Here is a 57,671-nt window from a genome sequence, read left to right as displayed (position 1 = left end):
CAAGCGCAAAGTGGTGGTCAAGCGCCTTAATGCGATCCAGAACTTCGGTTCGATGGACGTGCTGTGCACCGACAAGACCGGCACCCTGACCCAAGACAGGATCATTCTTGAGCACCATGTCGACATCAATGGCCAGCGCGACGATTCGCTGCTGGAACTGGCCTGGCTCAACAGCCATCACCAGAGCGGCCTGAAAAACCTGATGGATCAGGCGGTGGTGCAGTTCGCCAATCGCAACGCGACATTCCGCGTGCCGTTCGCCTTCAGCAAGGTCGATGAACTGCCGTTCGACTTCGTGCGTCGGCGCCTGTCGATCATCGTCAAGGACAGCTGCGACGATCACCTGATGGTGTGCAAAGGGGCGGTCGAGGAAATGCTGACCATCGCCAGCCACGTCAATGAAAACGGCACGGTCGTGACGTTGGATGATCAACGTCGCCAGGCGCTGCTGGCCCTGGCCAACGAGTACAACCAGGACGGCTTCCGGGTGCTGTTGGTCGCCACCCGTGAGATCCCGAAGGCGCAGGCGAAAAACCAGTACGCCACCACTGACGAACGCGAACTGGTGATTCGCGGTTTCCTGACCTTCCTCGATCCACCGAAGGAAACCGCCGGCCCGGCAATCGCCGCGCTGCGTGATATGGGCGTGACTGTCAAAGTGCTGACCGGCGACAACGCCGTGGTGACCTGCAAGATCTGCCGCGAAGTCGGCCTGGAACCCGGCACGCCGCTGCTCGGCCAAGACATCGAGAAGATGGACGACGCCACCCTCCAGGCGCGGGTCGAGGAACGCACGGTGTTCGCCAAGCTGACGCCACTGCAGAAATCCCGGGTGCTCAAGGCTTTGCAGGCCAACGGTCACACCGTGGGTTTCCTCGGTGACGGCATCAACGACGCCCCTGCCCTGCGCGATGCCGACGTCGGCATCTCGGTGGACAGCGGCACCGACATCGCCAAGGAATCGGCCGACATCATCCTTCTGGAAAAGAGCCTGATGGTGCTCGAAGAAGGTGTGCTCAAGGGCCGCGAAACCTTCGGCAATATCATGAAGTACCTGAACATGACCGCCAGCTCCAACTTCGGCAACGTGTTCTCAGTACTGGTGGCCAGTGCGTTCATTCCGTTCCTGCCGATGCTGTCGATCCACCTGCTGCTGCAAAACCTCATGTACGACATCTCTCAGCTGGCGCTGCCGTGGGACAAGATGGACAAGGAATTCCTGCGCAAGCCCCGCAAGTGGGACGCGAAGAACATCGGCCGTTTCATGCTGTGGATCGGGCCGACCTCGTCGGTCTTCGACATCACCACCTTCGCGGTCATGTGGTACGTGTTCGCCGCCAACAGCGTGGAAATGCAGGGCTTGTTCCAGTCTGGCTGGTTCATTGAAGGGCTGCTGTCCCAGACCCTGGTGGTGCACATGCTACGCACCCAGAAAATCCCGTTCTTCCAGAGCACCGCCGCCTTGCCGGTGATCCTGATGACCGGGCTGGTGATGGTGCTGGGCATCTACATTCCGTTCTCGCCACTGGGCACGCTGGTCGGTCTGCAACCGCTGCCGTGGGCGTACTTCCCTTGGCTGGTGGGCACCTTGCTCAGCTACTGCGTGTTCGCGCAGGTCATGAAAACCCTCTACGTCCGGCGCTTCAAGCAATGGTTCTGATGACCTGAACACCGCAATCCCTGTAGGAGCTGGCGAAGCCTGCGATCTTTTGATCTTGATTTTTAAAGGCAAAGTCAAAAGATCGCAGGCTTCGCCAGCTCCTACAGGGTCCGGTGTTCGTCAGATGCCACCTTCCGGCTCCGGGGCCGTCAATAAATGCAACACGCAAAAAGGGAGAGTCCTCATGTCGGGAACTACTCTACTGATCAACCTCGCAGGCTCCATCGCCCTGTTGCTGTGGGGCACTCACATGATTTCTTCGGCGTTGTTGCGCGGCTTCGGCACGCCATTGCGTCAGTGGCTGGGCCACAACCTGAATAACCGCTGGATGGCTTTGCTGTCCGGCATCGGCATCACCGGCGTCCTGCAAAGCAGCACCGCCGTCAGCCTGATGGCGACTTCATTCACTGCTGCCGGGACACTGGGATTGGCGCCGGCACTGGCAGTGATGCTCGGCGCCAACATCGGTTCGACCCTGGTGGTGCAACTGCTCAGCGCCGATGTGTCGATGCTCACACCCATTGTTTTGCTGGCGGGGCTGATCGTCTTTCGGCTGCGTGATGACTCGCGCTACGAAAGCGTCGGTTGCGCGTTGATCGGCCTGGGGCTGATGCTGCTGGCCCTGCACATGCTCGGCTCAACACTCGCCGAAGTGGAAGGCACGCCGATCTTCCAGCTCATCATGCAAAGCCTTGATGGCGACCTGCTGATTGCCCTGCTGGTGGCGCTGATCCTCACCTGGCTCTGCCACTCCAGCGTGGCCGTGGTGCTGCTGATCGTTTCGTTGGCCGCCACCGGCATGCTCTCGGCCAGCACGATTGTCGCGCTGGTACTGGGGGTGAACATCGGCGGTGCGCTGCCTTCGGTCATCAATGCCGGTTCGAGCGTCGGCCGACGCCTGCCGCTGGGCAATCTGCTGGTGCGGGCGCTCGGTGCCCTGGTGGTCTTGCCATTTGCCGGATTACTCGCTCAGACGCCGCTCGCGCCCTCGACACTGGTGGTATGCCTGCACACCGGTTTCAATCTGTTGCTGGGGTTGGTGTTCATCGGCCTGACCGACATGCTCGCCAATGCCCTCACCCGACTGTTGCCGGCGCCTGAGCGGGATGTCGACCCTGGCATGCCGCACTACCTGGATGAGGCCGGTCTGGAAGTGGCCAACATCGGTTTGTCGAATGCCGCCCGCGAAGCGTTGCGCATGGCCGACATGCTCTCGGCCATGCTCGGCCGGATGCTCCAGCTGCTCCATACCTCGGCATCGGCCTGCGCCGATGAAGTGCGGCGGATCGATCAATCCCTGGACCTGCTCAGCGCGGCGATTCGGGCTTATCTGGCCGACATCGGCAAGGAAGGCATCAGTGACAGCGATGCCGATCGCTCCCAGGAAATCCTCACATTCGTGATCAACCTCGAACATGCCGCGGACATTCTTTCCAGCAGCCTCGCACAGCTGGCCATGCGCCGTTTGCGCCGGGGTGAACAGTTCTCGGCCTTCGAACTGGGCAACATCGCCCCGCTGCACGACGCAGTGCTGGAGAGTTTGAGCCTGGCGATCACCGTGTTCCTGCGCGAAGACATCGCCACCGCGCACCAACTGATTCATCGCAAGGAGATCGTCAGAAGGCTCGAAGCAGGAGCCAGCCGCGAGCACTTTCGCCAGTTGCAGGAAGACAAAAGTACCTGGGCGGAATCCGGCGATATTTTCCAGCGGGTGCTGCGTGATTACCGGCGTGTGCATCACCACATCGCCGCGCTGGCATATCCGCTGCTCGAACGTGCCGGTGAGCGCTCGATCGAGAACATCGACCCGGTAAAGGAAAACCCGTCATGCGCCTGCTGATCTGTGCCGGGCGTGCATCAGGCAGACCGCGTCAGCCGGATTCACGACTGCTTCGCAGCCGAACGCAGCCTTCGGCAGCTGCTACACGATCGCATTACGCGGCCGTACAGCACCGCCGCGACGATGGGGATTCGGAAACTCAACTGAGCCCGCAACGGGGTCACCTGTGCCTATATCGAATCGGCAGGGAACTCCTGAGCACAGTCAGGCATCCTAAATTATGTGTTACTTCCTTTCCGCTTTCGGAGGACGCCGTCATGCGCCGTCTGTTGCTCATATCTTCACTAGTGCTTTGTTTGCCCGTTGGTTCGGCCATGGCCGATGTAGATGCAAAAGATGTCGCCACTTCGGCCGGGGTCTCCGCATCGCTGTACTCGACGTTCAAGGATGACAAAATCGTGATTCCCGCACGGGATGATGCCTCTAGCTTCGTGGCAAGTGGCGGTACGATTCGCGGCGTTTATCTGGAGTCGGTGCTGAAGGAAATTCGACAGAATCATCCCGACCTCAAGGCAAGCGATGAGGACCTGGCCAAAGCGATCCTCGCTCAATAAAGTCCAGTCAGTCGCTGAAACCTGTAAAAGTCAGCCGTGGGGCTCGCAACACGGGATAGTGTTCGGGCCCTAGGTTGCTTGCGCCCCAGCGGACAGGCGCGCCCAGCCGGCGACCAATTGCGCGCTGATGCTGACGCCGCCGCACACCACAATCACCACATCATGGGCCTCGGCGATCGCCGGATGGTCGAGGTACGCCACCGCCAATGAAACGCCACACGCCGGCTCGACCAACTGACGCAAGTCGTTGGCGTAACGGACCACGCCCATGATCGCCTCATCATCGCTGAGCACCACGCATTCATGCGCAAAATCGAGGATGTGTTGCACCGGCCAGGCCGCCACCTGCGCCGCGCCAAGTGACGTGGCGACGGTGTCGATGCGCGGCAATCTGACCGGGTGGCCGGCACTGATGGCGGCCGCGAAAGACGCTGCGCCCTGGGTTTCGCACGCAACGATTCGACAATCCATGCGCTGATGACGAATCAGTCCAGTGAGCAGGCCCGCCAGCAACCCTCCGCCGCCCACCGACGTCACTAACACATCGACCTGAGGACAGTCCTCGAGAATTTCATCGATCATCGTGCTGTGCCCTTCCCACAGCACCGGATGATCGAAAGCGGGCACGTATTCGGTGTCCGCGCCCTTTGCGAGTTCTTTCGCCCGTTGATTGGCTTCGTCCCAGACCTTGCCATGAACGATCACCTCGGCACCGACTTTCCTGATCCTGGCGCGGGTGGTTTCCGGGGTGGTGTTCGGCACCACGATGCAGGCTTTCAGCCCCAGGCTGGCAGCGGCCACGGCGGTGGCCAACCCGGCATTCCCCCCGGAAGGACAGACCACTTTGCGCTTGCCCTGCTCCGCGGCCTGACTGCACAGCAGGCCCATGCCGCGCAGCTTGAACGAGCCGCTGGGTTGCAGGTTTTCCAGCTTGAGCCAGATCCGCCGGGCCGGGGTCGACAGGCCCGGGTGCAGAATCAGGGGCGTTCTGATGTGAAGCATCATGTGCTCCTTGTGACGCTCCCGGCCCAGCGAAATGTTCAACGCGCCGGGAGTGAATAGATAGAATCATCCTTATCCAAGCTTAGTTCACCCAGCCCGGCGGCTACCGTCCTGGCGATAACGCGGTACCGCGTCGAATGACCGAACAACCACTGCCGCAGGCTGCGATCTTTTGATTTTTGAGCGATATTGTCAGGGGCAAAATCAAAAGATCGCAGCCTGCGGCAGCTCCTACATGTCCGTTGTGAAGTCAGTCATGAAAATCTCGGCCAAACTCGCGTTTTTCGCCCTCGTCAGCACCCTTGCCTACCTCGCTCTGGCGGTAGTCGGGCTGGGTGGGTTGGCAGCTTTTTTCTCGCACCCACCGTTGGTGGTCATTGCGTTTGCAACCCTGGTGATGGCGATCGTGTCTTTGTTCAGCGAGGGCAACCTGAGCTCCGGCGAACGTGAAGACCGGGCCAATCGCTGGGTATTGCCGGTTTTCGGGGTACTTGGGCTGTTGAGTGGGTACCTGCCAGCCTATACCGACCGGATCGACTTCTGGACCTTCGGTGGCGAGGGCGTGCGTTGGCTGGGCGCGCTGTTGTTCATCGGCGGCGGCGCGCTGCGGATGTGGCCGGTGTTTGTGCTGGGCAAACGCTTCAGCGGCCTGGTGGCGATTCAGCCGGGGCACCGCTTGGTCACCGACGGGATTTATCGGACCTTGCGCAACCCCAGCTATTTGGGGCTGCTGATCAATGGCGTGGGCTGGGCGCTGGCCTTTCGTTCCGGGGTCGGGTTGCTGCTGGTGGCGCTGATGTTGATCCCGCTGATCGCCCGCATTCGCTCCGAAGAAGCGCTGTTACTCACGCAATTCGGCAGTGAATACGAGGCTTACTGCGCCCGTAGCTGGCGATTGATTCCCGGAATCTACTGAACCCACCATAATCTACTGTGGGAGCGAGCCTGCTCGCGATAGCGATCTTTGCAGTCACATCAATGCTGAATGTGCTGACGCTATCGCGAGCAGGATCGCTCCCACATTGGCTCGCTTGAACATCAGATTGTGTACAGGCTGATCTGGCTGTGGAGATCCACTCGCGCCTCGACCAAGTCGTAGCTGGCCAGGGTGGCGTGCGGGGTCTGGAGCGGATGAACATGGGTCGCGGTGATGACCATGACGTGGCCGCCCGCCGCTTCACCAGCACGAATCCCCACGGCGGCGTCTTCGAAGATCAGGCACTCGGTGGGCTCGACCCCTAACCGACTGGCGGCCAGCCGATACCCCGCAGGGTCGGGTTTGCCGGCGCTGACGTCTTCGGCGGTGACCATCACCAAAGGCTCGGGAATGCCTGCCGCCGCCATTCGGCGCAGGGCCAGCGCCCGTGGTGCGGAGGTGACGATGGCCCATTGATTGGCGGGCAGCGACTTGAGGAAACTCGCCGCGCCGGCCACTTCGACAATCCCTTCCACATCCTCGATTTCCGCCTCGGTGATCCACGCGGCTTCAGCTTCGGCGTCCACCCCGGGCAAGGCCAGACGAGTGATAGTGTCGATGGCGCGTACGCCATGGATGGTCGGCAGGAAGGTATCGACATCAACACCGTGGCGCAGGGCCCAGGTGGTCCAGATCCGCTCGGCGGCGGCGATGGAGTTGAGGACAGTTCCGTCCATATCGAACAGAAAGGCGCGGTACGACGTGTTGAACACGGAGGCTTGAACGGACAAAGGGCGATTTCCAGAACCAGGCGAATGTTGTCAGGCAATGTACATCACCCACGTAGGAGCTGCCGCAGGCTGCGATCTTTTGATTTTGCTTTTAGAACGAAGATCAAAAGATCGCAGCCTTCGGCAGCTCCTACGCGGTCCGGTTCGAATGCAAGGCGTTTTGCACACAATCGAGCAACTGTCCCACCGCCCAAGGTTTCTTGATGAACGCAACCCGATGCTTGACCCCCGAACTTTTCGGGGTTTCGAAGCCGGACATGATCATGATTGGCTTGTCTGGCCAACGGTCGCCGAACTGATTGGCCAGGTCCGCGCCATTGAGTTTGCCCGGCATGGTGATGTCCGTCAGCAACAGTCCTACCTCCGGCGCGTGCTGCTCCAGAAACTGCGACGCGGCGTCTGCGCTGACCTGTGGTTCAACCGCAAAGCCCTCCTCCTGAAGAATTTCGCAAAGAAACTCCAGAATCAACGGGTCGTCCTCCACCACAAGAATCAAACCGTCAGACAAGTGTGCGCCCGCCGTTGATACTGGACCCATGACTGTGTCACTCCCTGATTACGTAAATGATTTGCGCGGGCTCAAATCCGCCACCTACAGGTAGGAGCAGCGGACTTCGTGGAAAATTCATTTTTGATACAACCGGACGACGAAATCGGGCGAACTGCAAGCCTTGAGCCCAGTATCGATGCGATGTTCAGCGAGTCCTTGCTCTTGCGTTCGCATCAGACTTGAACGTCGCGCAGCAACATGACAGCATTCGCAATTGCAACAACTTCCCATTTGCGAATTATCTTCGTTCGAGGTTTCGTCGTGTCGGGTCAGTCCGCTTCGTCTCTTTCCGAGCTTTACCGTGGGCATCATGGCTGGCTGTTCGGCTGGCTGCGCAAAAAGCTCGGCTGCCCCGACAATGCCGCTGACATGGCCCATGACACCTTCGTCAAACTGCTGGGCCTGGATGCTTTGCCGACATTGCAGGAACCACGGGCCTATCTGCTGGTGGCAGCCAATCGTCTGTTGATCAATCAGTATCATCGCCGCCGGGTCGAAGAAGAAACCCTTCGCAGCATGGCCGTTCTACTCGATCAGCAGACCCAACAAGGCCCGGAACAGATCATTGCCGTGCGCCAATTGCTCGGCAAAGTTCTGCTGCTGTTGCTCGAAGAACTGGAAGAGAAACCGCGCAAGGCTTTTCTGATGGCGCGTGTCGATGGCTGTTCCTATGCTGAAATTGCCAGACACCTTCAGGTCTCCGAAAGCAGCGTCAAGCAGTACCTGGCGAAGTCGCTCGCACACTGCCATGCCCGTTTGTTCGACGCCTTGCCCGAGGGGTTGAGCAATGACTGAAAGCCTCACCCAGGATCAGATCCGCGAGCAGGCGGCCCATTGGCTGGTGCGTCTGGACGAGGCGCCCTCAGCTGAAGTTCTGGCCGAATTCAACGCCTGGCATGCTGCCGATGCGCGCCACGCGCAGCTGTTCGAACAACTTCAGCAGCTTTGGCAATCCTTCTCTCCACCACCAAAAGCCCGGCCCCGTCGTGCCCACCTGATGGGCGCAGCTCTGTTGTTACCGGCGGCGATCGCCGTCGGCCAGTGGCTGCCCGTGCAGAGCTGGATGGCGCCCGCCACGCAGGCAACCGCTTCGCTCCCCGCCCGGCTGATTTTCCACGACAGGCCGCTGCCCGAAGTACTGGCCGAAATTGATCGGCATCGTCGGGGAGTTATCTGGGCGTCGGATGCGCAATTGCAAACCCTGCGCTTCACCGGCGTGCTGCCCGCGCAAGACAGCGATGCCGCACTGGCCTTGTTGCAGGCGGCCTTGCCGATTCGTATCGAGACCTACAGCAAATACCTGGTGCAGGTGCGGCAACGCTGAGCTCTGAGCCCGATAGGCTTTTGTAGGAGCTGCCGCAGGCTGCGATCTTTTGATCTTGATTTGTGGCGATAAGGAAACCGTCAAAGATCAAAAGATCAAAAGATCAAAAGATCAAAAGATCAAAAGATCAAAAGATCGCAGCCTGCGGCAGCTCCTACGGGGGGACACCCGAGCAAACGGCGGCGCTCCCAAAAAAATAACTTCAAGACAACTGCCCGATTTCATTTCAGCCCGGTCATTGGAGTTAATACAGTCGATTCCATGAGCAACAACAATGACCCACCAGACCTTCTCCCTCTTTCGCCTGAGCGCTCTGGCACTTGCCTTGGGCTGCGCCGTTCCGGCCTTCGCCGACTCCGCGACAGACACCTATCACTTCGAACTGGGGAGCCAGCCGCTGGACACGGCACTGACGGCACTGGCCACGCAGACCGGGCTATCCATCGGCGTCGACGCGGCGCTGCTGCGTGGCAAAACGGCGCCGTCGCTCAAGGGCGATTTCAGCACCGAACAGGCACTCAATAGCCTGTTGCGCGACAGTGGCCTGCAATGGCGCTTCAGCGGTAAAAACAGCGTCACACTACAAACGGCTCCGGCGCCGCTGGAACTGGGCAGCGGTTCGCTGGCCCTGTCCGACACCGTAGTGTCCGCCACACGCAGCGAGGCCAGCATCGCCTCGATTCCCGGCACCGTGCAGTTGATTCAAGCAAAGGAGATCGCGCAACAATCGGCTGCCGGGCGCAAGGTGGCCGATATTCTCGGCACGCTGGTGCCCGGTCTGGCGCCCTCCTCCGGCACCATGAGCAACTACGGCCAGACCATTCGCGGACGTAACGTGCTGGTGCTGATCGACGGTGTTTCGCAGAACGCCAGTCGCGACGTTTCACGCCAGCTCAACAGCATCGCGCCGTCGAGTATCGAACGCATTGAGGTGGTCTCCGGTGCCAGCAGCCTCTATGGCGCGGGCGCCTCGGGAGGCATCATCAACGTCATCACCAAGCGTAACGAGGGGCAATCCCTGGCGATGAGCAGCCGCGTAGGGCTCAGCACCGCCGACAACCTCAATCGCAAAGGTTTTGCCTACGAAGTGTTCCAGAGCGTGACGGGGCGCCAGAACGCCTTCGACTGGTACGTGTCCGCCGACTTGTTGCAACGCAACGACCAGTTCGACGGCAACGGCAACCGCATCGCCCAGGAAGCGTTTCAGGGCAGCAACATGGACACCGAGAGCCATGACCTGCACGCCAGATTCGGCTTCGATCTGGATGACGATCGACGCCTGAGCCTGTCCGTGCAGGAGTACGAGGACAAACAAGACACCGGCTATGTGGCCGGCTCTCGCAATGGCGAGTCGGTGGCGATCAAAGGCTTGCAATTGAGCGACCAGCCGTTCACCCATAACCAGGCGGTGAACTTCAATTACAGCGATCGCGATCTGTTCGGCCAGCACTTGATGATGGAAAGCTACTGGCGCAAACAGCAGGCGCGGTTCTTCCCATACAACTGGGGTGTCAACGCCGGGGTCGTAGCGTCCGAGAGCGAAGCCGAGGTCTATGGACTGCGCACCGCCGTGGAAAGCCCCCTGCCCTCGATTGGCAGCGCCACCGGCAACCTGGTCTGGGGCGCCGATTTCCAGAACGAACAAATCAGCCAGCAGGGCGACCGTTATCGCGTCGACGGCTTGACCTACACACCGACAGGCGACCGCTACGCCTTCGGCCCGGACATTGAGACCAACACCACGGCACTCTTTGCTCAATCGAGTTGGGATATCGGCGACTGGACCCTGCGCGGCGGTGCGCGGCACGAGTGGATTCACAGCGACGTCGCCGACAGCATCGCCTTTGGCGGCATTTGGCAAGCGGGCGTGTCCGAAGTGTTGCCCGGCGGCACGCTGAAGTACGAAGACACCCTCTACAACCTCGGAGCGGTCTACCACATCAGCAGTGCGCAGGATGTGTTCGTCAACTTCAGCCAGGGTTTCTCGCTGCCCGATGTGCAGCGCTTCCTGCGTGATGTGCGCGGCAGTTACAACATCCAGGACCTCAACGCTCAGGCGATCAAGGTCGACAGTTACGAACTCGGCTGGCGCGGTGACTGGGAGTCGTTGCAGGCCAACGTCACGCTGTTCGAGAACCGCTCGGACGTGACGCAGTACTACGACTCCGTCACCCGTGCGCAACGGCTGATCGATCAGAAAGAACGCGTGCGCGGTGTCGAGACCAGCCTGACTTATCACCTCGATCAAGCCTGGTCGCTGGGCGGAACCTACGCCTGGACCAAAGGCGAAACCCGCCAGAACGGCGAATGGCTCGACCTGCCGGCCACGCGCATCTCACCGGCCAAAACCACCGCCTTCGTTGCCTATGAGCAGGACGACTACAACCTGCGGTTGCAGGCGATGCGCCTGGACAGCTACGACGCCGGTTTCAAGGATGGAAACGGCCGTAAAATCGAAGGCTATACCACAGTCGACCTGCTGGCCGGCGTGGAATTGCCGGTGGGCAAACTGGACATGGGCGTCTACAACTTGAGCGATCGCAACTACGAAACGCTCTACATGCAGGCCAATGCGGCCGCGCCTTACCCTCATGCCGAAGGGCGTCGATTGGCGGTCAGCTATTCGGTGGATTGGTAAACGCGCGCCGTTCGTTCGTGGGGGGCGAATTGTGGTTAAAATGCCGCCCCCCCCCCATGCATGGCCGACTTTGCCCGATGAACCCAGATGCCCTCTCCGTCCTCCACGACCATTTGCTGACTGCGCTTGCGGCAGCACCCGCCGAAACCCGTCGGCTGTTCCACGGCCGTGGCCGCTGCTGGCCGGGGCTGGAGCAATTGACCGTCGACTGGCTGCAAGGCGTGGTGCTGGTCTGCGTGTTCAAGGAACCGCAAGCGTCGCAACTGGAAGATTTGAAGCAGCGGCTGATGGCGATCACGCAGTCGCCTGCATGGACGACATCCGGCGCGCATACCTTGCTGCTGCAACATCGATACCTGCAGGAAAGCACCACCGAATGGCTGCTCGGGGAGCCGATCGAGGAGATGACGATCACCGAGGGCGGCCTGCATTATCGCGTGGACCTGGGCCGCAAACAGAACACTGGCCTGTTCCTCGACATGCGCTACGGCCGCGATTGGGTGCGGGCCAATGCTGATGGCAAGCGGGTGTTGAACCTGTTCGCCTATACCTGCGGGTTTTCGGTGGCCGCCATTGCGGGTGGCGCTACGCATGTGGTCAATCTGGACATGGCTCGCTCGGCCCTGAGCCGTGGCCGCGACAATCATCGGCTCAATGGGCATGATTTGAGCAAGGTGAGTTTTCTCGGCCATGACCTGTTCAAGTCCTGGGGCAAGGTGATCGGCAAGGGCCCATATGACCTGGTGATCATCGACCCGCCGTCCTTTCAGAAAGGCAGTTTTCTGCTGACCAAGGATTACCAGCGCGTGCTGCGCCGCCTGCCGGAATTGCTCAGCCCACAGGGCACGGTGCTGGCTTGCATGAACGATCCGGCGTTCGGTGCGGACTTTCTCATCGATGGCGTCACCCGCGAAGCGCCGAGCTTGCGGTTTGAGCAGCGGTTGGAGAATCCGCCGGAGTTTCCGGATGCCGATGTTGAATGCGGGTTGAAGGCGCTGGTGTTCAAGCTGGGGTAGTTGCAGATCAAAAGATCAAAAGATCGCAGCCTTCGGCAGCTCCTACGGGGTTGGGTACACCCATTACATTGAGGTTGCATACGGTAAATGTAGGAGCTGGCGAAGCCTGCGATCTTTTGACGTTCAACGCGGCTGCAACACCAGCGCAAACAGCTCGCCATGCCCACTGACATTGAGCTTGTGATAGAGATTGCGCCGATGCACCTTCACCGTTTCCGGGGAAATACCCAGTTGCTGGGCGATGGCTTTGCTGGAGAAGCCCTGGAGAATCAGCCGCGCCGTTTCGACTTCGCGCACCGACAAACGCGCATCGAAGCGATCCAGCAGGGTCGCCAAGTCGCCAGCCACGGCCTCGGCGGTCGGCCCTTCCGGGGGCATCAGTTGCAGGTGACGGCGCATGGCCCCCAGCACCCAATCGCGCACACACAGCAGACGGCCTTGCTCTTCAAGGGTGAACGTCGTCGAGCGCCCCAACGATAAACCGAGCACCGCGCCGTCGACGTTGACCATGAACTGCAACTCGTCACTACCCACCACCGATCGGAAGTAGCTCAGGTAATACTCGCTCTGCTGAAACTGGTCGGGAGCCACGGCGGCCAGGCTGTGCAAGCCATCGGCAATACCGGCACAAGCGGCCTGGTAGAACGGATCGAGCAGGTACATGCCGGCGCTGTAGTCCGCCAATTCTTCATGCTCGTCGGCGCCGCCCTTGGCGTCGAAATCAATCAGCAGCCGTGGCACCCGCCCCGATCGCATTACCGCGACTAACGCGTTATCCAGCGGCACCAATAGCCGTAGCGTGTCCACCAGCGCACGCCAGAACCCGTCCTGACCCAACGCCGCAAAGATCCGCGCCAACCCTTGGTGTACCGGCAATTCTTTGAGCAACGCGTCCACGCCCTACCCCTTTCGAGTAACCCATGATGGGAATGGGTAAGTCCCCCGCCTGCCGATACGCTGCAAGCACCTGAAGTCCTGGAAGGCAAACTGCTGACCAGCCGCAGCGGTTACGACGTGGTGGTGGCCAGCAACTTCAGCCTGCCGACGCTGATCAAGGCCGGGGCGCTTGCACCACTGCCTCGCGCGCAAATGCCTGACTACAAAAACATGGATACCGCGCTGCTGGCGAAACTGGCCAACAACGATCCGGGTAACCAGTACGCCGTGCCGTATCTGTGGGGCACCAACGGCATCGGCTACAACGTCGACAAGGTCCGCGCTGCCTTGGGTGACAAGGCGCCGGTGGACTCCTGGGAGCTGGTGTTCAACGAAGCGAACCTGGCCAAGCTCGGCGAGTGCGGCGTGGCGATGCTCGACTCGCCTTCGGAGATGCTGCCGGTCGCGCTGCATTACCTGGGCCTGCCGCCCAACAGCACCAACCCCGAGGACTACAAGAAAGTCCAGGCGCTACTGCTCAAGCTGCGCCCGCACATTGCCTACTTCAATTCTTCAAAATTCATCAGCGACCTGGCCAACGGCAACATCTGCGTGGCGGTGGGTTGGTCCGGCGCGATGCTGGAAGCCAAGACCAACGCCGAACAAGCAGGCAATGGTGTGAAGATCGCCTACAGCCTGCCGAAGGAAGGGGCGCCGGTGTGGTTCGACACCTTGGTGCTGCTCAAGGACGCGCCGCATCCGCAGCAAGGCCTGGCGTTCATCGACTACTTGATGCGCCCCGAAGTCATCGCTCCGGTCTCCGACCATCTGTCCTACCCCAACGGCAACCGCAGCGCGACCCGCCTGGTGGCCGAGGCGACTCGCAACAACCCTGCCATTTACCCGCCGACCGAGGCCTTGGCCAAGCTGTTTACCCTTGAACCTCTGCCCAAGGCGAACGAACGCGTACGCACTCGCGTCTGGAGCACCGTGAAGAACGGTCAGTGATCCCCGATGCCTCTCAGCCAAGTGCAATCCCATGTGGGAGCGAGCCTGCTCGCGATGACGGTGGGTCAGTCGATATCCGTGTTGAATGATAAACCGCTATCGCGAGCAGGCTCGCTCCCACAGGTTCCGCACCTGACTGGCATTTGTCAGTAAGCCCCCTTTTTCTGCCACGAATTGAAGATGAGAGAAACGATGAAACCACGTGCCCGCGACCTGAGCATTCCGTTCGGCCAACTGCAACCCGGCCCCCTCAACGCCATCACCGATGTGCCCGACGTACGGGTCGGCCACAGCAATGTGCGAGGACGAACTGCCAGCGGCCGCGACATCCATACCGGTGTCACGCTGATCGAGCCACGCGCCGGTTCCGCCAATCAACAGCCATGCTTCGCCGGCGTCCATGTGCTCAACGGTAATGGCGACGCCACGGGGCTTGAGTGGATTCGCGAGGCCGGCCTGCTGACCAGCCCGATTGCCTTCACCAACACCCATAGCCTGGGCATCGTGCGCGATGCGCTGATCGTTTTGGATCGTCAGGAGCAACCCGACGATGGGCGCCTTTACTGGAACATGCCCGTGGTGCTGGAAACGTTCGACGGCTTGCTCAACGACATCAACGGTTTTCATGTACGTCCAGAACATGTGGCCGAAGCTCTGCGCACAGCCGTCGGCGGCCCGGTCATCGAAGGCGCGGTGGGCGGTGGCAGCGGGATGATCTGTCATGAATTCAAGGGAGGGATCGGCACCGCATCGCGCCGGCTGAACAGCGCTCAAGGAGGCTGGACCGTCGGCGCAATCGTCCAGGCCAACCACGGCATTCGTCACGAATTACGCGTCGACGGTTACCCGGTGGGGCGTTACATGGAGCAGGTCGACTCGCCCTTCCTCAAAGCCTCCCTGCCCCATCCGGGCATGGGCTCCATCGTCGTCTGCCTGGCCACCGACGCGCCTCTTTTGCAACACCAATGCACGCGCCTCGCGCAACGTGCCAGCCTCGGCCTGGCCCGCACCGGTGGCGGCAATGAAGACCACAGCGGCGACATTTTCGTGGCCTTCGCCACCGGCAATCAGCACGTGCCGCCAGCCGCTTATGAAGGCAAAGGCGCCCCCACCTGCGACCACCTGAGGATGGTCAACAACGACCACATCAGTGAGCTGTTCCTGGCCGCCACCGAAGCCGTAGAAGAAGCCATCATCAATGCCCTGCTGGCTGCGAACACCACCGAAGGCAACGGCCATACGGTGCCGGGCCTGGATGCCAACACCTTGCTCAAAGCGCTGCGTCAGGCCGGTTGGCCGGGGGGATTAGACTAATGGTACTTGAGTGCCAGCCCCCGGCTTCTTACGATGTTGATACGTAGCGGTTGGAGGTTTAAAGCCGTTGCGTAGGTGGTGAGTGAACTGAACCCCAATAAGCTCACCACTTGTTTCATGCGCATCTTGAGCCTCTGGCTCTACTTCCTCCCCATCAAAGAGCTTTGAGGCTCTTTTTTTGTCTGTCAAAAAGCATTGGCGCTGGCCGGTTGGCAAAGATGAACATCCTGGGCCGCGTCGCTGCATCTGGATGCACCGAAAAGATCACGACCGATCACCCGCGCAGCCTCCAGGTGAACCGTCGGCTCCTGGATTTCCGAGTCGAGCAGCAGTTCGGACGTCACCACGCTGGCACCGCAATAATCGAAGATCCCATGGTCGATCTGCGTTTTCATGGCATCGGCATAACCATGGCGCGCATAGGTTCCCGCGTCGGCGCCACCAACGCCCACAAGATGAACCTGCAGATGGCGAAGCTTCTTCTCCAACTTGGCATCCGCACTGAAATCGAATGCCCAGCCATTGGCGAACACCCGATCGATCCAGCCTTTGAGCAGCGCCGGCATCGACCACCAATAAACCGGATACACCAGCACCAGCGCATCGGCGCCATCGATTCTCGCCTGCTCGGCGGCCACATCGGCGGGGGGCGGTGCTTCCCGATGATGGACGGCGAGATCGGCCGCGCCGAACCTCGGATCGAATCCTTGCGCCCAAAGGTCCGCGATCTCGAAAGAGTTATCGGAATCAGCTGCGCAGACACCTTCGCCGATCTGCCTGGCGAGGCTATGGGTGAGCGACTGTAGATCATGGTGAGCGACAACAATGAGTGCGTGCATGTCGAAAACTCCTGCTACGGAATGAGTGATTGAGGGCTAGAGACGAGCCTTATATACTCTTGGTAAGTTACGATCAGTAAGCTACTTTTGGTACATAAGCATGTCAAGCACCGAAACACCTGAGCAGGATTCCAGCCCGCAACCACGTCGCCGGATGTCACGGGAAGAGCGCCAGCGCCAGTTGCTGGATGTCGCCTGGCAGCTGGTTCGAGAGGAAGGCACGGAAGCGTTGACCCTGGGCCGGCTCGCCGAACAGGCGGGGGTGACCAAACCGGTGGTTTACGATCATTTCACCACCCGTCCCGGGTTGCTGGCGGCGCTATATCAGGAGTTCGACGCGCGTCAGACCGCGCTCATGGACGCTGCGCTTCAAACCAGTGAACCGACGCTGGCGAGCAAGGCAATGGTCATCGCGTCTTCATATGTTGATTGCGTTCTTCTCCAGGGCCGCGAGATACCCGGCGTGATCGCGGCGCTGACCAGCTCGCCCGAGCTGGAAAAGATCAAGCGCGAGTACGAAGCGATCTTCATGGACAAGTGCCGCAACGCCCTCCTCCCTTTCGCCGGAACGGGTGAAATCGCGCCAGCGAGTCTTCGGGCGATGCTCGGTGCAGCCGAGGCGCTGTCCCATGCCGCCGCGACTGGAGAAATCACGCCAGTGCAGGCACAGGAGGAACTTTTCGCAACGATCATGGCGATGGTCGAAAGGAGCGCACGCCTTGGGGTCGGCCTCGAAACCTGAACGGCTGGCCCCGCCAGGACAGCAGCGTAATGCCACCTATACTCCAAACCACCTTCCCCCACGGGGGGCTGCGCTACCAACAATAAAAAGCAGAGGTGGAACATGGTCTGGCAGCAAATCTACGACCCTTTCGATAACCCGATGCTATCAACCATCATGGCGGCGGTGCCGGTGGTGGTGATGCTGGCCTCCTTGGCGTTTTTCCACATCAAGGCGCATCTGGCGGCGTTGTTGGCCCTGGGCTCGGCCTTGTTGATTGCGATTTTTGCCTTCGGCATGCCGGCGAACATGGCGGGCTCGGCCGCGCTTTACGGCGCCGCCAACGGTCTGCTGCCGATTGGCTGGATCGTGCTCAACATCATCTTCCTGCACCGGCTGACCACCGAGAACGGTTCGTTCAAAGTGCTGCAAGACTCCCTGGCGCGCATCACTGACGATCGACGTCTGCAACTGCTGCTGATTGCCTTCTGCTTCGGCGCTTTCTTCGAAGGAGCCGCCGGTTTCGGCACCCCCGTGGCGGTGACCGGGGCCATTCTGATCGGGCTGGGCTTTTCGCCCCTGGCCGCGTCTGGCCTGGCATTGATCGCCAATACCGCGCCCGTGGCATTCGGCGCCCTGGGCACGCCCATCATCACCTTGGCCAAAGTGACCGGGCTGGATGAAATGGAGCTGTCGATGATGGTCGGCCGGCAACTGCCATTTTTCTCGGTGATCGTGCCGTTCTGGTTGATCTGGGCCTTCGCCGGCTGGCGCAAGATGCTGGAAATCTGGCCGGCGATCCTGGTCGCCGGGGTCAGCTTCGCCATACCGCAATTTCTTGTGTCCAACTACCACGGGCCGATGCTGGTCGACGTGATCGCCGCGCTGATTTCCATGGCCTGCCTGACCGGTTTCCTGAAGGTCTGGAAGCCGGCCACTGTGCATACCTCCGCCGCGTTGTCAGGCCGGGCCGACGACTCCAGAGTAGAGCCTGACCCGGACGAGAACCCCAGCGCGACCTTTGCCAGCGATGCAAAACCTGCCGTGATGCGGGCATGGTTGCCGTGGATCATCCTCACGGTCTTCGTTTTTGCCTGGGGCACCCAAAGCTTCAAAAACCTGTTCGATACCCGCCCGGCGATAGACCCGCAAACCAGCTCCGCCAAGCTCGATCCTCAGGGTAAGCCAATGCGCGAGGCGAACCCGATCTTTGCCCCGACCTTGACCTTCACCACCATTCACCAACAGATCGAGAAGGTCCCGCCCGTGGTGCCCGTGGCTAAAACCGAGGACGCAATCTACAAGTTCAACTGGTTCACCAGCACCGGCAGCGGCATCTTGCTGGCGGCGATCCTTGGCGGGCTGCTGATGGGCTATTCCATCCCGCAGCTGCTGCACCATTACCTGCGAACGCTGTGGGTGGTGCGTTACTCGCTGATCACCATTGTGGCCATGCTTGCCCTGGGCTTCCTGACCCGCTACTCGGGCCTCGACGCCACCATGGGTCTGGCCTTCGCCGCAACGGGCATTTTCTACCCCATGTTCGGCACGCTGCTTGGCTGGCTCGGTGTTGCCCTGACCGGTTCGGACACGGCCTCCAACGTGCTGTTCGGCGGCTTGCAACGGGTGACCGCCGAGCAACTGGGCCTGAGCCCGGTCTTGATGGCGGCGGCCAACAGTTCCGGGGGGGTCATGGGCAAGATGGTCGACGCCCAGTCGATCGTGGTCGCGTCCACCGCCACCCGCTGGTACGGCCATGAAGGGGAAATCCTGCGCTACGTGTTTTTCCACTCCGTAGTGCTGGCGATTCTGGTCGGCGGGCTGGTGACGTTGCAGGCCTATGTGGCGCCGTTCAGTCATATGGTGGTGGGCGGGAATTAACCCATGCGAGCGCTGTTAACCATGGCCCGGCATCGCAACCCGGGCCATGGCTCACGCCCGAACCGCCGTTCACATCAGGCCGAAACTTGCGCATAGCAACAGTAGGCTAAGCTTTCAGCAGCTCATTGCTCACGATGCTCGATTCTGCAGGGTTTGGTTTTTTCTGGAGAGCGTCTGCAACAGCTATTTCAGACAGGCCCAAACCTTTCACGCAGGATTGACGTGATGACCGAGCCCCTCCTCAGCTTTGATGCACTCAAGCGCGCCGCTGCCTCTGGCGAAATCGATACCGTGTTGGTCTGCATGGTCGACATGCAAGGACGACTGGTCGGCAAGCGATTCCAGGTCGAGTTTTTCATCGACAGCGGCCATGAAGAAACCCACTGCTGCAATTACTTGCTCGCTGACGACATCGACATGGAACCGGTGCCGGGTTACGCCGCGGCCAGCTGGAGCAAAGGCTATGGCGACTTTGTCCTGAAACCCGACATGGCCACCTTGCGTCGCGTGCCCTGGCTGGAATGCACGGCGCTGGTGCTCTGTGACGTGCTCGATCATCACCACCGGCGCGACCTGCCGCACAGCCCGCGGGCGATCCTGAAAAAGCAGATCGAGCGCCTGCGCGAACGCGGCTATACCGGCATGTTCGCCTCGGAGCTGGAGTTCTATCTGTTCGACGAGAGCTATGAGGCGATCCACGAGCGCAACTACCACAAGCCGAAGACAGCCGGCCATTACATCGAGGATTACAACATCCTGCAGACCACCCGCGAGGAGCCGGTACTGCGGGCGATTCGCAAGCATCTGCAGGCCTGCGGCATTCCCGTGGAAAACTCCAAGGGTGAATGGGGGCCGGGGCAGGAAGAAATCAACATCCGTTATGCCGATGCCCTGACCATGGCCGATCACCATGTGATCATCAAACACGCCTGCAAAGAGATCGCGCAACTGCAGGGCAAGGCGATCACGTTCATGGCCAAGTGGCGCTATGACGCCGCCGGTTCCAGCAGCCATGTGCACAACTCGCTGTGGGACAAGAATGCCAAGAAGCCGCTGTTCTTTGATCCCAAGGCCGAGTTCGGCATGTCGAAACTAATGCGCTCCTGGGTGGCCGGGCAGCTCAAATACGCCAACGACATCACCTGTTTTCTCGCGCCCTATATCAATTCGTACAAGCGCTTTCAGGCCGGCACCTTCGCGCCGACGCGGGCCGTATGGAGTCGGGACAATCGCACCGCAGGCTTTCGCTTGTGCGCGGAAGGCAGCAAGGCCATCCGCATCGAATGCCGCATCGGTGGCGCCGACCTCAATCCTTATCTGGCCTTCGCCGCCTTGATCGCCGCGGGGCTGGCTGGTATCGACGAGAAACTCAGCCTCACGCCGCCCTTCGAGGGCGATGCCTACGTCGACGAGCACTTGCCTGAAGTGTCGAAAACCCTGCGCGAGGCCTGCGCCGCGCTCAAGGCCTCGAGCATGTTGCGCGAGGCGTTCGGTGATGAAGTGATCGACCACTACGTGCACACCGCCGAGTGGGAACAGAAAGAGTACGACCGGCGCATCACCGACTGGGAACTACAGCGCGGCTTCGAGCGCTATTGAGCACACACCATGACTGAGATCGTTCAACTCATCTCCCCGGTCGATGGCCGGGTCTACGCCGAACGCCGCCGTGCCGATGCGGCGCAGCTCGAGCAGGCTCTGACGGCGGCCGCAGCCGCCCAGGCGCAATGGCAGCGCCGACCACTGAGCGAACGCGCCGCGTTTTGCAGCGCCGCCGTGGACGCGATGCTGGTGATGAAGGCCGAGATCGTGCCGGAACTGGCCTGGCAGATGGGCCGCCCGATACGCTTCGGCGCCGGCGAGCTGCGCGGTTTCGAAGAACGTGCGCGGCACATGATCGCCATCGCGCCTGAAGCGTTGGCAGCGATTGAACCTGCGCCTGTCGCCGGTTTTCGGCGCTGTATCAAACGTGAACCGTTGGGTACGGTGCTGGTCGTCGCACCGTGGAATTACCCCTATCTGACGGCAGTCAATACGATCATCCCGGCGCTGATGGCGGGCAACAGCGTGATCCTCAAACACGCTTCGCAAACGTTGCTGGTGGGCGAGCGTTTCGCCGAGGCCTTTCGCCGCGCCCATCTACCCGAAGGCCTGTTCCACAACGTGCTGCTCAATCATCAGCAGACTGCCGCGGTCATCGCTTCAGGACGCGTGCAGCAGGTGAACTTCACCGGCTCGGTTGACGCCGGCAAAGTCATGGAAAGCGCCGCCACTGGATGCTTCCTCAGCGTGGGCCTGGAGCTTGGCGGCAAAGACCCCGCCTACGTCCGGGCAGACGCCAACCTTGAGCATGCGGTGGAAAACCTGGTGGACGGCAGTTTCTTCAACTCCGGACAGAGTTGCTGCGCCGTCGAACGTATCTATGTCGATGAAAAAATTTACCCGGCCTTTGTCGAGCGCTTCGTCGCCTTGACCCGCCAATACGTACTCGGCAATCCGCTGGACGAAGCCACCACCCTCGGCCCCCTGATCACACCGAGCGCCGCTGAATTCGTTCGCGGGCAGATCGCCGATGCGCTGGCACAAGGGGCCAGGGCATTGATCGTTCCACAGGACTTTCCCGCCGACGTGCCGGGCAGCGCCTACCTCGCGCCGCAGGTACTGGTGGACGTCACCCATCAAATGTCGGTGATGCGCGAGGAAAGTTTTGGCCCGGTGGTCGGCATCATGCCGGTGGCCAGCGACGACGAAGCCATCGCCTTGATGAACGACAGCGAGTTCGGGCTCAGCGCTTCTATCTGGACCCAGGATCTGGCCGCCGCCGAACGCATCGGCGACGAGATCGCCACCGGCACTGTATTCATGAACCGCTGCGATTATCTGGACCCGGCCCTGGCCTGGACCGGGGTGAAAAACAGCGGGCGCGGCGTCACGCTGTCGCGTCTTGGCTATGAACACCTGACCCGCGCGAAATCCTTCCATCTGCGCCACGAGATCTGAGCCATGAGCCTGACCGCGAACTGGAACTACCCCACGAGCATCCGCTTCGGCGTTGGCCGCATCGCCGAATTGGCCGAGGTCTGCCGCAGCCAAGGGATCCAGCGACCGTTGCTGGTCACCGACAGCGGCCTGGCGCGTGCCCCGATCACCACCGCGGCGGTGGAATCCTTGCGCGCTGCCGGCCTTGGTGTAGCGCTGTTTTGCGACCTCAAGCCGAATCCGATTGAAGCCAATCTGGCAGGAGGACTCGACGCCTGGCGCGCCGGCAAACACGATGGCGTAGTCGCCTTCGGCGGTGGTAGCGGGCTGGACATGGGCAAGCTCATTGCTTTCATGAGTGGCCAGACCCGACCGGTTTGGGATTTCGAGGACATCGGCGACTACTGGACACGTGCCGACGAAAGCAGCATCGCCCCGGTCATTGCCGTGCCAACTACCGCCGGCACCGGTTCCGAGGTGGGCCGTGCGGCGGTGATCATCGACGAGCGTACGCACACCAAACGCATCATCTTTCACCCGAAAATGATGCCGCGGGTGGTCATCAGCGACCCGGCCCTCACCGTCGGCATGCCGGCAAAAGTCACCGCTGGCACCGGCATGGATGCGTTTGCCCATTGCCTGGAATCGTACTGCGCTCCCGGCTTTCATCCGATGGCCGAAGGTATTGCGGTGGAAGGCATGCGCCTGGTGGCCAATGCGCTGGTACGCGCCGTACACACCCCCTCCGACCTCGACGCGCGCGCGCAAATGTTGGCAGCTGCGGCGATGGGCGCTACCGCTTTCCAGAAAGGGTTGGGTGGCATGCACGCACTCGCCCATCCAGTGGGCGCCCTGTACGACACCCACCACGGCATGACCAATGCCACGTTCATGCCCTATGTACTGAAGTTCAACCGCCCGGCCATCGAGGAACGCATCACCCGCCTGGCGGCTTATTTGCGTCTGCCCTCCCCGGGATTCGACAGCTTTCTGGCCTTCGTCCTCAAGCTGCGCAAAGACATCGGCGTGCCGCATACGCTGTTTGAACTGGGGGTGGATGACAAGCAGGCCGATCTGATCGCGGACATGGCGATTGTCGACCCCTGCGCCGGCGGCAACCCGTTGCCGTTGACACGAACTGGCGCGGCAGAAATTTTCGACGCGGCGTTCCACGGCCGTCTCTAGAGCAATCGTCTGTCCATGGTCAACGTGTGAGCACGCAACCTGGATGGATTTCAACCGTTAGAGGCAGGAGCAGTACGACAGGGGGTTGAAGACAAACCCATTCGGCAGCGCACTACGCGGATGGATGTGGATCAAAACCTGAACAAGAGCACACGTTATGAGTCCAGTAAGCCAACCTGGCGCCACCGCGCCACAAGACGACGACATCAAGGTGTTGCACAGCATGGGCTATGCCCAGCAGCTTTCGCGACGCATGGGCGTTTTCTCCAACTTTGCCATTTCCTTTTCGATCATTTGCATCCTCTCGGGTGGCATCAACTCGCTGGCACAGGGCACCTCGGGTGCAGGCGGTGCAGCCATCGGTATCGGCTGGCCACTGGGCTGCCTGATCTCCGGGGTTTTCGCCATGGCCATGGCACAGATTTCCTCGGCCTTCCCCACCGCTGGCGGCCTTTATCACTGGGGCTCGATTCTCGGCAACCGCTTCACCGGCTGGCTGACGGCCTGGTTCAACCTGTTGGGGTTGATCACGGTGCTCGGCGCGATCAACGTCGGTACCTACTACTTCTTTTTCGGTGCCTTCGGACCGGCCTTGGGAATGGAAGACACCATCACCACACGGATTACTTTCCTGGCGATCCTGACCGGCCTCCAGGCCTTGTGTAACCACTTCGGCATCGGCCTGACCGCAAAACTCACCGACTTCTCGGGCTACCTGATCTTCGCCACGGCGCTCGCGCTGACCATCGTCTGCCTGATCGCCGCACCCAGCTATGAGTTCGCCCGACTGGTGACCTTCAGCAACTATTCCGGCGAGGCTGGCGGCAACGTCTGGCCACAGGTGTCGAACAGCTGGATTTTCATGCTCGGCCTGCTCTTGCCGATCTACACCATCACCGGCTATGACGCCTCGGCGCATACCTCCGAAGAAACCCATCAGGCATCCGTGTCGGTACCGGTCGGGATGGTCAGCTCGGTGGCCTGGTCGCTGCTGTTCGGCTGGGTGATGCTCTGCTCGTTTGTACTGATGCTGCCAAGCATGGACGAAGCGGCGAAGCAGGGTTGGAATGTGTTCTTCTGGGCGATGGACACTCAGGTGAACCCGGCGATCAAGATGGCGCTTTACCTGGCCATTTTCATCTCGCAGGTTCTCTGCGGGCTGGCGACCGTGACCTCGGTTTCGCGCATGATCTTCGCGTTTTCCCGTGACGGCGGCCTGCCCTTCTCCAAAGCATTGGCCTCGGTCTCTCCGACCCATCGCAGCCCCGTGCCAGCGATCTGGACCGGTGCCACGCTCGCGGTGTTGTTCGTATGGGGATCGTCCCTGGTCTCGATCGGCGAAACGCCGGTTTACACGATCGTGGTCTCCTGCACGGTGATCTTCCTGTTCTTCTCTTTCATCATTCCCATCGTGCTGGGCCTGTTTACCTACGGGACTGCGAAGTGGCCGACCATGGGGCCGTGGAACATGGGGCGCGGGTTTTACTCATTGTTCGCCATCCTCTCCATCCTTTCGATGGTGCTGATCTTTGTCATCGGCATCCAGCCACCGAACGATTGGGCGCTGTACATCACGCTCGGTTTTCTGATTCTGACGGCGATTGTCTGGTTCGCCTTTGAAGCCCGGCGCTTCCAGGGCCCACCCGTAGGCGACATGATCATCAAGCGTCAGGCAGAAATTGCAGCGGTTGAAGAAGCGTTGAACAAACAGGCTGGGAGCTGATTGTCATAGCCAGGAAAAAGGACGCGCCAGATGCAGAACCTGTGGCAAAGGGAGTTCTATGGCTAGAGGGTCCACCATGTCCCCGGTCCAAACAAAACCCTGTGGCGAGGGGGCTTGCCCCCGTTGGACTGCGAAGCAGTCCCAAACCCTGCTACCTCGTTCTGCCTGGCACACCGCATGCACCGGATTTGCGACTGCTTCGCAGCCGAACGGGGTGATGGGCATTCCGACAAGCCCCCTCGCCACGGGGCCCTCTTATTACTGTCAGCCAAAGGCCTGGGACCGAACACGCCTGGTTCCGGCGTTACTTGGCTTGATTGAACAAATACAATTTATGGCGATAAGGAATAACGCTTATGAAGAAGTCACTGAACAGGTCTTTCTTCATTACCATTCTTAATATTGAACCTACTGCCGCCTAACCCATCGCGATTAATAAAATAATATTAAAAATTACTCTTCCATTGCCCATTGCATATTTATCCGCGCCTGCTTAACTGCAAAAACTGCTGATGACAGCAGTGCCCGCAAAACACCACGGAAGGAATCGTTATGAGCAGTTCAACTCGCCATAGCATGCCCCCCTATGGGGTGGCCATCCAAAGCGCGATCAAGGCAGGCGACCTGCCGCAAATGAAGACGCTATTGAAACAACGCGATGCATCCACACCAGAAAACAAAGAGCTAAATACCGCTTACGAGCAGTTGGCCAAGGAAGTCGCACGCCTGGAAAAGCACTAACAGCTATTTCCGCTCCCCTTATTGCAATGGAGGCAATAACCATGTCTGGTTCTAATCAGCAACTTGTCGGTTTGTTCCCGCTAGGCTACCGAATTGGTACTTCGATGCCGGGTGCACAAAGTCTGGCACTCAATCTCCTGGTCTTTACCCCTGATGAGACTGTAATCGGCACCGCTGCAATCACTCAGGCGACCAACCCGCCGCTGGATGTGCATTCCGATGTCTGGGGCGAATACACCTACCTGACGGTCATGTCACCCGGCGTCAGCAAAATCCTGATCACCGCCCAAGGCAATCACGGCGGCTCGGGCTCCAATTCCATCGTGAATTTCAAGTTGCGACTGGTGGTGGGCACCGACTGGAAAGAAGGGGTCGCCAACTACTCGTACTTGAATGGTCAGCAGTGGGTCGAGGTCAACAATGCTCCCGCCCACCTCATTGAGGCGGTGCCGTCCCACGTTTCCCCGCTGCCGTTGGAACCCGGCCCGGTGATTCCGCCGGAATCATCGTATCCGCCCATCATGCCGCTGTACGCCGCACCGATTCAAAGTGCAATGGCCAGTGGTGACCTGGCCCAGATGAAGAACCTGTCGCGCCTGGCCCAGCAGCAACTGGATCAGCAACCCCAACTGCAGACGGCGCTTGAAACGGCCAAGGAAGAAATCAGCCGGCAGGAACGCCGCTGACTCGACCACGAAACATGAACACAAATAAGGGAGTAGCACCATGTCAATCGGACTTTTTCATACCCGCCTCAACATCAGCAGTCACCTGCTGGGCGCACCGGTTTTAACCCTCGATTTGCTAGTGGATACCGCAAAGAAAAAAGTCAGCGGGATTGCGAGTATTTTCCAAAGCACCTACCCACCCCTCAACTTCCGTGCCCGTGTATGGGGTGAGTACTCCGAGGCCAAACTGGTGCCGACGGCGGAGAACCACATCATCCTCACTCTGGCCGGCAGCCCGAGCGGCCCTCTCAGCCAGATCGCCCAGACCTTCGGTTTGAAGGGCATTTTAGGCGGCGATTGGGCGAGCGGTTATGCCGACTACAAGTACGAGAATCAGGGCCAATGGCATTACGTGAAACACGCAGCGGTCAGCCAGGCTCCCGTTATTGTGCGCCCAGAGCATCCGCACCATGCGGTGCCGCTCTACGCCGTCGCGGTACAGCAAGCGCAAGCCAGCGGTGACCTGGCGCAACTGAAGGCCGTGGTCAGCCAGGGTGAACAGCAACTGGCCCACAGCGGTGCGCTGCGCAACGCACTGGACCAGTTGAACGTTGAAATCGCCCGGCTGGAGGCTCGCTAACCCGCACTACCGGGCTTGGCCCCAACCTGTGGGAGCGAGCCTGCTCGCGATGACGGCGGTACATTCAGCGCCAACGTTGGCTGACCCAACGCCATCGCGAGCAGGCTCGCTCCCACAGGGCTGCGATGTTCAGTCCTTAACTGACTGGCATTAGCCGAGCCCGGGTTCTTTTCAACTTCAACAGGTAAATCCGGTCGCGCCACTGACCCAAGGAAGGCGCGAACACTTCGATGGATTCGTGCCGCGCACACGTTGGTGCGCAAGGATTTCCCATGTCAGACACTCGCCCTGCCCGCTACCTCAGTGAAACCGACCTCAAACGCTACGTGCCGGTGCATGTGGTCTGGGAAATCACCCTGGCCTGCGATCTCAAATGCCTGCATTGCGGCTCACGCGCCGGCCACAGACGCCCCGATGAATTGAACACCCGGGAATGCCTGGACGTCATCGATTCCCTGGCCGCCCTCGGCACCCGCGAGATCACCCTGATCGGTGGTGAAGCCTATTTGCGCAAGGACTGGACGCAACTGATCCAGGCCATCCACGATCACGGCATGTATTGCGCCATACAAACCGGTGGACGCAACCTGACGCCCGCGAAAATGCAGGCAGCGGTAGATGCCGGGCTCAATGGCGTGGGGGTTTCACTGGATGGATTGGCGCCGCTGCATGACGCGGTACGCAATGTTCCGGGCTCCTTCGACAAAGCGGTTGATACCCTGCGGCGGGCCAAACAGTCCGGGCTTGCGGTGAGCGTCAACACCCAAATCGGCGCAGCCACGTTGCCCGACTTGCCCGAATTGATGGACCTGATTATCGGCCTCGGCGCCACTCACTGGCAGATCCAGCTGACGGTTGCGATGGGCAATGCCGTCGATCACCCGGAGCTGTTGTTGCAGCCTTATCAACTGCTGGAAGTGATGCCGTTGCTGGCGCGTCTGTATCGCGAAGGGGTCGACCGCGGCCTGCTGATGAACGTGGGCAACAACATTGGTTACTACGGTCCTTATGAACACATGTGGCGTGGTTTCGGCGACGAGCGCGTGCACTGGAGTGGCTGCGCCGCCGGCCAGACGGTGCTGGCGCTGGAAGCCGACGGCACCGTCAAGGGTTGCCCGTCATTGGCAACCGTGGGGTTTTCCGGTGGCAACGTTCGCAACATGAGCCTGCACGATATCTGGCACTACAGCGAAGGCATGCACTTTGGCCGATTGCGCGGCGTCGAAGATCTGTGGGGCTATTGCCGCAGCTGTTACTACAACGACGTCTGCCGTGGCGGCTGCACCTGGACCTCGCACTCCCTGCTCGGCAAACCCGGCAACAACCCCTACTGCCATTACCGCGCGCTGGACCTGCAAAAACGCGGGCTGCGCGAGCGCATCGTAAAACTCGAGGACGCGGCGAAGACCTCCTTCGCCGTCGGACGTTTTGACCTGATCACCGAACGCATCGACACCGGCGAGACGGTCAGCAGCGTCAGCGACAGCGGCCAGGTGATCAAACTGGCCTGGGCAAACCAGGGCCAGAAATCGCCGGACGAAGGACGTATTCCACCGCAACTGGCGCTGTGTCGGGGTTGTTTGCAGTACATCCATGCGCACGAAGTGACCTGCCCTCACTGCAACGCCGATGTCGCCGCCGCAGAAGCCGTGCACCAGACAGACCGTGCCCGGCAACAAGCGATTATCAACACCCTGACCGGCCTGCTGGGGATGCCGCAAAATACCTTGATGTGACCTTTGTCACGCACATAAAAAACGCCATTCTGGGAATGGCGTTTTTTATATTGGCGAATCGAAGACACAGACATTTGGCGCGTATTAGATCGCCAAGATCGCAGCCTTCGGCAGCTCCTACAGTTATTTGCGTACACCTGTAGGAGCTGCCGAAGGCTGCGATCTTTTGGGGGCAGCCAACACTTAATTGACTGGCATCAGCCAAGGCGGCCCTTGCGCAAATCTTGCCTCAAGCCATTCCTTGAACGCCATGAGCGTTGCCGGTGTGAACGCGGCGGATGCTCGCACCAGATAAATCCCGCCTTGGGCATCCAGGTCCCACTCCGGCAGAACGCGAACCATCTGGCCGTTGGCGATTTCCCGGCTCATCAGCCACTCGCCGGCGCCCAAAATACCGACGCCAGCCTTGGCCGCGGCGAGCAACGCCTCGCCGTCGTTAGAGGTCAAGGTGCCCTTGGTGATGACCTTCTCCTGCCGATCGCCCATCGACAAGCGCCATTCAGGGAATGCCGCCAGACCGGTGAAGCCAAGGCAATTATGATCACTGAGTTCTTTCGGACTGGCCGGTAAACCATGCTGTTCTATGTAACTCGGTGAAGCGCAGAGAATGCGGCGATGATCGCTGAGCTTCTTCGCGACGAGGCGGTTGTCGTTCAGTTCACCGATACGAATCGCCGCATCGAATCCTTCACCAATAATGTCGACGACGCGATCGCTGTAATCCACCTCGACGGAGACCAGCGGATGAGCCGCCAGAAATTCCGGCAGCATTGACGCCAGCCATAGGCGCCCCATCGCCGCAGGAAAAGCCAGGCGCAGGACGCCACGAACTTGCGCCGCGCCCAGCGACGCTTCCTGTTCAGCCTCGATGATCAACCCCGTGGCGGAGCGCAGACGTTCGACGAGACGGTTGCCGGCATCAGTCAACCGCACTTGACGCGTCGTACGCTCCATCAGCCGCACGCCCAGGCGCTTTTCCATGGCCGCCAGGCGCTTTGAAATCACCGTCGGATGGCGTTGCAGCAACCGTCCGGCGGCCACGAACGAATGCGCCGAGGCGACCGCAAGAAGTGCTGCTATTTCATCGATGTGGCGGCTGTCCAGTGGGTTCACAAAACACTCTTTTTTTCAGGTAACAGATGATCAGGGTTTGAGGACGATCGTTCCGCGAGATTGGCCACCTTCCAGATCGGCATGGGCCTTGGCCACATCGGCCAATGCATAGCGGCCCCAGATGCCGGGCTTGATTATGCCCGCCTCGACCGCGGCCAGTACATCATCGGCCCGTTGCCGGTATTCGGCGATATCCGTGGTGTGCGCGGCGAGTGAAGGACGGGTCAGGAACAGCGAGCCCTTGGCATTGAGCGTGGCCACTTCGACCGCCGTCGGCGCTCCGGAGGATGCCCCGAAAGACACCATCAACCCACGCGGTCGCAAGCAGTCGAGCGACGCTTCGAACGACACCCGCCCGATGGGATCGTAGACCACATCGGCTTTCTTGCCGTGGGTGATCTGCGCCACATCCGCGGCGAGTGTCTGGGCATTGAATACCAGTACCGCATCGCAACCCAGCGCCTTGGCTGTCTCGACGCTTTCGGCCCGGGACACAATGCCGATGACAAAAGCCCCCAGGTGTTTGGCCCACGTCGCCATGATCTGCCCGAGGCCGCCCGCCACGCCATACAGAACCAGAATGGTGCCGGGGCCGACCGGATACGTCGTCTTCAGCAGGTATTGCGCGGTAATGCCTTTGAACAACACCGCGGCCGCCTCTTCAGCCGTCAATGCGTCCGGAATCGGCACCAGCCGCTCGGCCGGAAACAATCGCGCACTGGCGTAAGCGCCAACAGGCCCCGTTGCGTACGCCACCCGATCACCCACCTTGACGTTGTTCACCCCCGCGCCGATGGCGGCAACCCGGCCCGCCCCTTCAAGGCCCAGCCCCGAGGGCAATGGCAGCGGTACGGCGCCCTTGCGCTGACTCACATCGAGGAAGTTGACGCCAATCGCCTCCTGCTCCAGCCAGACTTCACCCGGCCCCGGCTCACGCGCCGTCACTTGCTCGATGGTCATCACCTCAGATGCGCCGGTGTGTGCGATACGAACGACAGAAACCATTGCCTGACTCCTTCACTTCAGCGCAGCCCATCTGCGCCATGCGGGGGAAGTATCGGCATTCGATTTCATGCGAACAATACAGCTTCACTGCAGTTCATTACTGCATGCAGTGCAGCAGTGTGAAACTCGCAGCGTCAACGCGACAGCAAGGGCCAGGACGATCAACAGCATGGCGACGGCAAACGTTACTTGCATACCGTTGGCGATGGCGGCGGGAGATGCAGTGGTGATGTCTGCCGTCGCCGAGGCAAAGGCAAACACCGCGCCCATGACCGAGGCGCCGGTGATCAGTCCGAGATTGCGCGACAGGCTGAGCAGGCCGGAAATTACGCCGCGCTGATCCGGTCGGACGTCGGTCATGATCGCGGTGTTGTTGGCCGCTTGAAATAACGCGTAGCTGCCAGTGATTACCGCGATGGGCGTGAGGTAACCAAGGATGCCGAAACCCACCGGAATTATCGATAAAGCCCCCGTTCCGAGCGCCATTGCCACAAGCCCGAGAAGGGTCATGCGCCGAGTGCCAAAACGGTCCACCAGGCGACCGGCCGGCATGCCGGTCAGCGCCGCCACCAACGGCCCCACCGACAAGGCGAAACCGACAAGTGCCGTGCCGAGCCCAAGCGCCCCCGAAAGATAAAACGGCCCGACCACCAACGTCGCCATCATCACCGTCGAAACGAGCGTGCTCATGGCCAGGCTGGCGCTCAATCCTGGCTCGCGGAACAGCGCCAATTTAATCAATGGCGAGGCAACCCTGGCCTCAACGAATATGAAAATCCCGGCACCGACAACAGCCGTCAGCAGCAGCGCGATGTTGACCGGCCCAAAATCACCCTGCCCGATCGTCATGGCGAGCGCATACGCCGCGAGCGTCAACGCCAGCAGCAACGTGCCAGTCTTGTCGAATCCTACCCGCAGCGCTTTCGTCTGCGGTGCATCCGCCGGCAGATAGCGATAAGCGAGCCAGATATTCAGAATACCCAGCGGCACGTTGAGCAGAAAAATCGCCTGCCAACCGAAAACGGAAATCAGTAACCCACCCAGTGACGGCCCCAGCGTGGTGCCGACCGCCGACATCGTGCCAAGCAGCCCCATGGCGCTGCCGGTCTGCGCTTTCGGCACCGTCTCCCCGACAAACGCAACGGTCAGCGCCAACATGATCGCCGCCCCGAGCCCTTGCACTGCCCGGGCACCGACCAGCCACCCAAGCGACGGCGCGACACCACACGCCAGCGATGACAGGGTGAAAATGCCGATACCCGCCAGCAGCAAACGTCGACGGCCGACGAGGTCACCGAGTCGTCCGACGCTGACAATCAGCGTGGTGATCGCCAGCAGATACGCCAGAACGATCCACTGCACTTGCTGAAAGGAAGCATCGAACGCCTGGGCCAACGTCGGCAAACCCGCGTTGGCGATGCTGGTGTCGAGTGAGGGCATCAACATCGACAGCGAAAGGCTCGCGAGCGCCCAGCGGACGGAGCCTGATTGGGTGATGAGTTTCATTGTCTGGCCACATCTGAAAGTAGATCAGCAGCGTATGCCCATGCGTAACATGGCGGAAGGCGCACCATTTGCACTTGATAGTTGCGTTTGACGCCATATCACCCACACGCCGTGCTAACGTTGAGGCATGACGACTCCCGACCTGAATTTGCTGATTACCCTGGATGTGCTGCTCGCCGAAGGCAGCGTCGCACGCGCCGCCCAACGACTGCGCCTGAGCCCGTCGGCCATGAGCCGGGCGCTGGCGCGATTGCGCGAAACGACGGGCGACCCGCTGCTGGTACGGGCCGGACGCGGGCTGGTGCCGACGCCTCGGGCGCTCGAATTGCGCGAACAGGTCAGTCGATTGGTGCAAGACGCCGAAGCCGTTTTGCGCCCCGCCGAACAGCTCGACCTCAAGCAATTGGGGCGTACATTCACGCTGCGCACCAGCGACGGTTTCGTCGAAAACTTCGGCCCGGCGCTGATTGCCCGCATAAGTGAACAAGCACCCGGCGTGCGCCTGCACTTTGTGCAGAAGCTGAACAAAGACAGCGCCGCCCTTCGCGACGGTTCCGTCGACCTGGAAACCGGTGTGGTCGGCGGCACGACAAGCCCGGAAGTGCGCACCCGTGCATTGTTCGAAGATCGCTTCATCGGCGTCGTGCGCACGGGGCATCCGCTGAGCCAAGGCGAAGTCACCGCCTCCCGTTATGCCGCTGGCAAGCACATCCTGGTCTCGCGACGCGGGCTCGATAAAGGGCCGATGGATGAAGCCCTGGAAGTGCTGGGACTGGAGCGGGAAGTCGTCACCATCGTCGGCGGTTTCTCGGCCGCGCTGGCGCTGGCTCGCGCCTCGGACCTGATCGCCACCGTGCCTGCACAACACACACGAAACCTGCACGCAGGCTTGTACAGTTTCGACCTTCCGTTCGACCTGCCGCCGATCACCATTTCGATGCTCTGGCACCCACGCATGGATGCCGACTCAGCGCATCGGTGGCTGCGTGCATGTGTTCGGGAGGTTTGTGCGCAGCCCCATGAGCTGGTGAAGTCAATGTCAGCCACAACGCACGCTTTGTAGTTGCGCTACTGTGGCGAGGGAGCTTGCTCCCGTTCGGCTGCGAAGCAGTCGTAAATTGGTTTTGGGACAGCTGCGCTGTCCAGCGGGAGCAAGCTCCCTCGCCACAGTAGTGCAGCCTTCGCCAGATGCTATAGATCGCATTACGGCTTGCTGACGGGCATTACCCTCAAACACTCTTTTTCTGCAGCCCCTTCAACCGCAAACCCGCCCGCTGCGCCGCCGCCATTTTTTCCGGACGCTTCATGCGCTTCCATTTTCTGATGTCGTCCTTGGTGCGGCCACAACTGACACACAGCTCACCACTGAGCTGGCAAATGGAAATACACGGATTTTCGATATCCTTGGCCACGCTTCAACCCCGCGTCGAGCGCTTGGGCGCCAGGCGTTGCTGCCAGTTGCCGGCATTGGCGCGCTGACATTGCTCTTCAGAATCAAACTGCACATGGGCCGCTACCGGGCTGATGAGTACATCCGCTTCACTGAACGCCACGGCCGTCAGTTCGACCATACGCTCGCCCTGCCCGCTCGCCAGCGCCTGATCCTTGTTGGCCTGCGTATCGAAAACCCAGATCACCCGCAGGCTGGAAGGAAAGACCGCGTAATCGACTTCGTGGGTCAGCCAGCAGAACCCGACTATTTCCGCCTTGGCGGTTTCACACGCCTCGGTCAGGGTGGCGACCAGGCGACGTTCGATTTTGGCCTGATCGCGTTTGCTTAAAGACATCGGGGAAGGATCCTTGTGGGCGTCGATGGAAAGGGGCTCATCATACGATACCGTTTGGCGAATAACGGAAATTCGGGCTGATCCGAGAGCTGCTGTGTCTGTGCTGCCGTCTTCGCGGGCAAGCCTCGCTTCCACAGGTTTTGTGTTGGAACATGATCATGTAAACGACGCATGCCCTGTAGGAGCTGCCGAAGGCCGCGATCTTTTGATCGGCCCCATCTCGACAGCTCAGATGAAAGAAAATGCCTATCACCCCCCAATACTTCACCTATTAGCTGACTGCTTTATAGGCGTCTAACCTTAATGCAGCGCTGGCGTGAGCCGGCCGGTTGAGACTTGATAAAAGATACGAATGAATCAGAAGCGTACTAGGCTTGCCGTGGGCCGCCGTATAGGCAACTCGATTGCCGCTATCCAGATTCCCCTGTGACCACGATGAACGGTTGATCGAACGGCTGCAGCCTATGTCATTGATTTCGCTCGTCGCTATTGCGCGCCCACCCCGGGCCGGATAGCAGGATGATTACGACCAAAGGTAGCGCACACATGGCAAATGAATCGAAATGCCCGTTCAATCACGCCGCCGCGGGCGGTGGCACGACGAACCGCGATTGGTGGCCGAACCAACTGAACCTGAAGATCCTGCACCAGAACTCGCCCCTGTCCGACCCCATGGACGAGGGTTACAACTACGCCGAAGCGTTCAAAAATCTGGATTTTCAGGCGCTCAAGCAAGACCTGCATGCCCTGATGACCGACTCGCAAGACTGGTGGCCGGCAGACTTCGGTCACTATGGGCCGCTGTTTATTCGCATGTCCTGGCACAGCGCCGGCACCTATCGCGTTGGTGACGGTCGTGGCGGTGCCGGCTCCGGTCAGCAGCGCTTTGCACCGCTCAACAGCTGGCCGGACAACGTCAGCCTCGACAAGGCGCGTCGGCTGCTCTGGCCGATCAAACAAAAATACGGTCGCAACATCTCCTGGGCCGACCTGATCGTGCTCACCGGCAACGTCGCGCTGGAGTCCATGGGCTTCAAGACCTTCGGCTTTTCCGGTGGTCGGCCGGACGTCTGGGAACCGGATGAGGCCGTCTACTGGGGCTCCGAAAACAAGTGGCTGGGCGGTGACACCCGCTACGAAAAAGACAAGAAGGAACCCATGCAAGAACCCGGCGAAGGCCCACTCGTTGCTGAGCCGGGGGAAAATGAGGACAGCCGTACCGACGGAGGACGCAATCTGGAAAACCCGCTCGCCGCGGTGCAAATGGGCCTGATTTACGTCAACCCGGAAGGCCCGGAAGGCAACCCCGATCCGGTCGCTGCTGCGGTGGACATCCGCGAGACCTTCGGGCGCATGGCGATGAATGACGAAGAAACCGTGGCACTGATCGCCGGTGGCCACGCCTTCGGCAAGACCCACGGCGCCGGCCCTGCCGACAACGTCGGTGCCGAACCCGAAGCCGCAGGCCTCGAACAGCAAGGCCTGGGCTGGAAGAGCACCTTCGGCAGCGGTAAGGGCGGCGACACCATCACCAGCGGCCTGGAAGTGACCTGGACCACCACGCCCACCAAGTGGAGCAACAACTACCTGGAAAACCTGTTCGGTTTCGAGTGGGAACTGACCAAGAGCCCGGCGGGCGCCAACCAGTGGACGGCGAAAGGCGGCGCTGGCGCGGGCATTATTCCGGATGCTCACGACCCGTCGAAGCGGCGTAACCCGACCATGCTGACCACGGACCTGTCCCTGCGATTCGACCCGATCTATGAGCCGATTTCACGGCGCTTCCTGGCGAACCCGGACCAGTTGGCCGACGCATTCGCCCGCGCCTGGTTCAAGCTCCTCCACCGCGACATGGGCCCCCTCTCCCGCTACCTTGGCCCGGAAATGCCCAACGAAGAACTCCTGTGGCAAGACCCCATTCCGGAGGTCGACCATGCCCTGGTCAACGACAGCGACGTCGCTGCACTCAAAGGCAAGCTCCAGTCCTGCGGCCTATCTGTCTCGCAACTCGTATCGACTGCCTGGGCGGCAGCTTCCACCTTCCGCGGCTCCGACAAACGCGGCGGCGCCAACGGTGGACGCCTGCGCCTGGCTCCGCAGAAATTCTGGCAAGCCAACCAACCCGAGCAACTGGCGAACGTGCTGGCGAAACTCGAGAGCATCCAGAACGAGTTCAACAGCGGCGGCAAGAAAATCTCGCTGGCAGACCTGATCGTGCTGGCCGGCTGCGCCGGTGTCGAACAAGCGGCGAAAAATGCCGGCCACACCGTCACGGTGCCTTTCACGCCGGGCCGGATGGACGCCTCGCAAGAGCAAACGGATGTCGAATCCTTCGGGTTCCTCGAACCCGCCGCCGATGGCTTCCGTAACTACCTCAAAACCCGCTACAGCGTACCGGCCGAGGCCTTGCTGATCGACAAAGCGCAACTGTTGACACTCACCGCGCCAGAAATGACCGTGCTCATCGGTGGCCTGCGGGTGTTAAACACCAACGTCGGACAAACTCAGCACGGGGTGTTCACGAAGCAGCCAGAAGCGTTGACCAACGACTTCTTCAGAAACCTGCTGGACATGAGCGTGGAATGGAAACCGGTGTCGCAGGCCAATGAAGAGTTTGAAGGGCGCGACCGGAAAACCGGCGACCTTAAATGGACGGGTACGCGTGTCGATCTGGTGTTTGGCTCGAATGCGCAGTTGAGAGCCTTGGCTGAGGTCTATGCCTGCGACGATGCGAAGGAGAAGTTTGTGAAAGACTTCGTTGCGGCCTGGGACAAGGTGATGAATCTGGACCGGTTTGACCTGAGATGATCTGAGCAATACTGCTGAAAACCCGCAACGCCTCCCTGTGTGGAGGCGTTGTGGTTTTTGCTGATCTGTGGCCCTGATCGAGTCGACCGTCGACAGCGGTCATTCCTCTCACCTGCACGTTGGCGTTCCACAAGATTCTCAAGCTCCGCTACTCTGCGCGCACATGCTCCAACACCACTTCAAGTGGGTGGCGCAGCTGCCTGTTGGCGCGACGCTTTACCTGACTGCGACAGGAGTAACCCGTTGCCAGTGCTTCTCCCGCCTTGTCCAGCTTGCCGGCCCATGACTGCTCGAAAATGGTCCGCGAGGTGTCCTGGTTGCGGGCTTCATGGCCATAGGTTCCGGACATGCCACAACAGCCCGTCGCCTCCGTCACCAACTTGAGGCCAAGCCGGGCAAACACTGCTTCCCATTGCGAAGTACTGGCCGGCACATTGGTCTTCTCGGTGCAGTGCGCCAGCAAACGGAATGTCTGAGTAGCGGGATGCGGGTTTTCAGGCAACACATCGAAGAGCCACTCCTGGGGTAGCAAGACCTTTGGGCAATCATTGAGCCCCGGCACTTTCTGGTATTCCTGGCGGTAGACCAGCGTCATCGCCGGATCCAGCCCCACCAGCGGTACCTCGCAGTCGGCTAGCGCCTTGAGTTGACTGGCGTTGCGGATCGCCGCTTTGGCGAATGCGCCGAGGAAGCCTTGTACATGCAAAGGCTTGCCGTTGGCACTATAGGGCGCCAGAAACACACGATAGCCCAACTGATGCGCCAACTGGATAAAGCTCGCCAGCAACGGTGTTTCGAAGTAACGGGTGAAAGCGTCCTGCACCAACACCACGCTGCGCTGACGTTGCGCGATGGTGAGTTCGCGCAGGGCTGGCACGCTGGCGACCACCACCTTGCAGCGGGTCAATGTGGCCTGCAAGTCGTAACGGTTGATCAGCGGGCTGTCGAGCATGCCGACGTGTCGCGCAAGCAAGCGGCTCATCCATGTTGAGCCCATCACCGCGTTGTACAGGCCCGGCGCATAGGCCATATAAGGAATGGTGAACTCCAGCGAGCCAATCAGGTAATCGCGAAGCGGACGTTGATAGCGACCGTGATAGAGCTCCAGAAAACGCGATCGGAATTCCGGGACATTGACCTTGACCGGGCATTGTCCGGCACAGGATTTACAGGCCAGACAGCCCGCCATCGCGTCGTAGACTTCGTGGGAGAAATCCGCCTCGCCGCGCGAGCGTGCCAGGTTATTGCGCATCCTCGCTGGCAAGCCGCTCAACCACGACAACTTGCCCCGCGCCGCTTCCAATACATCGATATTGGCCGCGCCTTGCAGACGCAACCATTCGCGAATCAATGACGCCCTGCCCTTTGGCGAATGCTGGCGTTCACGGGTGGCTTTCCACGATGGGCACATTGCATCGTCGGGGTCGTAGTTGTAACAGGCGCCGTTACCGTTGCAGTGCACAGCGGTGCCGAAACTTTGCCAGACACGTTCGTCGATTTGCCGATCCAGCTCACCGCGCAGCGTCACTTCGTTAACCTTGAGCAAGCCTTGGGCGGCATCCGGCGGAGTGCAGATCTTGCCGGGGTTGAGCTGATTGTGCGGATCGAACGCGCCCTTGAGCAATTGCAGCGCCGGGTACAGCTCGCCAAAAAAATCAGGGACATATTCGGAGCGCAATCCCTTGCCGTGCTCGCCCCACAGCAAACCACCATAGCGCCGGGTCAGCTCGGCCACGGCATCGGAAATCGGCTTGACCAGCGCGGACTGGGCCGGGTCTTTCATGTCCAGCGCCGGGCGCACATGCAACACACCCGCGTCGACATGTCCGAACATGCCATAGGCCAGGCCATGGCTGTCGAGCAAGGCGCGGAACTCCGCGATGTAGTCGGCCAGTTTCTCCGGCGGCACGGCGGTGTCTTCAACGAAAGGCTGCGGGCGAATTTCGCCATCAACGTTACCCAGCAACCCGACCGAGCGTTTACGCATGGCGTATACGCGGGTCACTGCTTCAGCACCTTCGGCCAACGTGTGGCCCAGCCGCTCGATCGTCGTGTCGGCTTGCAGATGCGCCACAAATGATGCCACGCGAGCCTTCACTTGCGTCAGGTCTTCCCCGCTGAACTCCACCAGATTGATACCCAGCGTCGCGCGCTCGGCGTCCGTCGGGAAATACTCGGCGACGCTGTGCCAGACAATGTCTTTCATTGCCAGCATCAACACTTTGGAGTCCACGGTTTCGATGGACAGCGGCTTGTGCGACAACAGCGCATTGGCATCGCGCAGCGCATCCATGAAGCTGGCGTAGCGTACGTTTACCAACACCGAGTACTTGGGAATCGGCAGCACGTTGAGCTTGGCTTCGACGATGTAGCCCAACGAACCTTCCGCACCGCACAGCACGCTGTTGAGGTTGAAGCGTCCGTGCTCATCACGCAGGTGCGCCAGGTCGTAACCCGTCAGGCAGCGATTGAGTTTGGGGAACACCGACTCGATCAAGTCGGCCTGGGTTTCCTGAATATGACGCGCGGTGCGGTACACCTCGCCGATGCGGCCGGATTGTGCGCACACCACTTCCAGCTCCGCGTCGGACAGAGGCTGGCTGTGCAGGCGCTCACCGCCGAGCAGTACGCTGTGCAGTTCCAGAACATGATCGCGGGTCTTGCCATAGGTGCAGCTGCCCTGGCCGCTGGCGTCCGTGTTGATCATGCCGCCCACGGTGGCGCGGTTGGAGGTCGACAGCTCCGGGGCGAAGAAAAGCCCATGAGGCTTGAGCGCGGCATTCAGCTGGTCCTTGACCACGCCCGCCTGCACCCGCACCCAACGCTGGGCGACATTGATTTCGAGGATAGTGTTCATGTGCCGCGACAAGTCGACCACGATGCCATCGGTCAATGACTGGCCGTTGGTCCCGGTGCCACCGCCTCGCGGGGTCAGCTTGATCTGGCGAAAGCGTGGTTCGGCCATCAATGTCGCGATGAGCACGATGTCGTCCGCGTCCAGGGGGAACACCGCCGCTTGCGGCAGACGCTGGTAAATCGAGTTGTCGGTCGCCAGCACGGTCCGAGTGGCATAGTCGGCGCTGAGCTGACCGCGGAAGCCGCTGGTGCGCAGGGCTTGCAGAAATTCCGGGTACTGTGCCGCGAGTTCAACGGTCGTCAACTGGGCGATCATCGCAGGATGGTCTCTTGTAGGTCTAATCACGGAAAAATCAAAACACTTGTCGCCTGAGCATTAATGGGTCAGCCTCAGGTGGTCGGCTATGCCAATGATCCTGCAGGCTTGGGCACCGGACAAACGGATAATCCTGCCGCTATTGATGACTTTTACGAATGAATTACCGTCACCTCACCCCCTCGATGTCGTTGCTGCTGGCCTTTGAAGCCGCCGCCCGACATGAAAGCTACACCCACGCTGCGCTGGAACTCTCCCTGACCCAAAGCGCAGTCAGCCGCCAAGTCCAGGCGCTGGAGCAGCAACTGGGCCTGACGCTGTTTCGCCGTGAAGGCCGCCAGGTGAAGTTGACCGATGTCGGTCGTCTTTATCAGCGGGAAATGAGCGAAGCGCTCGGACGCATCCGTAGCGCCACGTTGCAGGCCATGGCTTATCAATCCGGCAGCGGCACATTGCGCCTGGCCACATTGCCAACCTTCGGCTCGAAGTGGTTATTGCCGCGCCTTCATGACTTTTATAAAAGCCATCCTGGCATGCTGGTGCACATCAACTCCCGGATCGACGCCATCGACTTTGAAACCAGCGGCATTGATGCTGCGATTGTCGTCGGCAATGCTGATTTACCGGGCCTGATCAGCCATCGGCTGCACACGGAAGAACTGATGGTGATCATTTCTCCGCAAGCGGCCAAGGCCCATGACGCCTGGCCTGCGGAGCGCATTGGCGGGCAGACGCTGCTCAATGTCGCGAGTAATTCCAACGTCTGGGGCGAGTGGTTCAGCCACCACGGCTTGCCCCATCGAATGATGCGCCTGGGGCCGAGTTTCGAACTCACCTCACATTTGATCCAGGCCGTCAGAGCCGGCATCGGAATAGGTCTGGTGCCTCGTATTCTGGTGGCCGATGAATTGGCCAATTCAGAGCTGATCGGCCTGGACCTGCCCTTCGCCAGTCAGCGCAGTTACTACCTGACCTACCCGCCGCGCAACGAAATGCTGCCATCACTCATGGCGTTCCGTACCTGGTTGCTGGAACAGATATGAACGCCCAGGATCTCAAGGCGAGAGACGCCCTCTCCCTACACCGGAGAGATCGTGGCAAGCGCACCAATCAAAATGGTCAACACCAGAAATCCACCCAGGAATAATGCCATCTTGCCCATTGGGCCTCCTACGTTATGAGTTTGCGGTGCAGCGGCTACCGCCGCTGCTGACCGTGCTGTCATTGTGAGCCGCAGGCTGATCCCATTATAGATGCAGATGACGAAGGAAAAACCGTATCAGCCCCGACCTTGACTGACTCATCGCGCCACTTTCCGGTTAGCGTTTACCTTGGGAGCGGTATGGCGGGAACGCACGATGGGCCAGAACAATTCTTCTTTCCAGCTTATCGGTGACACGTGTTCGATGCCGTAGGCTGGCGGACGTCGACGGGTAATTTTTGCGGTTCCGAACAGGATGTCCCAAAAAAATAACAGGTTGCCGAAATTGCCTTTGTAATGGGTAACGCCATCCTCGGCCGTCAAACCGTGATGCGCAGAGTGAGTGGAGGGTGTGGAGAAGGTTCGTTCCAAAACCCAGACAACCGGGCGTAATGCGCGGATGCGATAAAGTTTGTCGTCCCACGCAACGCTGCTGTGTGCCGCGAAGATCACGGTCATTTTCAGAATCAGATAACCATAATAAACCGGCGCAAGCCCAAGGTAGATCAACACCCCGGATAACCAGATGCCGGGCATCAGAAGATAGTAAAAACTGTTGTTGCGATAGACGATGCGCACACTCATATAGGGTGCGGAATGATGCGCACGGTGCAATGCATAAAGTGCGGGAACCCGGTGAGTCAGGCGATGCCACCAGTATTGGGTCATGTCATCGAACAGTAAAAACAAGACAAATCCTGCAATCCACGGGATTCCAGCCAATGCGTCCTTCATCTCCGGTACAGCGTGACTTAGTATCTTGCCACTTAGCCACATGACTAAAGGGAATGTGACCGCCACCAGGATGCCGGAGCCGACGACTTCAATGAGTACGTCACGTTTGCCGCCTGACGACTGACGAAACGAAGAACAGGCCAGTTCCAGCAAAATGAAGGCAAGGAAAATCCCGGCCACGATTACAGCAGGGTTATTGGCGAGCATTGTTATATTCATGGCACTCTCGATTCAGGCCCTTGCGGGCAATGCCATGTCATTAGAAACCCAGGAGCCAGCCCTCCCAATGCGCGAAATGGACAGAATCGAGCTAGAACCGGCCAATCGCCCGCCCCAGCGCTTTCATCGAGGCAGGCTGGGCCAAGTGCTGGAGCGCTTTCTTGACAGCCAGGTTTCCCGAAAAAGCACGGATTACAGCCTGATCGAACTGGATCAGCTTTGGCGCGAGGCGGCGCGCATTGATCCGGCTATCGGGTTAAAACTGTTCGCGCTGTTCACGCCTCAGGACTGGCACGTCCTGGCTTATCTTTGCCTGTATAGCCCCGACGTTTTGTCGTCCATGCACCTTTGGGCCCGGTACGCACCGCTTGCATCGGACACGGACAACGTGAGGTTGGTGAATGACGAAAACGGCGTCGGAATCGAGTTGTGCGTCGATGCGCCAGGCGAGTTGGCGCGGTATGTCATCGAACACTACGGCGTGATGTCCATCGCGCAATTGCGACGTGGAACGGGGCAGGATGTGCAGCCGATTCTGGCAAAATTCATGCATTCGCGTCCGTCGTATTACAAGCAATACACCCAGTGGTTTGGAGACCGCATCGAGTTTGACTGCCCGGTTAACCGCTTCTATTTCCATGCGCAAAGCTTGAGTCTACCGATGCAGACCCGTCATCACGGGATGCTGGAGTTATTGACTCAGGAACTGGATCGACGGATTGCCGCGCATCGCAATTTCAGCGGTTGGTCAGCCAAGGTTGCCGAAGGTGCGCGACGCTCTCTGGCCAGAGGTGAAACGCCAAATCTGGACAATCTGGCAAAGACGCTGCACCAGACGCCCAGGACATTACGCAGACGCTTGGAAGAACAAGGCACGACCTTCAGGCAATTACTCGATCAGGTTCGTGCAGAACTGGAACTGCATCTTGAATTACAAGGCGAGTCGTTAACAGAGATTGCAGCTCAATTGGGCTATAGCGATTTGACGGCCTACCTCCATGCCCGAAGTCGATGGCGTGACAGGAAATAAGGTGGCGGCCAGATTATTTCGAGCCTGTCTTTTGCTTTATCTATCCTGCCCTCAAGTCAACTCCTACGCCAACCGCATCCCCCCTGAGGTACGCCATCTCCGTAGGAGCTGCCGCAGGCTGCGATCTTTTGATCTTTGGCTTTTCCAAAACCGCTGAAAATCAAAAGATCGCAGGCTTCGCCAGCTCCTACGCCGACCGCATACACCCCTGAGGGACGCCACCCCCGTAGGAGCTGCCGCAGGCTGCGATCTTTTGATCTTGGCATGTTCGAAACCGCTGAAAATCAAAAGATCGCAGGCTTCGCCAGCTCCTACGCCGACCGCATACACTCCTGAGGGACGCCATCTCCGTAGGAGCTGCCGCAGGCTGCGATCTTTTGATCTTTGGCTTTTCCAAAACCGCTGAAAATCAAAAGATCGCAGGCTTCGCCAGCTCCTACGCCGACCGCATACACCCCTGAGGGACGCCATCTCCGTAGGAGCTGCCGCAGGCTGCGATCTTTTGATCTTTGGCTTTTCCAAAACCGCTGAAAATCAAAAGATCGCAGGCTTCGCCAGCTCCTACGCCGACCGCATACACCCCTGAGGGACGCCACCCCCGTAGGAGCTGCCGCAGGCTGCGATCTTTTGATCTTGGCATGTTCGAAACCGCTGAACATCAAAAGATCGCAGGCTTCGCCAGCTCCTACGCCGACCGCATACACCCCTGAGGGACGCCATCTCCGTAGGAGCTGCCGCAAGCTGCGATCTTTTGATCTTGGCATGTTCGAAACCGCTGAACATCAAAAGATCGCAGGCTTCGCCAGCTCCTACGCCGACCGCATGCCCCCCTGAGGTACGCCATCATTACCCCGCCCGCCACCAAACGACCATTCATCTGCCGCGGTAGTGGTAATCACCACCATGACGTCTTCAGAGTCGATGCCCGGTGCTCGACTCAGTCTCTCGACCAGGTTGCGATAGAAACGCTGTTTCGTCTCGATGTCCCGAGGGCGGCCGGCAGTAATCGCGATCAGCACAAAGTCATGGCTGCGCGGACCGCCCAGGTAGCCGGGATCAAATATCAGTTCGCCCACTTCATGCTGGTGAATGACCTGGAACCGGTCGGCCATCGGCACTTCGAAGCTTTCTACCAATGCGTCGTGCAGCCCCTGTGAGAGGGCCTGTAAATACTCGGCCGACTTTCCCCGGTGCAATGAAATACGTGCAAATGGCATAACGGTCTACTCCTGAAAAACCCACTGACAGGAGAAAAAATATCAAGTCGAGATAATTCCGAATATCCGATTTAATAGCGGTCATAGTCCTGAATTAGTGGATGATTCGATGCGCCGTCCAACCTTCGATCTTGATGTGCTGCGTACTTTCGTAACCGGTGTGGAATTCAACAGCTTTGCCAAAGCGGCGGATCGGCTCAATCGCTCGACGTCTGCCGTGAGCGCACAACTCAAGAAGCTTGAGGAACAGATAGGCACGCCAGTGCTGTCCAAATCCGGTCGAGGGCTGGTGTTGACGCCGGTGGGTGAATTCCTGCTCAGCCATGCCCGCCGACTGCTTGAACTGAACGACAGCATTTTCCAGACGCTGCACGAAAGCCAGACCGCCGCAACGGTACGCCTGGGGCTTCAGGAAGACTTTGGCGAACACTTTCTCAGCGACATCCTGCGACGCTACGTCAAGATGTACCCGAGGGTGAGCCTCGAAGTCAGGATCGCGCGTAATACCGAACTGCTTGCATTGATCGACGGCGGTGGCCTGGACCTGGCCCTGTCTTGGGACACAGGGCACATGTCCCCCTATGCCACACGCCTGGGTGAAACACAGATGCACTGGATCGGGCCTCGTGACACGCCATCGCTCAACTGCGATGTAGATTCTCCCCTGCCATTGATCATGTTCGACGCCCCTTGCGTGTTGCGTAGCGCAGCAACCCAGGCACTGGATGAGGCGCGGATTCCCTGGCGAATCGCGCTGACCAGTCCCAGCGTGGGTGGAATCTGGGCGGCCGTTGCGGCCGGTTTGGGCCTCACGTTGCGAACCCGCATTGGACTGCCAGGACATCTCGCCGTCATTGCCGGCCTACCCACGCTGCCGACCCTCGGCTATGTGCTTTATCGTGGAGCAGAACACCTGGCGCCTGCCACCCGACAACTGGCTGCGTTGATACAAACCAGTCTGGAAGAGCAGGCGTTCAGTATCACCGCAGGCGCCACCGTATGATGCTGTCTAAAGCAAATCGCCCAAGGTGTCGTACTTGTAATACTGGCTGTAATTCAGCACATCTCGAGGTGTCACCTTTTCCGGAAAAGGGCTGTACATCGGGTCATCAATCCGATGGAACTTGAGTGTATCCGGGGCATTTCCCGCAGGTACGTATGCGGCGGCGGGATGCTTGGCTTGCCATGCAGCCCAGAGCCGGTCGACGTTGCAATGATGCAGAAAGAACACTGGATCGTTCGGCGAGGACGACAATCCCATGTCACCACCGACCCACACATGAACGTTGTTATGAATGCGTTCTTCGCCCGCCCATCCCTCGATGCTGTTGCGCGCACCACCGGTGGACTGCGCCGCGTTGTAGGGCGCTTTGTCATACACCGGGTTTTCATGGATGACCTTGCGCACATTGGCTCGGCTGGGCAGTGACCCACCTCTTCCCAGATAACGCACCAGGGGGCGGTTTACCCCGTCGAGGTTCATGGTGCGGCCATTACCTGTCAATCGCACCCGCCACTGCCCATTCACGAACTGCCCAAGGTATTCATCCGACCAGATGAGTGAAGTCCTCGGGTCCTGAAGTTCCGCGTCAGTGTTCCAATCCCAGTACGGGACTCGAAAGTGCGGATCGTTTATCGCCTTGCGAAGCAAGGTTTCCAGGCGCACGAGAAAGTAGCGATGCCACGGCAAGAATGATGGCCCGCCATGCGCGGCGTTCCTGGCCATCTGTCCCGCAGGCGTTGAAATCATCATGGCCCGGTGGTGCCAGGCCACGAACGAATCATAAATCGAGAGATTGGCCTGCCCGGGCCACGGATTCTGCGCAGGGTCCTTGAGTCGCTTTACCCCTTCGACGTATTTCTTAAGCGCCGGGAGATCATTGACAGCATTAGACCTGATCATGATGTGCTCCATGAGCATGGTGGTCCGGGTGCTCTCCCCCGTCGCCATCGTCCTTGGCGAAGGATTCCGGATAGGCATCGATCACGGCGGTCATCAAGTCGAGAGCCGATCCGTAAGTGACGAATGGGGTGGCGTGCGTATGGACCTGGCCCGCATCGTCCACAAACAGATGCGCCTGGACCGGGACTCCATCAACCTCCACCTGGTAGGTGGTCACGATCCGGACAACATGCCCTTTGTGGTTAATCTCGCGAACCGTCCTGGCGTCATGTCCTGCATGCGGGTCCACGTACTCAGGGAACTGCTCCTTGATCCACGCCGGGTGCGTCTTGTCAGGATCGGTGATGGATATCTCTGCGAGAGCATTTATGTCAGGCGGGCTCAATAGCGCATTGGGTTTCGTACCCGTTGGTTCGGGGCTAGAGACATTTTTCCGTGTCATGATTCCTCCTGGAGTGTGCCCCCGGACAATTGCCCGGATTGGCTGGAGAAAGTGTAGTTGGTCGCTGGCAGGTGGGCTGTCTCACGCAACTGCTCGTGAAGCGCGCACTTTCTCGTATCGCGCGAATCCGATCTTGATGCCGACCAGAATGGGGGCGGCGATTACAAAAAGCAGGGCCACGGCGACGAACGCTGTGTCGAAGGCAATCACCGTGGACTGACTTGTTACTAACCGGCCCAGAAGGCTCGTCGCTGCCCGGCCCGCGGCCACTGCATCCATTCCTTTCGCGCTCAGCATGGCTGTCGTGGTCGTCATCCGCTCGATGACCGCGGCCCCGCCTGGGGTGACGTTGGCGCCGAGGACCACGGCATTGGTGACGACGTTATGGTCGATCAGTGTCTGGAGCCCTGCGACCCCGATAAGGCCACCCAACTGGCGCCCCGTATTGAAAAGGCCTATTCCGCCAGCGAGGTTTCGGCTGTTGAGGTGGCTGAAAGCGATCAGCGTGATCGATAGAAACAGGAAGCCAAGCCCCAGGCCGCGTAACAGGATGGCTGCCATCATGTCGTCCGCGCCGCTTTCGCTGGTCGAACCGGACAGCATCCACATCGCCACCATAATCATCAGGATTCCAAAGGGCACGGTGGCGAACGGCGCAACGCGGTGGGCCTGCATGAGATAAGCAGATATGAGAAGCGCGCCGACAAAAAACGCGCCACTGGGCAACAGCAGCTGACCGGCATCGGTAGGCGTGAACCCGAGGACCGACAGGGCGAACGCCGGAATCAGGAACGCACTGCCGAACAAGGCGGCGCCGGCGACAAAACTGACGATAAAGGCGAAAGAAAAATCGCTCGTTTTGAACAGGGTAAAGTCGAACAGCCCCTGCCCTTTGGCCATCACTTGTTGGCCGAGAAATGCCAGCAAAGCCGCTGCGCCAATCACGGTTAGCCACAGGATGCGAGGCTCCTCGAACCAGTCCCATCGGCTGCCCTGGCTGAGAACGTAGGTGAAACACAACAACGTGGTAGAGATCAGCGAGAAGCCGATCCAGTCAAACGGACGCTGCCGGATCTTGGCGGGCATTGGGCCGTCTGCGATCAGCACAAGCCCGCTAGCCGCCAAGGCAATCGGGACAACGCTGAAGAAGATCCATGTCCAGGATTGGCTATCGATCAACCACCCTTGAAGCGCCGGGGCAAGCGTCGCGGGCGCGACAACGGAGCCCATGGCAAACAGCGCTTGAAGGATGGGCTGACAGGACCGCGGATAAGCGCGAAATATGATCGCCTGGCCCCCGACCAGCAGAGTGCCGCCGGCGAAGCCCTGGATAACCCGAAGTGCAACCAGCAGATCCAGCCGAGCGGTGATGGCGGCAATGCCGCATGCCAGGCCCATGACCAGGGTTGAGCCGATGATCACATGACGCGCAGCGAAACGGTTCATCAGCCAAGGGGCGGTCATGAACCCGATCAGCTTGAGCGCGATGTAGCCGATATCCAACCAGGCAAACTCATCAGGCGTTGCATAGGTGTCGCCGATGATGTCGCTGCGTCCGAGCGACAGAACGGTGCTGGCGATCGCTTCCGTTAGCGTGGCGAGCACGATGCCCGCCATGAGCAGGACACCGGTCGTAGCGCTGGCGTTGCTCCGCGTGGCGCTGGCAACCGTGTTCATGAGCCGCCCCCTTGCGCAACCTCAACACGCGCGGACAAGCCAGGGACGATGCGGCCCGGCAACGGGTTGTGGGCAAGCCGGATTTTTACCGGAACCCGCTGCACGACACGCACAAAGTTTCCTGTTGCGTTGTCTGTGGGGAGCAAGCTGAACGCGGACCCGCTACCCGGAGCAAAGCTGTCGACCACGCCTTCCAGTGCCCCGTCGGGATAACCATCGACCGTGATGCGCACACGCTGACCGGGCCGGATATGTTCGAGCTGGGTTTCCTTGAAGTTCGCCACGACCCACACATCATTGACCGGCACGATATCGAGCAACGAAACACCCGGCGTAACGAATCGGCCGACCCGGACCTGACGGTTACCGATAACGCCATCAACAGGTGCGTGGACCACGGTGCTGTCGAGATCGATCTGGGCCAGATCGCGCGCAGCCTGGGCCTGCGCCACAGCAGCAACGGCAGTTTCTCGCTGGGCCACAAGGACGGCGATGCGTTGCTGTTGAGCTTCTACCGTTGCCGACGCTGCCGAGACCGTCGCCTCGGCTCTGGATTGTGCCGTGCCAGTTTCATCGACGAGGGCCTGGCTGACCGCGTTGCTGACGATAAGTTTGCGGCTGCGATCATGGGTCTTGGTTGCCAGATTCATCTCGGCGGCGGCGGAGCGTCGCTGGGCTTCGGCCTGTCGGATCAAGCTACGCTGAAGCCGGGTTTCGGCATCGACATGGGTCAGGCGAGCCTGGGCAGCGCTGACATTGGCCACTGCCTGCGCAAGCCGTGCGCGATAGTCCCGATCGTCAATCCGGAACAAGACGTCACCCGCCTGGACAGTCTGGTTGTCCTCGACCTCCACCGCCGTGACATAGCCGGCAACCTTGGCGGCGAGCGAAGTGAGATCGCCGCGCACATAAGCGTTATCGGTGGAGGTCGCACCACTCGAAAACGCCATGGCCCATCCGCCAGCCAAGACCACCAAGGCACCGATACACAGCAAGATGCCAATCATCTTTCTCTTGCGTTGCCGCGCCACCACGACAGGGATCTCATCGCTTGCGCCGGTGGCAATGGCGGCCTTGTCCTGAAGCGAGTTCATGCTCTCATTTCCTGTTCAATGCCAAGGACCTGCAACAACCGCAGGACGGCAGTGACCTGCCGCCCGGCTGTCGAGCGTCGATGAGCGCGTTGATCGGCTCACTTTTTAATAGGTGTAACGAGTTCCTTTTCGTTGCTGTCGAGGACGAACACGGCCAGCAGGCGTGCAGGTTTCGTGTCGCTGGCGTTGGCGCTGACTTCGTGCACGGAGCCTGGCTCCTCTACGAAGTTTTCGCCGACGTTGTAGATCTTTTCCGGCTCGCCTTTGACTTTGATGCGAAACGAGCCCTCCAGGACCGTTGCATAAATGAAAGCCGTTTTCGGATGGGTGTGGGACGGCGACGCGGCGCCCGGCCCATACTCGACCAGCACACCCTTCATGCTCTTGCCTGGGAGGTTGGGAATGGGGCGGTCGAATACGACCGTCACCTTGCCTGCGGGCGGCTCGGCGGCGGACGCTGCGCTGATCGACAGCGCCGCGAAGGCAGCGGCCAAGAGATTTCGGGTAACCATGGCGATGCTCCTTGGTGCGTAGGTGGTGTGAGCGCGCGGCCCGTTACCGAGCCGTCGACTGACCGAGCCAGTCCTCGAAGCGGAGCGCGCCCAGGCGCGGGTTCTTGCCGGGCGTCAGCGATTGATCGTCGAGCACCGAACCGAAGTAGCGCGCGTGCACGTCCGGCACGACCTTGCGCGTGTCCTGAGTGGCACGCAGGAAGCGCCTGACCAGTTCGTCGAGCGGCATGGCCTCGGGACCGGCGACTTCGACCGTGCCATTGACCGGCGTTGCCAGCGTGACCTCGGTGAGCGCCGCTACCACGTCGTCGGACGCCATCGGCTGGATCAGCGCCGGCGACAGGCAAATCTCCTCGCCTACGGTGGCCGCCTGCGCAATGCCGCCGACAAACTCGAAGAACTGTGTGGCACGCAGGATGGTGTAAGGAATGCCGGACGCCTTGATCAGGTTTTCCTGCGCGACCTTGGCCCGGAAATAGCCATTCTCGGGAAGCCGTTCACTGCCGACGATCGACAGGGCCACGTGATGGCGAACGCCAGCGGCCGCCTCGGCAGCCAGCAGGTTACGGCTCGACGTTTCGAAGAAATCGAGAACGGCCTGGTCTTCCCACGAAGGCGCGTTCGCCACGTCGACGACAATATCGGCGCCATCCATCGCCTGGGCCAGGCCCTCGCGGGTGATGCTGTTCACGCCCGTGCTAGGGGCGGCTGCGAGCGCGTCATGGCCGCGCTCGCGGAGGTTCTGCACAAGTTTCGATCCGATGAGGCCGGTGCCTCCAATGACGACGATCTTCATGGTTTCTCTCCGCTTCTCGACTGCAACCATTGCTGTCGATGTAGATCGAGAATGCCAGCGTGCGTCAGGGACGTCCTTGTGCCTGCCTTGAGTTTGCCTTCAGGGAAGCTTGGTTTTTCGTCCAGAAAAACAGCTATTCGACGGGTCTCCCTTGCCGCAAACGGTGCAGCGGGTCAGGCGCTGCCGTATTATCGATACCACTTACCAACCGCCAGCTCAGACACGGAGTCGGGGGCGCTCGACCAGGGGATCCCCACCTTGCAATTCGTGTTTGAAGACTACGTGCTCGATCAGCAGCGCCGGGAACTGACCTTGCGCGGGCAAATCGTGGCTGTCGGGCCACAAGTCTTTGATCTATTGCTGCAGCTCGTCAGCAACCGCGATCGCGTCATGAGCAAGGACGACCTGCTCAAGGCCGTGTGGAGCGGTCGGATCGTCTCTGAGTCGACCATCACCAGCCACATCAATGCGGTGCGCAAGGCCATCGGCGATACCGGCGAGGAGCAGCGCCTGGTGCGCACGGTCGCCCGCAAGGGATACCGCTTCGTCGGCGAGATCAAGGTGGATGAGGTCGGGGAAACGCGACAGCCTGACATCGAAGAACCCACGCCCGTGGACCTGAAGCAAACGCCTCCGCCCACCCTCGTCCTCCCCGACAAACCCTCCATTACTGTCCTGCCCTTCCACAACCTGAGCGGCGATCCGGAGCAGGAATATTTCGCCGACGGCATGGTGGAGGACATCATCACCGCCCTGTCGCGTATCCGCTGGCTGTTCGTCATCGCATACAACTCAAGCTTCACCTACAAGGGTCGGGCCGTGGACGTCCAGGGCGTCGGCCAGACGCTCGGCGTGCGCTACGTGCTGGAAGGTAGCGTGCGCAAGTCCGGGAACAAAGTACGCATCACCGGGCAGCTCATCGACGCAACAAATGGGACGCATATCTGGGCGGAGCGCTTCGAAGGCATGCTCCACGACATTTTCGAGCTGCAGGATCAAATCGCCGAAAGCGTCGTTGGCGCCATAGCACCGCAGCTGGAACGGGCGGAAATCGAGCGCGCCAAGCGCAAACCGACGGAAAGCCTGGACGCCTACGACTATTACCTGCGCGGAATGCCGAAACTGCACAACGGCACCCGCGAAGCCATCGAGCAAGCGCTGCCGTTGTTCTACAAGGCCATCGAGCTCGATCCGGAATTTGCCTCGGCCTATGGCATGGCAGCCTGGTGCCACTTCTGGCGCAAGTTGAATGGCTGGATGACCGATCGGACTCAAGAGATCGCCGAGGGCGCACGACTTGCGCGTTTGGCGGTGGAGCTCGGCCGGGACGATGCGGTGGCGCTGACGCGAGGCGGACATGCACTTGGCCATCTCGCCGGCGATATCGATGGCGGCATTGCCCTGCTCGACAGGGCACGCCTGCTCAACCCCAACCTCGCCCCCGCCTGGTACCTGGGCGGAATCCTGCGCGCGCTGCGCGGTGAAACAGACGCCGCCATTGCGGATTTAACCCATGCCGTTCGCTTGAGTCCGCTGGATCCGGAAATGTTCAGGATGCAGGTCGGGATGGCGCTCGCGCACTTCTTCGCCGGGCGTTTCGATCCCGCTTCTGCCTGGGCGGAAAAGGCGCTGGGTAACCTGCCCTGCCTCCTGGTGTCGGTTGCCCTGATGGCGGCCAGTCATGCGCTCAGCGGACGCAAGGACAAAGCGAAGCAGGCGATGCAGCGATTGCACGAGCTGGATCCGTCCTTGCGCGTCTCTAACCTGAAGGACTGGTTGCCAATCCAGCGTCCTGAGGATTTTGCACGGTTTGCTGATGGGTTACGGCTGGCAGGGTTGCCTGAGTGACTGTGGTCCGATCTGTAGCTGGCTTCGCCAACTGCTCCAAGGAATGCGCAGGTTCGCAGATTGCAATATACGAATGGAAGCTACACTGAAGTTGCTTGAATCTTGCATCCCCTCTTTCGGGAGAGCCAGGTTGATCTAACGATCGAGCCAGGTTCAAAGCAGTAGAAGCCCGTTTGGCTGGTACGAAACTGCGACTTAAATGCGTTTTAGTTGTTTGTGCCCAGCTGCGGGGGGGCAGTGACATCAACCCCATTGCCGCAGCGAAAAAGCAGTCTGTTCGGTGGCATGCGTCACTCGAAGGGGTCATGCAGTGCATTAGCGACCATCTCTTGTTAGCCCGTCACCTCTTGAACGATTCCGTTTCGGTAAGGAGATTCAGATGGTCGACTCCGTCAGCAACATCGACAAAGATGCCCTGCCTCACAAAGATACCCAGATCTCTGCCTCCAGCGATAAGTTGAAGTTCGGAGCATTGATCGCTCTGGTCGTCGGCTCCATGGTGGGCGGCGGGATTTTTTCGCTACCGCAGAACATCGCTAAAAGTGCCAGTGCTGGCGCCACGCTGATTGGCTGGCTGATCACGGGCGTCGGCATGCTGATGCTGGCATTCGTCTTCCAGACACTGGCCAACCGCAAGCCCAAGCTCGATGGCGGGGTTTACGCCTATGCCAAGGCCGGTTTTGGCGACTACATGGGTTTCTCTTCGGCTTGGGGTTACTGGATCAGTGCCTGGATCGGCAACGTCAGCTACATGGTGTTGCTGTTCAGTACCCTCGGGTTCTTCTTCCCTATGTTCGGAGAAGGCAACACGCTACCGGCAATCATTTGCGCCTCCGTGCTGCTCTGGCTCCTGCATTTTCTGGTTCTGCGCGGAATCAAGGAAGCCGCCTTCATCAACGTGATCACTACCATCGCCAAGATGGTCCCGCTGGCGCTGTTCATTGTCATTGCCGGCGTGGCCTTCAAGATGGATGTTTTTACCAGCGACTTCTGGGGCGCTGGCAACAGTGACCTGGGCACGGTGATGAATCAGGTTCGCAACATGATGCTGGTCACCGTCTGGGTGTTTATTGGCATTGAAGGGGCCAGCATCTTTTCCGCCCGTGCTGAAAAGCGCAGCGACGTCGGCAAGGCGACTGTGGTTGGCTTCGTCGGGGTGCTGCTTTTGCTGGTTCTGGTTAACGTGTTTTCTCAGGGGATCATGGCCCAGGCACAACTGGCCGGCCTGAAAAATCCTTCCATGGCAGGCGTACTGGAACATGTGGTGGGTCACTGGGGGGCAGTACTGATCAGCGCAGGGCTGATCGTCTCGCTGGTCGGTGCGCTGTTGTCCTGGACACTCCTCTGCGCGGAAATCCTCTTTGCCAGTGCCCGCGACCACACCATGCCGGCGTTCTTGCGCAAGGAGAACGCTAACCAGGTTCCCGCCAATGCGCTATGGCTATCCAACGGGCTTATCCAGCTGTTCCTGATTATCACGTTGTTCAACAGTTCCACCTATTTAAGCCTGTTGTACCTGGCAACCTCGATGATACTGGTGCCGTACTTCTGGTCCGCCGCCTACGCTTTGCTATTGGCCTGGCGTAACGAAACCTATGAGGAGGCTCAAGGCGAGCGGACCAAGGACCTGATAGTCGGGGTCATCGCTGTGCTCTATGCCGTATGGCTGGTGTACGCGGCCGGGGCGCAGTACCTGCTACTGTCTGCACTGCTTTATGCTCCCGGCGCAATCCTGTTCGCCAAGGCCAAGCGCGAACTGGGCCAACCGGTGTTCACCTCCATTGAAAAGGTCATTTTCGTTGCCGTGATGATAGGTGCGCTGATCGCGGGTTACGGCCTCTATAGTGGTTTCCTCAGCCTCTGAAACAAGGGTTTGCATGGCGGACGGAAAGCTCCATCTGCCATGCAGCTTCAATGAAAACCAAGGCGGACTTTTTCAATGGCATGGGCCATCAGCAATCGGTTGTCCGTCACTTAGCCTGATTCGATGGATAAAGACCGGCAAAACGAGCGATTACAACACCAACGTAAAAGACGCCTGAAAACTCTTCGACCATAACCAGTGAGCGGGCGTGATTGGTCAACGGGATAATATCTCCGTAACCGGTGGTGGTGAGCGTCGTGAGGCTGAAATAGATTAATTTGAAGAACGTGCCAGGCTGTGCGAAGTCGAGGTGGCCAGGACCGAATGAGCCAGCGCTGGATATCTCCACCAGGGCATAAACAAAGGACCAAACGAAAGCCAGCATGATGTAACCCGCCAGCGCACCATGCAGCTTGCCGGCTGTAATTGGCCCGCGCTTGAGAATGTAGAGAAGCACTCCGCTAAACGAGACGGCAAGAGACGCCGTATACACTATCCCGGCAAGGCCAAGAATCGCGATACTCTCAGTCCATAACGCCGTCCATTGAAGGCCAACCCCAAGCAACGCCAGGCCCAGTTTGAGTATGAACCCCCGCCGAGTCTGCCTGGTGGCGAAAGCCCCCACGAGCAGCACGATCGAAAAAAGAATGCCGAGCAAGGTACGAGCAAATATACCTTCCTCAAGAAAGGGAAACAGAAGGATCAACCCTAGCAAGAGCAGCAATAGATAGGTGTAGGGACCTTTCCCCATAATCAACCGAGCTAAATCCTCGTCGGGTTCGGCTTTATTTTGAGGATTTGTCATATCGGTTTCCCGGAGGCTGAAGTAACACTCGATATCTGACTGTGCACAGTTGAAATCTGGCTTGGTTTTAGAGTAGTCGGCGGTGAACCCCATGAGTGGCGGATATGGGTCGATTCTGTTGAAAACAGTCGGCCATGGATTCCACGGCAGAAAAGTACGCGCTTGAGATTGAAATCTTTACTTTGAACAGAGGATTCCGGGCTCAGATTTCGCGTAGCTGCGAGCAAAAAAGGCGTTTTCAGCAGTCAGTACGCGGGCAGTCTGGAAGGACCGACTTTTTCAACACAATCGACCCATAGCGGTCGTTTGGCGGCTGTTTTGTTATGCCTATCCGCCTGAAAAATACAGAAAAACCTGGTACGCAGTGAATGCCGTAACCAGGTGATATAAAGCGTATATTGTTCTGATCCGTTTCTCTCTGTTGCGAGATAAAAAAGTCACCTAAATGAGATCAGAAGTTTTTATCTCGGAGCAGACAAAATCCGAGGATTTCACACGCTGTCGACCATTAAGCTAAAGTTGATGGAGAAAATAAGGGCTGCCGAGAAGCAGATAAACACAACCCCCCCAATTCTATTGACGATCAAAAAGCCCCTGCCAAGAGAAACTTTTTGTCGTGCTGAGGTGGCGATATAGCCATAGGTGAAGTGAATCAAGAACACCAGTGCGCAAAACGTGGATGCCAACAATGTGAATTGAGGAACGAACGGTTGGTCTGCCTTTATGAATTGCGGAAAAAGAGCCATGAAGAAAACGATTGGCTTGGGGTTAAGCATTGAAATGAAAAACCCCTGCCTGAATCGGGCTATCACACTGGGAGTGTATTCAGAGTGTGTTATTTTATTGAGGTTATTTTGAAGTTTTGGCTTGGATCGCAGGAGCTTTAATCCAAGGTAAATTAGGTAAGCCGCACCCATTAGTTTAACGACGTTCATCATCCAGGCAGAGCTGGAAATAATAGCTCCCACACTGCTTGCCGCAATGATAGAGATCCCCCCCATGCCGAGGGTCACTCCAAGGATTCCAGGCAAAGCATTCTTCAGTCCATAGGTGAGTGAGTTTGTTAATGTCAGTAACACCCCAGGACCCGGACTGGCAATCGTCAAGCATGATATCGTCACGTAAAAAAGATATTCTTCCACTGTTTATCTCCACGCAAAACAAAAGAAGGGCGTAAGCCCTTCTGATTATTCAACTTGTTTTTGAAATTTTTAACGAACGGTACTCTTGACCTTCAAAGAAAGGGCTGTCAACAAGAAGTTCGCCATGTTCCTTTGCGACTTCTAAGTGAAAACGCGTCGGCCCCGAGTATTTGAAATGTTCGCGGGGAATTTCAAGGTCATGAGCGCGACGATAGTCATAGGTACTGGTGTCGCAGAAGAAGCGCATGACAAACGCTGCGCGCGAGCTTACGGGACCTTCCTCCAGCATGATGCTTCGGTGAATGACATTCTTGTCGAAAATGAGCGCATCACCCACCTCGAATTCGTCCTCGACGGCAAAGTGATCCAGTAGCTTTTTAATCGCTGGGTCATTCAAAGGACCATCACGAAGGTGCACGAACTCATCGATGGTGGTCTCCTCACCTCGCTCAATACGTTCCGAAAGGAGTTGGAAAATCGAAGGATCGACATGTTCATACATGAACGCACCCGATACGGCGTCTTTTGGGACATACGCCATACCGCCTCGTTGCCCTTTGGGGTCGATATTTACCAAAGGAGCCCAGATTGTGCAGCCATAATCTTCCGCTTGGTGATAGCCGAAGCTTTGCGTACCGATATGCCAAGGGAAGCCCTTGTTTTTCATCTTTTCAAGCTCGAAGGAAAGAGCTTGGGCAAAAAACATGGTTTTACCCGTCAACGTTTTCATGACATGTTTGAAGTGGTCATCTTGAATAACGTTGGCAATTATCGGGTCGCCATCATACATATCAAATGCCAAACGGCTAAAACCGCTCTGATACTTATCAGTAGGCGTGGAGATACGGTCACCAATGGTTGATGTCAAATAACCGGTTATATCTCTATTGTAAAAACCTTTGAGAAAAAGAAAGCCCTGCCTGCGAAACTTCATCACCTGATCTTCGGTTACTTGAAATTTTTCGTTGATCATTACAACTCCATGTTTTACTGACTGATGTGGTACAGGACATTTTCGTTTGCCATTAAATCCGACTCATTTTCCATACCTCAGGCGCCGCGCACTATGAAGTGCCCGTTGTGGGTGCGGGATATAAAAAATTAGGTAGGAAATTTTATTGCCCGAATTCTAGGGTGTCTGAATAGCGGCAATTAGCATACAAGATGTCATTCCTTTCACTGATACAGCTCCC

48 protein-coding genes and 1 pseudogene (1 of these 49 only partly in view) are annotated in these 57,671 nt (G+C 59.3%); 27 read left to right on the top strand and 22 right to left on the bottom strand.

Annotated elements, in window-relative coordinates:
- The 3 genes from mgtA to ACZ89R_RS30175 all read left to right on the top strand — a co-directional run.
- Positions 1-1,660: the 3' portion of a magnesium-translocating P-type ATPase gene (mgtA, locus tag ACZ89R_RS30185; protein WP_429547175.1), read on the top strand. The gene continues 1,061 nt to the left of window position 1, outside the view; 1,660 of the gene's 2,721 nt are visible here — the last part of the coding sequence; its start codon lies off the left edge, out of view; the stop codon is at positions 1,658-1,660.
- 184 nt (positions 1,661-1,844) lie between these two features.
- Positions 1,845-3,500 carry a Na/Pi cotransporter family protein gene (locus ACZ89R_RS30180; RefSeq protein ID WP_429547176.1) on the top strand — a complete coding sequence of 552 codons (1,656 nt, stop codon included), beginning with the start codon at positions 1,845-1,847 and terminating at the stop codon, positions 3,498-3,500.
- A gap of 257 nt (positions 3,501-3,757) precedes the next feature.
- Entirely contained in the window at positions 3,758-4,054 is a 297-nt protein-coding gene (locus ACZ89R_RS30175; RefSeq protein ID WP_008012177.1) for a DUF2388 domain-containing protein, read from the top strand.
- 69 nt (positions 4,055-4,123) lie between these two features.
- Here the strand turns inward: ACZ89R_RS30175 and ACZ89R_RS30170 are convergent, their stop codons facing one another.
- Complete coding sequence (locus ACZ89R_RS30170) at positions 4,124-5,056, bottom strand: pyridoxal-phosphate dependent enzyme (protein ID WP_429547177.1); 933 nt, start codon at positions 5,054-5,056, stop codon at positions 4,124-4,126.
- Positions 5,057-5,312: 256 nt separating this feature from the next.
- Between ACZ89R_RS30170 and ACZ89R_RS30165 the strand changes: the two genes are divergently transcribed.
- A complete protein-coding gene (locus ACZ89R_RS30165) occupies positions 5,313-5,972 on the top strand; it encodes a methyltransferase family protein (protein ID WP_429547178.1) in 660 nt (219 codons plus the stop codon).
- A gap of 122 nt (positions 5,973-6,094) precedes the next feature.
- On the opposite strand, the gene ACZ89R_RS30160 is transcribed toward ACZ89R_RS30165, so the two are convergent.
- Positions 6,095-6,763, bottom strand: coding sequence for an HAD-IA family hydrolase (locus ACZ89R_RS30160; protein WP_429547179.1), 669 nt, complete (start codon positions 6,761-6,763; stop codon positions 6,095-6,097).
- A 130-nt stretch (positions 6,764-6,893) separates the two neighbouring features.
- Entirely contained in the window at positions 6,894-7,301 is a 408-nt protein-coding gene (locus ACZ89R_RS30155; RefSeq protein ID WP_429547180.1) for a response regulator, read from the bottom strand.
- 273 nt (positions 7,302-7,574) lie between these two features.
- Here ACZ89R_RS30155 and ACZ89R_RS30150 point away from each other — a divergent pair, with 273 nt between their 5' ends.
- The 4 genes from ACZ89R_RS30150 (at position 7,575) to ACZ89R_RS30135 (ending at position 12,291) form a co-directional block, all read left to right on the top strand.
- Positions 7,575-8,108 (top strand): sigma-70 family RNA polymerase sigma factor, encoded by a 534-nt coding sequence (locus ACZ89R_RS30150; protein ID WP_429547181.1) that lies wholly within the window; start codon positions 7,575-7,577, stop codon positions 8,106-8,108.
- The gene (locus ACZ89R_RS30145) at positions 8,101-8,637 is read left to right on the top strand and encodes a FecR/PupR family sigma factor regulator (RefSeq protein ID WP_429547182.1); all 537 of its coding nucleotides are present in this window, start codon (positions 8,101-8,103) and stop codon (positions 8,635-8,637) included. The genes ACZ89R_RS30150 and ACZ89R_RS30145 overlap by 8 nt, the downstream gene beginning before the upstream one ends.
- A gap of 274 nt (positions 8,638-8,911) precedes the next feature.
- Entirely contained in the window at positions 8,912-11,275 is a 2,364-nt protein-coding gene (locus ACZ89R_RS30140) for a TonB-dependent receptor (RefSeq protein WP_429547183.1), read from the top strand.
- Positions 11,276-11,352: 77 nt separating this feature from the next.
- Positions 11,353-12,291, top strand: coding sequence for a class I SAM-dependent methyltransferase (locus ACZ89R_RS30135; protein WP_429547184.1), 939 nt, complete (start codon positions 11,353-11,355; stop codon positions 12,289-12,291).
- 123 nt (positions 12,292-12,414) lie between these two features.
- Here ACZ89R_RS30135 and ACZ89R_RS30130 read toward each other — a convergent pair whose 3' ends face one another.
- Entirely contained in the window at positions 12,415-13,188 is a 774-nt protein-coding gene (locus ACZ89R_RS30130) for a helix-turn-helix transcriptional regulator (protein WP_429547185.1), read from the bottom strand.
- Between the two features lie 63 nt (positions 13,189-13,251).
- Between ACZ89R_RS30130 and ACZ89R_RS30125 the strand changes: the two are divergent.
- Both ACZ89R_RS30125 and ACZ89R_RS30120 read left to right on the top strand, forming a co-directional pair.
- Positions 13,252-14,175, top strand: a pseudogene (locus ACZ89R_RS30125) (extracellular solute-binding protein); the annotation flags it as partial.
- A 192-nt stretch (positions 14,176-14,367) separates the two neighbouring features.
- Positions 14,368-15,489, top strand: coding sequence for a DmpA family aminopeptidase (locus ACZ89R_RS30120; protein WP_429547186.1), 1,122 nt, complete (start codon positions 14,368-14,370; stop codon positions 15,487-15,489).
- 185 nt (positions 15,490-15,674) lie between these two features.
- Here the strand turns inward: ACZ89R_RS30120 and ACZ89R_RS30115 are convergent, their stop codons facing one another.
- Positions 15,675-16,328, bottom strand: a complete 654-nt coding sequence (locus ACZ89R_RS30115) for an NAD(P)H-dependent oxidoreductase (RefSeq protein WP_429547187.1) — start codon at positions 16,326-16,328, stop codon at positions 15,675-15,677.
- A 100-nt stretch (positions 16,329-16,428) separates the two neighbouring features.
- Here ACZ89R_RS30115 and ACZ89R_RS30110 point away from each other — a divergent pair, with 100 nt between their 5' ends.
- The 10 genes from ACZ89R_RS30110 to ACZ89R_RS30065 all read left to right on the top strand — a co-directional run bounded on the left by ACZ89R_RS30110 (position 16,429) and on the right by ACZ89R_RS30065 (position 28,602).
- Entirely contained in the window at positions 16,429-17,070 is a 642-nt protein-coding gene (locus tag ACZ89R_RS30110) for a TetR/AcrR family transcriptional regulator (protein WP_429547188.1), read from the top strand.
- Positions 17,071-17,172: 102 nt separating this feature from the next.
- Positions 17,173-18,930, top strand: a complete 1,758-nt coding sequence (locus ACZ89R_RS30105) for an L-lactate permease (protein ID WP_429547189.1) — start codon at positions 17,173-17,175, stop codon at positions 18,928-18,930.
- A 225-nt stretch (positions 18,931-19,155) separates the two neighbouring features.
- A complete protein-coding gene (locus tag ACZ89R_RS30100; RefSeq protein WP_429547190.1) occupies positions 19,156-20,529 on the top strand; it encodes a glutamine synthetase family protein in 1,374 nt (457 codons plus the stop codon).
- A gap of 9 nt (positions 20,530-20,538) precedes the next feature.
- Positions 20,539-21,930 (top strand): aldehyde dehydrogenase family protein, encoded by a 1,392-nt coding sequence (locus ACZ89R_RS30095; protein ID WP_429547191.1) that lies wholly within the window; start codon positions 20,539-20,541, stop codon positions 21,928-21,930.
- Between the two features lie 3 nt (positions 21,931-21,933).
- Positions 21,934-23,094, top strand: a complete 1,161-nt coding sequence (locus ACZ89R_RS30090) for an iron-containing alcohol dehydrogenase (RefSeq protein WP_008012200.1) — start codon at positions 21,934-21,936, stop codon at positions 23,092-23,094.
- A gap of 157 nt (positions 23,095-23,251) precedes the next feature.
- Positions 23,252-24,817 carry an amino acid permease gene (locus ACZ89R_RS30085; RefSeq protein ID WP_123494106.1) on the top strand — a complete coding sequence of 522 codons (1,566 nt, stop codon included), beginning with the start codon at positions 23,252-23,254 and terminating at the stop codon, positions 24,815-24,817.
- A 552-nt stretch (positions 24,818-25,369) separates the two neighbouring features.
- A complete protein-coding gene (locus ACZ89R_RS30080) occupies positions 25,370-25,558 on the top strand; it encodes a DUF1843 domain-containing protein (protein WP_218394592.1) in 189 nt (62 codons plus the stop codon).
- Between the two features lie 41 nt (positions 25,559-25,599).
- A complete protein-coding gene (locus tag ACZ89R_RS30075; protein WP_429542980.1) occupies positions 25,600-26,244 on the top strand; it encodes a DUF1842 domain-containing protein in 645 nt (214 codons plus the stop codon).
- A gap of 40 nt (positions 26,245-26,284) precedes the next feature.
- Positions 26,285-26,866 (top strand): DUF1842 domain-containing protein, encoded by a 582-nt coding sequence (locus ACZ89R_RS30070; protein ID WP_192342749.1) that lies wholly within the window; start codon positions 26,285-26,287, stop codon positions 26,864-26,866.
- 272 nt (positions 26,867-27,138) lie between these two features.
- On the top strand, positions 27,139-28,602 hold the full coding sequence (locus tag ACZ89R_RS30065) for a GDL motif peptide-associated radical SAM/SPASM maturase (RefSeq protein WP_218394590.1): 1,464 nt from the start codon (positions 27,139-27,141) through the stop codon (positions 28,600-28,602).
- A 183-nt stretch (positions 28,603-28,785) separates the two neighbouring features.
- Here ACZ89R_RS30065 and ACZ89R_RS30060 read toward each other — a convergent pair whose 3' ends face one another.
- The 3 genes from ACZ89R_RS30060 to ACZ89R_RS30050 form a co-directional block, all read right to left on the bottom strand.
- Positions 28,786-29,715, bottom strand: coding sequence for a LysR family transcriptional regulator (locus tag ACZ89R_RS30060; protein ID WP_429547192.1), 930 nt, complete (start codon positions 29,713-29,715; stop codon positions 28,786-28,788).
- A gap of 30 nt (positions 29,716-29,745) precedes the next feature.
- Complete coding sequence (locus ACZ89R_RS30055; RefSeq protein WP_429547193.1) at positions 29,746-30,720, bottom strand: quinone oxidoreductase family protein; 975 nt, start codon at positions 30,718-30,720, stop codon at positions 29,746-29,748.
- Between the two features lie 84 nt (positions 30,721-30,804).
- On the bottom strand, positions 30,805-32,226 hold the full coding sequence (locus ACZ89R_RS30050; RefSeq protein WP_429547194.1) for an MFS transporter: 1,422 nt from the start codon (positions 32,224-32,226) through the stop codon (positions 30,805-30,807).
- 127 nt (positions 32,227-32,353) lie between these two features.
- Between ACZ89R_RS30050 and ACZ89R_RS30045 the strand changes: the two genes are divergently transcribed.
- Positions 32,354-33,289, top strand: a complete 936-nt coding sequence (locus ACZ89R_RS30045; RefSeq protein ID WP_429547195.1) for a LysR family transcriptional regulator — start codon at positions 32,354-32,356, stop codon at positions 33,287-33,289.
- Positions 33,290-33,455: 166 nt separating this feature from the next.
- Here ACZ89R_RS30045 and ACZ89R_RS30040 read toward each other — a convergent pair whose 3' ends face one another.
- Both ACZ89R_RS30040 and ACZ89R_RS30035 read right to left on the bottom strand, forming a co-directional pair.
- Entirely contained in the window at positions 33,456-33,638 is a 183-nt protein-coding gene (locus tag ACZ89R_RS30040; RefSeq protein WP_429547196.1) for a DUF1289 domain-containing protein, read from the bottom strand.
- Positions 33,639-33,641: 3 nt separating this feature from the next.
- Positions 33,642-34,013: a hypothetical protein gene (locus ACZ89R_RS30035; RefSeq protein WP_429542976.1), complete on the bottom strand. Its 372-nt coding sequence runs from the start codon at positions 34,011-34,013 to the stop codon at positions 33,642-33,644.
- A 519-nt stretch (positions 34,014-34,532) separates the two neighbouring features.
- Between ACZ89R_RS30035 and katG the strand changes: the two genes are divergently transcribed.
- Positions 34,533-36,821, top strand: a complete 2,289-nt coding sequence (katG, locus tag ACZ89R_RS30030; protein ID WP_429547197.1) for a catalase/peroxidase HPI — start codon at positions 34,533-34,535, stop codon at positions 36,819-36,821.
- 148 nt (positions 36,822-36,969) lie between these two features.
- Here katG and ydiJ read toward each other — a convergent pair whose 3' ends face one another.
- A complete protein-coding gene (gene ydiJ, locus ACZ89R_RS30025) occupies positions 36,970-39,993 on the bottom strand; it encodes a D-2-hydroxyglutarate dehydrogenase YdiJ (protein WP_429547198.1) in 3,024 nt (1,007 codons plus the stop codon).
- Between the two features lie 158 nt (positions 39,994-40,151).
- Between ydiJ and ACZ89R_RS30020 the strand changes: the two genes are divergently transcribed.
- The gene (locus ACZ89R_RS30020; protein WP_192342738.1) at positions 40,152-41,036 is read left to right on the top strand and encodes a LysR substrate-binding domain-containing protein; all 885 of its coding nucleotides are present in this window, start codon (positions 40,152-40,154) and stop codon (positions 41,034-41,036) included.
- 257 nt (positions 41,037-41,293) lie between these two features.
- Here ACZ89R_RS30020 and ACZ89R_RS30015 read toward each other — a convergent pair whose 3' ends face one another.
- Complete coding sequence (locus ACZ89R_RS30015; RefSeq protein WP_123494075.1) at positions 41,294-42,148, bottom strand: sterol desaturase family protein; 855 nt, start codon at positions 42,146-42,148, stop codon at positions 41,294-41,296.
- A gap of 67 nt (positions 42,149-42,215) precedes the next feature.
- On the opposite strand from ACZ89R_RS30015, the gene ACZ89R_RS30010 reads away from it, so the two are divergent.
- Positions 42,216-43,178: an AraC family transcriptional regulator ligand-binding domain-containing protein gene (locus tag ACZ89R_RS30010; RefSeq protein WP_123494073.1), complete on the top strand. Its 963-nt coding sequence runs from the start codon at positions 42,216-42,218 to the stop codon at positions 43,176-43,178.
- Between the two features lie 809 nt (positions 43,179-43,987).
- Here ACZ89R_RS30010 and ACZ89R_RS30005 read toward each other — a convergent pair.
- Positions 43,988-44,395, bottom strand: coding sequence for a tautomerase family protein (locus tag ACZ89R_RS30005; protein WP_429547199.1), 408 nt, complete (start codon positions 44,393-44,395; stop codon positions 43,988-43,990).
- Between the two features lie 109 nt (positions 44,396-44,504).
- On the opposite strand from ACZ89R_RS30005, the gene ACZ89R_RS30000 reads away from it, so the two are divergent.
- Complete coding sequence (locus ACZ89R_RS30000) at positions 44,505-45,398, top strand: LysR substrate-binding domain-containing protein (RefSeq protein WP_429547200.1); 894 nt, start codon at positions 44,505-44,507, stop codon at positions 45,396-45,398.
- Positions 45,399-45,404: 6 nt separating this feature from the next.
- Here ACZ89R_RS30000 and ACZ89R_RS29995 read toward each other — a convergent pair whose 3' ends face one another.
- The 6 genes from ACZ89R_RS29995 to ACZ89R_RS29970 form a co-directional block, all read right to left on the bottom strand.
- Positions 45,405-46,298 (bottom strand): tyrosinase family protein, encoded by an 894-nt coding sequence (locus tag ACZ89R_RS29995; protein ID WP_429547201.1) that lies wholly within the window; start codon positions 46,296-46,298, stop codon positions 45,405-45,407.
- On the bottom strand, positions 46,285-46,740 hold the full coding sequence (locus ACZ89R_RS29990) for a hypothetical protein (protein ID WP_429547202.1): 456 nt from the start codon (positions 46,738-46,740) through the stop codon (positions 46,285-46,287). Before ACZ89R_RS29990 ends, ACZ89R_RS29995 begins: the two co-directional genes overlap by 14 nt.
- Positions 46,741-46,821: 81 nt before the next feature.
- A complete protein-coding gene (locus ACZ89R_RS29985) occupies positions 46,822-48,417 on the bottom strand; it encodes a DHA2 family efflux MFS transporter permease subunit (protein WP_429547203.1) in 1,596 nt (531 codons plus the stop codon).
- Entirely contained in the window at positions 48,414-49,511 is a 1,098-nt protein-coding gene (locus ACZ89R_RS29980) for an HlyD family secretion protein (RefSeq protein ID WP_429547204.1), read from the bottom strand. The genes ACZ89R_RS29985 and ACZ89R_RS29980 overlap by 4 nt, the downstream gene beginning before the upstream one ends.
- Positions 49,512-49,609: 98 nt before the next feature.
- The gene (locus ACZ89R_RS29975) at positions 49,610-50,023 is read right to left on the bottom strand and encodes a cupin domain-containing protein (RefSeq protein ID WP_429547205.1); all 414 of its coding nucleotides are present in this window, start codon (positions 50,021-50,023) and stop codon (positions 49,610-49,612) included.
- 43 nt (positions 50,024-50,066) lie between these two features.
- Entirely contained in the window at positions 50,067-50,819 is a 753-nt protein-coding gene (locus ACZ89R_RS29970; protein WP_429547206.1) for an SDR family oxidoreductase, read from the bottom strand.
- Positions 50,820-51,077: 258 nt separating this feature from the next.
- Here ACZ89R_RS29970 and ACZ89R_RS29965 point away from each other — a divergent pair, with 258 nt between their 5' ends.
- Both ACZ89R_RS29965 and arcD read left to right on the top strand, forming a co-directional pair.
- Positions 51,078-52,667 carry a winged helix-turn-helix domain-containing tetratricopeptide repeat protein gene (locus ACZ89R_RS29965; RefSeq protein WP_429547207.1) on the top strand — a complete coding sequence of 530 codons (1,590 nt, stop codon included), beginning with the start codon at positions 51,078-51,080 and terminating at the stop codon, positions 52,665-52,667.
- A 436-nt stretch (positions 52,668-53,103) separates the two neighbouring features.
- Positions 53,104-54,531: an arginine-ornithine antiporter gene (arcD, locus tag ACZ89R_RS29960; RefSeq protein WP_429547929.1), complete on the top strand. Its 1,428-nt coding sequence runs from the start codon at positions 53,104-53,106 to the stop codon at positions 54,529-54,531.
- Between the two features lie 106 nt (positions 54,532-54,637).
- Here arcD and ACZ89R_RS29955 read toward each other — a convergent pair whose 3' ends face one another.
- The 3 genes from ACZ89R_RS29955 to ACZ89R_RS29945 form a co-directional block, all read right to left on the bottom strand.
- Positions 54,638-55,336, bottom strand: coding sequence for an ion channel (locus ACZ89R_RS29955; protein WP_429547208.1), 699 nt, complete (start codon positions 55,334-55,336; stop codon positions 54,638-54,640).
- A gap of 491 nt (positions 55,337-55,827) precedes the next feature.
- The gene (locus ACZ89R_RS29950) at positions 55,828-56,478 is read right to left on the bottom strand and encodes a LysE family translocator (RefSeq protein WP_429547209.1); all 651 of its coding nucleotides are present in this window, start codon (positions 56,476-56,478) and stop codon (positions 55,828-55,830) included.
- A 49-nt stretch (positions 56,479-56,527) separates the two neighbouring features.
- Positions 56,528-57,451: a phytanoyl-CoA dioxygenase family protein gene (locus ACZ89R_RS29945; protein ID WP_429547210.1), complete on the bottom strand. Its 924-nt coding sequence runs from the start codon at positions 57,449-57,451 to the stop codon at positions 56,528-56,530.
- Positions 57,452-57,671 lie beyond the last annotated feature (220 nt).

The sequence above is a fragment of the Pseudomonas sp. TE3728 genome, assembly GCF_056279145.1.
This window is presented reverse-complemented; position numbering and strand designations above follow the sequence as displayed.

Coding starts and splice junctions, on each gene's coding strand:
- ACZ89R_RS30165 (WP_429547178.1), top strand. CDS start 5,313: ATGAAAATCTCGGCCAAACTCGCGTTTTTCGCCCTCGTCAGCACCCTT.
- ACZ89R_RS30110 (WP_429547188.1), top strand. CDS start 16,429: ATGTCAAGCACCGAAACACCTGAGCAGGATTCCAGCCCGCAACCACGT.
- ACZ89R_RS30000 (WP_429547200.1), top strand. CDS start 44,505: ATGCGCCGTCCAACCTTCGATCTTGATGTGCTGCGTACTTTCGTAACC.
- ACZ89R_RS30095 (WP_429547191.1), top strand. CDS start 20,539: ATGACTGAGATCGTTCAACTCATCTCCCCGGTCGATGGCCGGGTCTAC.
- ACZ89R_RS30070 (WP_192342749.1), top strand. CDS start 26,285: ATGTCAATCGGACTTTTTCATACCCGCCTCAACATCAGCAGTCACCTG.
- ACZ89R_RS30180 (WP_429547176.1), top strand. CDS start 1,845: ATGTCGGGAACTACTCTACTGATCAACCTCGCAGGCTCCATCGCCCTG.
- ACZ89R_RS30145 (WP_429547182.1), top strand. CDS start 8,101: ATGACTGAAAGCCTCACCCAGGATCAGATCCGCGAGCAGGCGGCCCAT.
- ACZ89R_RS30100 (WP_429547190.1), top strand. CDS start 19,156: ATGACCGAGCCCCTCCTCAGCTTTGATGCACTCAAGCGCGCCGCTGCC.
- ACZ89R_RS29975 (WP_429547205.1), bottom strand. CDS start 50,023: ATGGTTACCCGAAATCTCTTGGCCGCTGCCTTCGCGGCGCTGTCGATC.
- ACZ89R_RS29970 (WP_429547206.1), bottom strand. CDS start 50,819: ATGAAGATCGTCGTCATTGGAGGCACCGGCCTCATCGGATCGAAACTT.
- ACZ89R_RS29980 (WP_429547204.1), bottom strand. CDS start 49,511: ATGAACTCGCTTCAGGACAAGGCCGCCATTGCCACCGGCGCAAGCGAT.
- ACZ89R_RS30035 (WP_429542976.1), bottom strand. CDS start 34,013: ATGTCTTTAAGCAAACGCGATCAGGCCAAAATCGAACGTCGCCTGGTC.
- ACZ89R_RS30050 (WP_429547194.1), bottom strand. CDS start 32,226: ATGAAACTCATCACCCAATCAGGCTCCGTCCGCTGGGCGCTCGCGAGC.
- ACZ89R_RS29990 (WP_429547202.1), bottom strand. CDS start 46,740: ATGACACGGAAAAATGTCTCTAGCCCCGAACCAACGGGTACGAAACCC.
- ydiJ (WP_429547198.1), bottom strand. CDS start 39,993: ATGATCGCCCAGTTGACGACCGTTGAACTCGCGGCACAGTACCCGGAA.
- ACZ89R_RS30175 (WP_008012177.1), top strand. CDS start 3,758: ATGCGCCGTCTGTTGCTCATATCTTCACTAGTGCTTTGTTTGCCCGTT.
- ACZ89R_RS29995 (WP_429547201.1), bottom strand. CDS start 46,298: ATGATCAGGTCTAATGCTGTCAATGATCTCCCGGCGCTTAAGAAATAC.
- ACZ89R_RS30140 (WP_429547183.1), top strand. CDS start 8,912: ATGACCCACCAGACCTTCTCCCTCTTTCGCCTGAGCGCTCTGGCACTT.
- ACZ89R_RS30005 (WP_429547199.1), bottom strand. CDS start 44,395: ATGCCATTTGCACGTATTTCATTGCACCGGGGAAAGTCGGCCGAGTAT.
- ACZ89R_RS30170 (WP_429547177.1), bottom strand. CDS start 5,056: ATGCTTCACATCAGAACGCCCCTGATTCTGCACCCGGGCCTGTCGACC.
- katG (WP_429547197.1), top strand. CDS start 34,533: ATGATTACGACCAAAGGTAGCGCACACATGGCAAATGAATCGAAATGC.
- ACZ89R_RS29945 (WP_429547210.1), bottom strand. CDS start 57,451: ATGATCAACGAAAAATTTCAAGTAACCGAAGATCAGGTGATGAAGTTT.
- ACZ89R_RS30155 (WP_429547180.1), bottom strand. CDS start 7,301: ATGGGTCCAGTATCAACGGCGGGCGCACACTTGTCTGACGGTTTGATT.
- ACZ89R_RS30010 (WP_123494073.1), top strand. CDS start 42,216: ATGCGCGAAATGGACAGAATCGAGCTAGAACCGGCCAATCGCCCGCCC.
- ACZ89R_RS30120 (WP_429547186.1), top strand. CDS start 14,368: ATGAAACCACGTGCCCGCGACCTGAGCATTCCGTTCGGCCAACTGCAA.
- ACZ89R_RS30045 (WP_429547195.1), top strand. CDS start 32,354: ATGACGACTCCCGACCTGAATTTGCTGATTACCCTGGATGTGCTGCTC.
- ACZ89R_RS30055 (WP_429547193.1), bottom strand. CDS start 30,720: ATGGTTTCTGTCGTTCGTATCGCACACACCGGCGCATCTGAGGTGATG.
- ACZ89R_RS30115 (WP_429547187.1), bottom strand. CDS start 16,328: ATGCACGCACTCATTGTTGTCGCTCACCATGATCTACAGTCGCTCACC.
- ACZ89R_RS30085 (WP_123494106.1), top strand. CDS start 23,252: ATGAGTCCAGTAAGCCAACCTGGCGCCACCGCGCCACAAGACGACGAC.
- ACZ89R_RS29985 (WP_429547203.1), bottom strand. CDS start 48,417: ATGAACACGGTTGCCAGCGCCACGCGGAGCAACGCCAGCGCTACGACC.
- ACZ89R_RS30105 (WP_429547189.1), top strand. CDS start 17,173: ATGGTCTGGCAGCAAATCTACGACCCTTTCGATAACCCGATGCTATCA.
- ACZ89R_RS30075 (WP_429542980.1), top strand. CDS start 25,600: ATGTCTGGTTCTAATCAGCAACTTGTCGGTTTGTTCCCGCTAGGCTAC.
- ACZ89R_RS30090 (WP_008012200.1), top strand. CDS start 21,934: ATGAGCCTGACCGCGAACTGGAACTACCCCACGAGCATCCGCTTCGGC.
- ACZ89R_RS30020 (WP_192342738.1), top strand. CDS start 40,152: ATGAATTACCGTCACCTCACCCCCTCGATGTCGTTGCTGCTGGCCTTT.
- ACZ89R_RS30065 (WP_218394590.1), top strand. CDS start 27,139: ATGTCAGACACTCGCCCTGCCCGCTACCTCAGTGAAACCGACCTCAAA.
- ACZ89R_RS30135 (WP_429547184.1), top strand. CDS start 11,353: ATGAACCCAGATGCCCTCTCCGTCCTCCACGACCATTTGCTGACTGCG.
- ACZ89R_RS30015 (WP_123494075.1), bottom strand. CDS start 42,148: ATGAATATAACAATGCTCGCCAATAACCCTGCTGTAATCGTGGCCGGG.
- ACZ89R_RS29955 (WP_429547208.1), bottom strand. CDS start 55,336: ATGACAAATCCTCAAAATAAAGCCGAACCCGACGAGGATTTAGCTCGG.
- ACZ89R_RS30080 (WP_218394592.1), top strand. CDS start 25,370: ATGAGCAGTTCAACTCGCCATAGCATGCCCCCCTATGGGGTGGCCATC.